The organism is Jonesia quinghaiensis DSM 15701, assembly GCF_000423205.1.
GTDB lineage: Bacteria > Actinomycetota > Actinomycetes > Actinomycetales > Cellulomonadaceae > Jonesia > Jonesia quinghaiensis.
In genome coordinates this window covers 1-57671 of sequence record NZ_AUHN01000009.1, presented here as the reverse complement: position 1 = coordinate 57671, position 57671 = coordinate 1, and the positions used below count along the sequence as shown (strand labels likewise).

Sequence of the window (57671 nt, the reverse complement as noted above, 5' to 3'; positions counted from 1 at the left end):
CCTTGGCCGCGCGATTCGCTGCAAAAGAAGCGATCGCTAAAGCTCTGGGTTCTCCGGGTGGGATGGCATGGCATGACGCTGTGATCCCGCGAACCCCAGGCAGCCGCCCAGTTGTGGAAACAACGGGAACGGTTGCGGCTGTCGCAGCCGAACAAGGGGTCCGAGTGTTCCACGTGTCGCTGTCACATGACGGGCCAATAGCAACCGCCATGGTGGTTGCCGAAGCGTAAAACTGGATACAACATAGTGCCGTGCAGATGAATGCGGCGTCGTAACACTGTGGGCGGTACCCGTGGCAATAACGGGTACCGCCCACAGGCGTATGTTGGGGATGGCGGTGCGATTACTTCAAGTGCGGCACAACCTGTGTTTCAAACATCTCAAGACCGCTGGTGTCATATGCTGCCTCAGCAAAATACGTGATCGCATACGTCATACCGCGCTGTTGCATATCCTGTAGGCGCTCAACAATGAGTTCAGGTGTGCCCACAAGTGGTCCGCGCGCCAATGCATCGGCCTGGTCATCAGCAGCCTTCTGGGAAACAGTGGTCGCCAGGTGTGCCCGGTACCAGTCCAGACGATCCTGAACTTCTTTGGCTGTTTCTCCGATGACAACGTTGTAGTTGGCGCTACGCGTTATTGATCCAAAGTCGCGGCCAACCTGCTTGCAGTGCTCGGCGAGGATCGCACTTTTGCGGCTGAACTCTTCACCATTGCCATCAAAGTTTGTGTAGTCGGCGTACTTCGCTGCGATTTTCAGTGTTTTCTTTTCTCCGCCACCAGCAATCCACAACGGGATTTTCCCTGTCGGCAGGGGATAGTTCAATGCGCCATCAACCTGGTAGTGCTTGCCAGTGAAGGTTGCAGTGCCAGTGCTGAACAGGTCTCGCATGATCTGCACACCCTCGTCGAGAGCCGCTAACCGCTCGCCCGCCCCGGGGAACCCATACCCGTAGGCGCGCCATTCGTGCTCGTACCACCCCGCACCAATTCCCATCTGTACTCGACCGCCAGAAATGATGTCCGTGGTGGTGGCAACTTTGGCGAGGTGCGCGGGGTTGCGGTAAGCCATGCAGGTACACATTTGCCCAAGAGCCACACGGTCAGTCACAGCCGCAAAACCGCTCATCAACGACCACGCTTCGTGGGTTGCCTCATGGACCGGCTCAGGAACCGTATGCATGTGGTCGTACACCCAAATCGACGAAAAAGCACTGCCACGATCGGCTCGTTGAGCGAGTTCTTTCATCAGCGGCCAGTGTTTGGCGGTGGGAATGCCGGTGAGGTCTTGTCGCCACCCTTGGGGAATAAACAATCCGAAGTCCATCTCACCAGCCTAGCGCTGGTGTCTCGCGCGGTCGCACGGTACCGGTGGGACAGGCACAATGGGGACATGAGAGAAGCGTTCACAGCAGACCAGGTGCGTGCCGCAGAACGTCCTCTTCTTGAGGCAGGTGTTCCCCTCATGGGCCACGCGGCATTCGCGATCGCAACGCGAGTGACGCAGCAGGTGCGGTTACAGCGAGGCATGCTCGCTGGGGCGCGCATCGTGGTGCTTGTGGGACCAGGGAACAATGGCGGGGATGCACTTTTCGCTGCCGCCCACCTAGCAAAAACCCCACTCGAGGTCACCGCCGTTCTCCTATCTCCCCAGGTGCACACTGCCGGGTTAGCTGCCTTACGCAGGTCACCAGCACGCGTGGTGCCGTGGGACCAAGACGTAACACGTGAGGCCACAGCAGCCTGGCACCACCGGATTACCCGCACAATCTCCCAGGCTGATGCTGTTGTTGATGGCGTGTTGGGCATTGGGTCCAGTGGGGCAGTGCGTGGCCCGGCCCGCCACATTTTTGCTGAGTTAAACCACAGGGTTGCCAACTCTGCGCCCCGCCCACAGTTCATTGCCGTTGATGTTCCCTCCGGTGTGAACGCCTCAACTGGAGAAGTTCTCGAACCAGACCATACGTTCCCCGCAGACCTCACCCTGACGTGTGGTGTTGCTAAAACAGGGCTTCTTGTTGCACCAGGTGCGTTGTTCGCTGGAGACGTTGATGTCATTGACCTAGGGCTAACCACCAGCGACAGCGACGTGCAATGCGTGGAGTTGCGAGATTTCCGGCACGGTGATTTCCACCAATTTGTTGGCCTGCCAGCTGCTCAGAGCCATAAGTACACCCGCGGTGTGGTGAGCATCGATGCCGGATCCCCCCAATACCCCGGTGCGGGTGTCTTAGCGTCTCGCGCTGCCGCAGCCTGCGGAATCGGCATGGTGCGTTACGTGGGAGACAGTGCGGTGGGTTCTTTAGTTCATCAGGCGTTGCCTGAGGCAGTAACTGACGGTGGGCGGGTTCAAGCTCGCCTGATCGGCTCTGGGCAAACTCCACAGGACGATGTGCGTGAGGCGGTGCTCCGAGCGGTAGCGGACCGTGAGGTCCCTGTGGTGCTTGATGCAGGCGCGCTCGCGGTGCTTGACGCCCACATGGGGGTCAGTGATCACGTGGTTCTTACCCCTCATGCTGGTGAGTTAGCTGACTTGTTGACTGCGTGGGGTGAGCCGACCCAGCGGGTTGATGTTGAGGACCGCCCTTTGGCTTATGCGCGCCGTGCCCAAGCGTTGACGGGGGCAGTTGTCGTGTTGAAGGGGCCCACCCCGGTTATTGCAGGCCCGCAGCACACATTTGTGCAACCACGGATGGGCGGTGTGGTGTCGCGGTTGGCAACTGCTGGTTCTGGTGATGTGTTGGCAGGCGTGGTGACGGCGATGCTTGCTCGCGCTGAATCTGAACGCGACGTGGGGGTGTCAGTGTCGGTGACGCAAGCCGCTGCTGTTGCGGTGTTTTTACACCAGTGTGCGGCACTCACTGGTGGTGGGCGAGCGTTGATAGCTAGCGATCTCGTTGATGCGATCCCGCACGCTATGGCGGTGCTTTGCGCACCACCTTCCCCGTTGTGACCCTCAAACCTTGTGAGACCCCATGGACCACAGTGCACCTCACCACACCGTCTCTCCACGCGTGTTGGCGGTATCGGAACCGGAACTCATTGATGCCTTGAGCCAGGTGGCCGGTGACCTGCTTGCAGTGCGTATGCGGCAGGGGCATCACCGGGTGATGATCGGTGTCTGTGGAGCGCCGGGGGCGGGTAAATCGACTGTCGCTGCGGCTCTTGCCCAGTCCCTGTCCCAGCAGGGCCATAGTGCTGTGGTGTTCCCGATGGATGGGTTTCATCTTGCGCAATCCCAGTTGGCGGCCTTAGGTCTCACGTCAGTGAAGGGGGCGCCTGCGACGTTTGATGCTCATGGGTTTGTGGCGTTACTTCGCCGGGTTCATGGCGCAACGCATCCCGTTTATGCTCCGGTGTTCCACCGGGATCTTGAGGAGTCATTCGCGGCTGATTTGTGCATACCTCCCACAACACAGGTCGTTATTGTGGAGGGCAATTATCTCCTTCTTGACGAAGAGCCATGGGCACATGTTCGAGATATTCTCGATGCAACCTGGGCGCTCTGTCTGCCGCAAGAAGTACGCCAAGAACGGCTCATCGCCCGCCATACCGCTTACGGTAAAGAACCTGTGGCGGCCAGAGCGTGGGCACTGGGATCGGACGAGGTCAACGCAGAACTCATCAATCAGTCGGTTCGCCGGGCTGATCTTCTTGTGGAGGTCGCTCCTCCAGATCACTACTAGGTTCTGCCCAGACTCTGCACACTGCTGGCACGAACCAAGTGTAAGAATGGGGGAGTGAGCCAGCCCAGCCAGTTTCCCGCCCTGTACCCTGCCCGCGCCATTATTGACTTACCAGCAATTTCGCACAACGTCGCGTCGATGACCAGTAGGGTTCGGTCCCATCACCCTCAGGCTCAGGTGATGGCTGTGGTCAAAGCAAACGCCTATGGTCACGGGCTAGTTCCCAGCGCACGGGCAGCCTTGCAGGGCGGCGCCACCTGGTTGGGGGTGGCCCAAGCATCTGAAGCGTTAGCGTTACGTTCTGCAGGGGTTCCGGGGCGTATTCTCACCTGGTTGTATGCTCCAGGTGTTCCCTTTGCGGAACTTCTCGCTGCGGACATCGATGTGTCTGTCGCTGCACCGTGGGCGGCGCACCAGGTGATTGCAGCAGCACGTGACACGGGTGTGCAAGCGCGGGTGCACGTCAAGGTTGATACCGGACTTGGCCGCAATGGGGCGACCCTTGACCATGTGGGTGAGATCCTGGATCCGCTTCTTGATGCCCAACGGGCCGGGCTCGTGAGCATCACCGGGGTGTGGTCCCATTTTGCTTTTGCAGATGAACCTGACCACCCCACCGTTGTGGCGCAAGCCCATGTGTTTGATCAGGCCATCGCCCTGTTTGAGCGTGAAGGCGCCCACCTTGAGGTGCGGCACCTCGCCAACTCCGCTGCGACACTGACAAACCCTGCAGCCACCTATGATCTCGTGCGGCCAGGACTCGCGGTGTATGGTCTGTCCCCAGTTCCTCACCTAGGGGGCCCACAGGACTTTGATCTGCGACCCGCAATGACGTTGGAAGCTGACGTCGCCACCGTGAAGGACCTCCCAGCAGGGCACGGCGTCTCCTACGCTCATCACTACCTCACCCAGCGTGACACCCGCCTAGCTGTTCTGCCCGTGGGGTACGCTGATGGCATCCCACGGCACGCATCGGGCGCGCACAATGAACCAGGGGGCCCAATTGCTCTCGGCGGTAAACGCCTTGCCATTGCTGGGCGGGTCTGTATGGACCAAGTTGTTGTGGACATTGGTGACTTACCTGTTGTTGAAGGTGACCGTGCTGTTCTCTTTGGCGACCCCAGTGCAGGGGTGCCAGGGGCGCAGGACTGGGCAGATGCTGCCGGAACAATCTCATACGAGATCACCACCCGCCTCGCTGACCGAGTCCCAAGGATCTACCTCACCTAGTGCCACCCCGTTTATCCTGCGGTGTCCCGCCGCCCCCACCGGGTGCCCGAGTAGCGCTCTGGTGCCGCTGGTTCGTCGCCGGTGGGCGGCGGGTGGATAATAGGTGTCGTGACCTCACAGCAGACTTTCACATGCGCCCTGCCTGACCCTCAGGCCACGCAGCAGTTCGGTGAAGCACTCGCCACGCATCTGCGTGCCGGCGACCTCATCGTATTGACTGGTGACCTCGGAGCTGGAAAAACCACCATGACCAAAGGCATAGGTCGTGGATTGGGTGTGCGTGGCTCGGTTGCCTCACCGACCTTCATCATTGCGCGCGAACATCCACCGTTGGGGGACGGGCCAGGGCTCGTCCACGTTGACGCTTACCGGTTGGGGTCGCTAGAAGAGGTGGACGCTCTTGATTTGGACACCTCACTTGACGAATGCGTGACCGTGGTGGAGTGGGGTTCAGGGCTCGTTGATGGGCTAGCCACTGATCGTCTTGACATTGTTCTAACCCGCCCCCATGGCGGTATTGACGCCAACACAACTGACCTTGACGGTGCCGAAGGCGGCGAACGCGCAATCACGCTTACCGCGCACGGAGACCGGTGGGCAGGTATTGACCTTGGGTCGTTGACTCCATCGCACCGTGAGACAAAGGAGAACTAGCCGACATGGCCATCCTCAGTGTTGATACCTCAGCTGCGGTCAGTGTGTCCGTCCTGACTGATTCAGGTGTGGAGCTTAGCTCTGCTCACGTCCCTCAAGAACGCCGCCACGCTGAGGAACTGACTCCTCTTATTGTGAGGACTCTTGACCGTGCACGGTGCCTTCCCAGTGACATTACTACCGTCGTTGCGGGTCGTGGACCAGCCCCTTTCACGGGTTTGCGGGTGGGTTTGGTGACTGCGCAGGCGTTCGCTTTTGGTGTAGGAGCGACAACGGTTGGAGTGTGTTCCCTCGATGCGATAGCTGCTCAGGCCGCCTATGAGCGTGGGTATAAGCCAGGCACGCGCGTTATGGTGCTGTCCGATGCTCGCCGCAAAGAGGTGTACTACGGCCACTACCAGGTTGGGGAAACTACGCCTGAAGCCCCAGGGGGGTTGCCGCACCTTGTGACACTTGATGGCCCCGGTGTGATGCGACCTCAAGACCTTGCACAAAGTGGTCTGCTTGAACAGTGCGTCATCATTGGCCGCGGAGCGGACCTGTACCGTGACGACATGCCCGCCGACGCCATCGATAGCGAAGCCCCGAGTGTCCCTTCCACGACCGTGCTCGCCCAGTTGGCGTGTGCTGCTTTGGCGCGAGGAGAAGACCTCCCCGCAACCCCGCTATACCTGCGCCGCCCAGATGCGCAAGTACCTGCCGCCCGTAAGCGAGCAACAGCATGAGCCTGACAGTAGATCCCATCATCACGCCACGCGGACCGGTCCGGTTGCGCCCCATGACGAGCCGAGACCTTGACCGCATTGTTGAGTTAGAGGGGCAACTCTTTGGGTCATCTGCGTGGTCGTACGGCATGCTCGCCGACGAGCTTGGTGCCCTAGGTAGGTGGTACATCGTTGCTGACCTCGACGTGAAAGATGAGGCAGGCGGTGACACCGTCATTGGGTACGCCGGTTCATGGTTCGACGGTGACGTTTCCCAAATAATGACCATCGGGGTGTCTCCTCAATACCAGCGCCTATCGCTGGGAACCATGCTCCTCGACGCACTCATTAACCGTGCGCGCCAAGTACATGCTGGCGCAATCTTGTTGGAAGTTGCGGTAAACAACGCCGCAGCCATCTCCCTGTACGAACGCCACGGTTTCGAACGCATCTCCACACGCCGCCGCTACTACCAACCAGGTGACATTGACGCCTATGTCATGCGAAAAATCTTGACCACCCCCACCCCATCGCCTGGGCCCATTGGGCACGAGGCACTTCCGCAGGAGGACCACGAGTGAGTCACGCCCAAGCACCGCAAGACAGCCAACGCAGCCACGTCTTCATCACCGCCGATGACCTACGTACCGCCGTGGAAACTCAACCCACAACACTTCGCATCCTTGATGTCCGCTGGCAACTGGGCAACACCAGTGGCCGCAACGACTACGAAGAGCAACACATTCCGGGTGCGCTCTTCGCGGACCTCGACACCCAACTCGCAGCCCCAGCAAGCCCAGAAGCCGGGCGGCACCCCCTCCCATCCCTCCACGCACTCACCGACTCTGTGCGCTGCTGGGGGATCACCCACGATCACACCGTTGTCGTGTATGACGCAGTAGGTGGGCTCAGTGCAGCACGGGCCTGGTGGCTACTGCGCTGGGCAGGGATCACAGATGTGCGCATCCTCGACGGTGGGCTCCCCGCCTGGGTGAGTGCGGGAGGGCCCGTAGCATCAGGAAACGAAACCACCACCCCAACTGACATTGACCTCACCGCAGGTCACTTGCCCACCATCACCATGGACGAAGCGGAAGGGTTCCCCGAACACGGCATCCTCCTTGACGCACGGGCACCAGAACGCTACGCAGGAACCCACGAACCTATTGACCCACGCCCAGGCCACATCCCTGGGGCGCTCAACACCCCAACCGCTCACTTCCTGAACTCCGACGGGCAAATCCTGCCATCGGTTGAACTCATCGACATTCTTGCTGACACCGGTGTCTTAGACCCTGACCAAGCGGAAGATGACTCCGAAGGCCTCGTAGCAACATCTGACCAACCCGTTGCCGTGTACTGCGGCTCAGGGGTCACCGCATCACACGCCATTGCGGTACTGGCATCCTTGGGGATCGAAGCAGCCCTATACCCCGGCTCCTGGTCACAGTGGTCACAAGACCACACCCGACCCGCAGAAACCGGCGAGCACGCCGAACCGTAACATCCCCAACGCCGCGACGCGTTGACACTCCCACAACTCACCAGCGAGGTACCCCGAGCATGTCACAGCCCCTGATCCTTGGCATCGAGACGTCCTGCGACGAAACTGGCGTCGCCCTTGTCCGAGGCCACGACCTGCTGTTTGACGCAGTCGCAAGTTCCATGGACGAACACGCACGGTTTGGCGGCATCATCCCAGAAGTCGCCTCCCGAGCCCACCTCGAAGCGATGATCCCCACCATCCGCCGGGCACTGACTGAAGCCAACGTGGACCTCACCGACGTCGACGCGGTGGCAGTAACGGCCGGACCAGGGCTCGTTGGGCCGCTCACCATCGGCGCATCGGCTGCGAAAGCGCTCGCAGTGGCAATCAACAAGCCGCTGTATGGGGTGAACCACGTTGTGGGGCACGCAGCGGTTGACCAGCTAGTACATGGGGCTTTCCCTGAGAGGTTTATGGCCCTGGTGGTGTCTGGGGGGCACTCCTCCCTGCTGATGGTGGAGGATATTGCCACCTCAGTTCGCGAGTTGGGGTCCACTCTCGATGACGCGGCAGGAGAAGCCTTTGACAAGGTGGGCCGATTGCTGGATTTGCCTTACCCAGGTGGGCCACACATCGACCGGCTTGCGCGTGAGGGAAACCCCCATGCGATCCGCTTCCCGCGTGCTTTAACGGGGGGCCGGGACAAAGAGAAGCATCTCTATGACTTCTCATTTTCGGGGTTGAAAACATCGGTGGCACGCTGGGTTGAAGCTCGCCATGACGCAGGTGAGGACATTCCGTTGAACGATGTTGCAGCCTCATTCGCAGATGCCGTGGCTGATGTGCTGACAGCAAAAACCATTGCCGCTTGCCAGCGTCATGACATTGACACGCTGGTCATTGGTGGTGGATTCTCCGCGAACTCCCAATTGCGTGACATGGCTGCTCAGCGCTGCGCTCAAGCGGGCATTACGCTGCGGATTCCGCCAATTCGTTACTGCACCGACAATGGCGCAATGATTGCCTCGTTGGGGGCGTCACTTGTTGCGGCGAACGTTGCACCATCAACCCTTGATTTTCCAGTGGATTCTTCGATGCCGCTGATGATTACCCACGTGTAATCACGTGTGGTGAGTGGGCCGCTGGTTGGCGGTTCCCCCTAGCGGTCCACTCATCACAGCGTGGGACGTTACAGTGGTTTTCCTGCGCGCATCTCTCGGACAAGGTGGTCGACGACAGCCCCGAGGTCCCCGCCATGACGGCGCGCTACAGCGCGTTGACGCTGGTAGGAGGCGCCTTTGCGCATGATGGTGTCGATGTGTCGGAGTTCTTCTAGGCACCCTAGACGCTCCGCGGTGGGTTCTAGCATGGTGAGGAGTCGGGGCAGGTCATCGGTGATAAGTGCTTCATCGCCCGCGTTGTTCAGGATGAGGATCGCGTCCATCCCGTACCGTGCTGATCGCCACTTGTTCTCTTGAATGAACCACGATTGCATGGTGGGGAGCTCTTTACCCTCATCAAGCATGGTGGAGAAATACTCCACCAAACACTGTGTGAGTGCTGCTAGTGCGAGAACTTCGGTGATGTTTGAGGAGCCATCGGCTATCCGCGTTTCGATGGTTCCATACCGCAGCGACGGGCGCAGATCCCATCGCACTTCATCAAACTGGTCAATCACTCCAACTTTGAGCATGTCATCGACGTATGCTTCCAGTTGAGACCATTCGTCAAACTGAAAAGGTAACCCGGCTGTTGGTAGTTGTTGAAACATCAGCGCCCGGTTGGAGGCGTATGACGTGTCTTTGCCGCCCCAGAACGGTGAGCTAGCGGACAACGACTGAAAGTGCCCAAAGTAGGTCATCATGGCGCGCATAATCGGCAGCACTTTGCGGCGCTCCTCGATCCCCACATGGACGTGGATGCCGTAGATCAGCATTTGGCGTCCCCACCACTGAGTGCGATCGATGAGTGTGGCGTAGCGCTGTTTGTCGGTGACTTTTTGGTTTGTCCACCGGGCAAAGGGGTGTGTCCCGGCACACATGAATTCCACGCGCAGTGGGTCTGTGAGTTCACGCAACTGTTCAATGGAGAGTGTGAGGTCTTTGCCTGCCTCTGCAATGGTATTGCACACACCGGTGACAATTTCCACGGTGTTGAGCAATAACTCCTGACGAATGTGGGGGTGCTGCCCCCCGCCCTCTGGTGTCACTGCGTCAAGAATGGTCTGGGCCACTTGTCGAAGGTCGCCAGAGTCCTTATCCACCAGGGCTAGTTCCCATTCGATACCTACTGTGGAACGCGCCGAACGCCCAAACTCAAGTGCTGCTGCCATGGTGACTCCCTAGATGGGCTGCGCGATGATTGCCACGCGGGCAGACCCCACCCTTGTGAGAATAACTGTGCAACTGTGGGGGCCGCGCAAGCCCAATTGAGGTCGCAGTTTTTCGGGGGTGATGTCTATGCCGCGTTTCTTGATCTCTACTGAGCCAACTTTACGTTCCTTGAGGTAGGAGCGCAGGTTTTTCACGTTGTAAGGAAGAACATCTTCCACCCGGTATGCCCTGGCGAGGCGAACCCCATCTGCGCTGGGTGCCACGGCTGAATCACCAGTGAGGTAGGCGATAGAGGGATCGAGGAGGCTGGCATCAAGGCGGGCAGCAAGGTCTCGAACTAAACCAGCGCGAATAATGGCGCCATCTGGCTCATACACCACACTACCTATGTCACTCGGCGTAGCGATCACCGGAACATCGGGCCCAGAGGCAGTACCCCTGTCTGCGCCTTCCCGTTCATCATCAAGACGCCGGAATGTGTGTGCAGCCTGGCCGGCATGGTCCATGAGTAGCGCAGTGCGTCCCTGGGTATGGGAGAGAGGACCAAACCACACACTCGCTTCAACGACATCACCACCTACGGAGACCCACTGTGCTTCAGTGCCAGCAGGGATGTGCTCATGCCCGATGCCTGGCCCCACTTTGACCCCCAGTGCCGGGACCCGTTGCGCGAGATCCCACACCGTAGGCAACGGGGGAAGGTGGGCTGCCGGGTCGAAAACCCGGCGCCCAGCTGTGCGCCGGGCAGGGTCAGCGTAGATGGCATCAATTCCATGTGTCTCAAAATCAAGGGTGAGGGAGTCAGCGTTGATGACCTGAACCTCAGGGAATGGCCGAACATTGTGGGCTGCGATGGTTGCTGTCTCAGCGTCAATGTCGCAAGCAGTGACCCGCAACCCCAGCGCCCCAAAAGCCATGGCATCTGCGCCAATGCCTGCCGTGAGGTCAACAATATGGGTGATGCCTGCGTTGAGGTAGCGCCGAGCGTGGTGTACGGCTACGGGCAGTCGGGTCGCTTGTTCAAGCCCGTCTCTGGTGAACAACATGCGTGCGGCAAAGGGGCCAAATTTTTCCCCGGCCTTCCACCGAAACTGCGCTTGGGTGAGTGCGGCCGCGATCAGCTCAGGTTCCCACCCTTGCGCACGCAGTGTCGCGGTAAGAGTTAAAACCGTGGACGAGTCGTACGGCTCCACGAGGGCAAGGAGTTCTTCTCCGCGGGGCGTCATGAGGTGTTCGATCAGCGACATTGTTCCATCCTCACATGGAAGTGCAGGGCAGTGGGGCACAGGGAAGGGAGTGTTCATCGCAGAGCGAACCGCCCTCACATTGGCACTCACCTTGACCGAGTGCTAATCGCGCCCTACATTAGACAGTGGAGCAATCACCTACGGTATTGACCCCCGCGACGGCAATGGCGTGGGAGATTGTATTTGGTAAACCATCACTCAACTCAACGCGAAAGGGTGGTCCGCGTGTCGGTCTCCATCAAGCCGCTCGAGGATCGGATCGTCGTTAAGGCTCTTGAAGCCGAAACCACACTTCCATCCGGTCTCGTCATCCCAGACACCGCTACCGAGAAGCCTCAAGAAGGTGAGGTGCTCGCTGTCGGTCCAGGACGTATTGACGACAAGGGTAACCGTATCCCTGTTGACGTGACCGTCGGCGACAAGGTTATTTACTCCAAGTACGGCGGAACTGAAATCAAGTACGCCGGTGAGGAGTACCTCATCCTCTCAGCTCGTGACGTGCTCGCCGTTGTCGGCTAACACTCATCTGTAACGTCTGGCTGCATCATGTGATGCAGCCAGACGAAGAAAAACTCGGTGGTACACGCCCTGGACTGCGTATACCACCGAGTTTTTTGTTGTTGCGGCGAGGAATCTGCCGGTGCGGCGAACCTCAGCCTGCGATACGTGCGATCTCTGCCTGACGATCGCGCTCGGCCACAATGGCGTGGCGCTCGTCCTCAGATAGGCCGCCCCAGACTCCGTAAGGCTCGCGAACCTTGAGTGACTGTTCGCGGCATTGCATCATCACAGGGCAGGCGCCGCAGATTGCTTTGGCCTTTTCTGCACGGCGGCGGCGGGAGGACCCGCGCTCGCCTTCAGGGTGGAAGAACAGGGTGTCTTCAACATCCCGGCACGCTCCTTGGTACTGCCATTCCCATAGTTCCATTACTGGACCGGGCAGACGCGAAACATCCGTCATGATTAACTCCCTTCAGTGCGCTGCCCTTGTGTGGCAAGGATCACGCGGCGGTTCGTTCTTGTTGTCACCAACGTATATCGTTTCGAAGGTTATTCAAAAGCCGTTCGGCGGGTTAAAAGTTGTTCGCTTCACGAATCTAGGTACTTTCCCCGTGAAGAACCGCGTAAATCCGCGCTTCTCGCAAAAGTAAGGGGAGAGGTGCCCATGTGAGGGGGTTGTCAACGTCACGCCTGCATGACCTAAGGCCCTTGATTGAGTGGGAGGAATCTTCCACGAGAAGTTCTGCTGAAAACGCGAAGAATTGTTCAGGATTGAGCGAATACTTCCCGCTATTTCGCCAGTAAAACCCCTGTATGCGCTGCACATCGGCAAGTTTTCACGCGCTGCCGAGGGGCGGTGTCGAGAAAGCCACGTGCAGGTGTTTTCCGCGTAAACGGCCCTCCATGTTGAATGAACAAGGTGTGAACTGCTTGGGATGAACGTTCGTGGCCCCTCAAGCAAGACGAAGCGCTCTTGACGCGGTTTCCAACGTGCGAAAAGCGTTTCACTTCGGCATGATGGAGTTCCAGCACAGCCGCACGGTATTGACGAGACGACGAGCACAACGTCCGCTGGGGGCGCACAGCGCTGCAGGACACGCAGCCACGGTGCCAAAACAGCCCACAACGGCTGACCGACGAGGCAGACGCAACAGGGCCAAGGGGACATCATGGGAGCGAGGAACCGACTGGTGACGCGACAGCAATATCCAGCACTGAGCGTAGCGGCAGTAGCCCAACGACTCGGAGTTGCACCGTCGACATTACGAACCTGGGACCGCCGATACGGATTAGGTCCCTCGGCACACGCACTCGGATCACACCGCCGCTACACCGCACAAGACGTTGCCAGACTCATGGTGATGCGCACCTGGGTGCTACGGGGCGCATCGGGCAGTGAAGCGGCACAAGCAGCCCAAGACATGGCAGCCGGCGACCTTGACTACGCTGCTGTAGAACATGAGCTCGACGAAGCCCTCAATGCAGCCGGACACCGACCCACCCGCCTTGTCGAAACCGTTGCGTCGTCTGCGAGCGATGCAAGTAGCGCGGTATCTTCACAATCACCGCCGCCAGCGCCTCGCCCGTCGTCCCCTGGTAGCCCCAATGAGCCAGCGAAAGTTTCGCGTTTGCGGGTTGCGCCCGTTGAACCCGACCCCACCTCATCAATGAGCTACCCCGAGCGGTGCACCGAACTTGTTAAAGAGGCACTGCAAGACAACGACGTGCAATGCACAAAACTGCTGCAACTCAACCCCGGTGACGATGTCATCGGATGGTGGAAACAACTTGTGCGACCAGCGTTAGACCGCCTCGACAGTCACACGGTGTTGGCCCGGCCCGGGCAAAGCCCGTATCTCTTGGTGGGAACTCTGGCTCTCGCGCAGATGCGGCGATTTACGCGGTCCTTGGAAGCTCGAAACCCACGCACTGCGCGGCCGCACCCATCGCGCCTGCGAAACATTGTGCTTGTTTTTGCGCCCCCCAACGACACACTGGCACTGCCTGCGCACGTCCTTACTGCAGCTTTGCTCGGTGAAGACCACAATGCGCACATCATTATTGGCCCGGAAAACGGACACCGTGTGACAGAACTCGTCACGATGGTGCGCCCAGCAGCCGTTGTGTTTGTCTCTACCCACAAAGCGCCCGACCTCACCGTGCTGCGCACCCTTGTTGACGCGCACCCGGACCTCCCAACCTTCATGGGCTTGGGGCCAGACATCGACCTTGGTGAACTGATCTCACGGCCGCACGTCAGCCGTATTCGCAGTTTCACTGCACTGTTCCACGAGGTCGCGGCAGCAGCAGGAAACCGAACATCCGCCCCTGACTATTGGAATAGTTCCGGGGCATCCACCGTGCAATAAGCGCGACGCCTTTTGTCTCGTTTCGTCCACAGGCCATCTGACTCCACACAGTCAGGTGGCCTGTGTCTCATTGCTAGGCGAAGGGGGTCACGGGCACAGCGATGGCACGTAGTATTCTGATATGACTGAGTCGCACGCATCGCATGATCCCTTCGGCTTCCTCGGCCTTACCTACGACGACGTTCTGCTTTTGCCGAACGAGACCGATGTCATTCCCAGCGAAGTGGATACTTCCACTCGCCTGACCAAAGACATTCGCATTTCCATACCGCTGATCTCAGCAGCGATGGACACCGTCACAGAATCCCGGATGGCGATTGCTATGGCACGCCAAGGCGGGATTGGCATCATTCACCGCAACCTGTCGATTGACGAACAAGCACGCAACGTTGACGTCGTAAAGCGTTCCGAATCCGGAATGATCACCGACCCAGTCACCGTTGGGCCAGACGCAACCATTGAAGAACTCGACCACCTATGTGGCCGATACCGAGTATCTGGCCTACCTGTCGTCGACAGCGGAAACACCCTCGTGGGTATTATCACCAACCGCGACCTACGGTTTGTTAAACCCGAAGCATTCGCCACAACCCGGGTGCGCGACATTATGACGCCGATGCCACTCATCACCGGTGATGTTGGAATCTCACGAGACGACGCTGCTGACCTCCTTGCCCGTCACCGCATCGAAAAGCTCCCGCTGGTGGATGACCAAGGGCGCCTGCGCGGGCTGATCACAGTCAAAGACTTTGTTAAAACCCAGCAATACCCCCACGCCACCAAAGACGACGAAGGGCGCCTGCGAGTAGGCGCCGCTATTGGTTTCTACGGGGACGCGTGGGAACGGGCCACAGCACTTGCTGAAGCTGGGGTTGATGTTCTGGTCGCAGACACCGCAAACGGCCATGCCCGGTTGCTGCTGGAAATGGTGCAACGCATCAAGTCAGACCCATTCTTTAAGAATGTTCAGGTCATCGGTGGAAACGTTGCAACCTACGATGGTGCCCGAGCACTCGCCCAAGCCGGTGTGGACGCCGTCAAAGTGGGTGTGGGGCCAGGATCAATCTGTACCACACGCGTGGTTGCCGGAGTGGGCGTCCCGCAGGTCACCGCTGTGTACGAGGCCGCTCGGGCATGCCACGAGTTCGGTGTCCCCGTGATCGCTGACGGTGGTTTGCAGTACTCCGGTGACATCGCTAAAGCTATGGTGGCAGGCGCGGAGTCAGTGATGCTGGGATCCCTGCTTGCTGGGTGCGATGAGTCCCCAGGCGAATTGGTGTTTGTGAACGGTAAGCAGTACAAGCACTACCGCGGCATGGGGTCGCTGGGGGCAATGGCCTCGCGCGGAAAAACCTCATATTCCAAAGACCGCTACTTCCAGGCGGATGTTTCCTCTGATGACAAAATCGTCCCCGAGGGCATTGAAGGGCAAGTTCCTTACCGCGGCCCACTAGGTGCAGTGGCCTACCAACTCACCGGAGGCCTGCACCAGTCGATGTTCTATGTCGGGGCACGCACCATTGGTGAACTGCGTGAGCGCGGGAAGTTCGTGCGCATCACCGCTGCTGGTTTGAAAGAGTCCCACCCTCACGACATTCAAATGACTGTGGAAGCTCCCAACTACACCGGTTACTAAAAACTACCGAGTCATGTGCGCATGTGGGGTGTTTCGAGGAATCGGACACCCCACATGCATGTTCGTGTTGCCAATAAAGGAGACCCGTGGTCCGGCGCAGACGCTCTGCCCCTTTGCCTATTCGTGATGGCATTAACCCTGTCCGCCTCCAAATGCCGCACCCAGGGCAGTTGATTCCCCGTGCGAAACGCCCGCACACCAGTGCTCCCCGTGACGCCATGGGGTTATCGCGCGATGCGCTAGGGCGAACAGAAGGTGTCCAGGCGACGAGTGAGGTCCCCGATCAGGCGCCGGTGTACGCACCTGATGACCTAGCCACCGTGGCAGAATTTTTGGCGTGGCGGTTCCCGCATGATGCCGACACATTGTTGCGCAAACTTGGCGCGGGGGAAGTTGTTGATGAAGTTGGCCGGCCACTACATCTGACGTCGCCATACTGTGCAGGTGGGCTCATTTACCTGTACCGCGACCCAGATCCGGAACCGGAGGTTCCGTTTGCCATCGAAGTTGTGCATGAAGACGATGACCTTTTGGTCATTGATAAACCGCATTTTCTCGCCACGACACCCAAGGGTCGCTATGTCACTGAAACGGCTTTAGTACGGCTTCGCAAAGAGACAAGTAATCCTCACCTGAGCCCTGCGCACCGGCTAGACCGCCTCACGGCAGGTGTGCTGGTGTTCACCAAACGACCTGAGCTTCGTTCGGTGTACCAGGACATGTTTTCTCGCAGAGAAGTGACCAAGGTTTATCAAGCTGTTGCCCCAGTTCGCAATGACCTTGACCTCCCAACAACGATCCGTAGTCGACTCCTCAAAGAACATGGGGTCATGCGTGCTCACACTGTCCCTGGGGAACCCAATACCGAAACGCTGGTTACCCTCAGCGCCACCCGTCAACTCCCCACCGGGCACGATGCTGGGGTCAGCGAAGTGGGGTTGTACACGTTGTACCCGCACACCGGTAAAACGCATCAGTTGCGCATTCATATGGCGGCTTTGGGGGTGGGGATTGTGTATGACAATTACTACCCAGATTTTTACGATGTTGAGCGTGACGACTACCGGCACCCACTTCAGTTATTGTCGTGGCGCCTTGGGTTCACCGACCCAGTGACTGGGGTGGACCGTGAGTTTGTTTCTCAGCGCACCCTTGAGGTGTGGGAACAAGCCTTAGACTCCTGAAGGGGCTGCTGACGACAACCACGTGGTGCCAACATCTGCTGGGCGTCCCTGCCGGGCAAGCCACTGGTTAAAGTTTGTTGCCCATTCTTGGTGGGCGGTGTGTTGAAAGGCGTGAAGGTCCTCTAGGGACATTGCTAGCAACCGAGGGTGGTGCTGCACCATACGTTCCAAGATGTCTAACGTCGCCACAACATCGGCATCTGCGGTGTGAAGCGTTCCAGTGTCCACCACCCCATAAAACTCGCACAGGTTCACGAGGCGGCGTTTTCCCCGCCGGTACCGGTCTACGGCGCGGTCTAACACCAGTGGGTCAATAACTGGCGCCACAGGGCGCCCCAGTCGTTGCTCAAGCGTTGCCACACCGTGGCGACGTAGTTCAGCGTCCAAGATGCACACATCGAATGTGGCGTTATATGCCACCAGCGGTGCCCCGGAACTCATGTGGCTGGTGATCGCTTGGGCAATCTCTTCTAAAGCTGCAGGCGGTGCCTGGCCAAACTCCTGAGCATGTTCCGTGGTGATGCCATGAATATTTGATGCTTCTACCGGGATAGGCACACCAGGGTCAATGAGCCACGTACGCAGCGACGTCACATCACCCTCACGTACAACGAGTGCAGCCGTCACAATGCGGTCTTCATCGGTATCCACACCTGTGGTCTCCGTATCGAAGCCCAGCAGCGGCCCCCTGCTCCAGTCCATGCCATTCCTTTCGAAGTTTCTCGCTGACTCAAGCATGACAGGTGGGTCTGACACAACTTGTCGTCCCACGCCTGACGTGCGCAAAACACGATACGCTGAGAAGCGTGACTAATGAGATTGAGATCGGCCGCGGCAAGCGGGGACGGCGCGCCTACACCTTCGATGACATCGCAGTGGTGCCTTCCCGCAGGACCCGCGACCCCCAAGACGTTTCCACGGGTTGGCAAATTGACGCCTACCACTTCGACATCCCCGTGATGGCTGCGCCCATGGACTCGGTTATGAGCCCTGAGACGGCTATTGCCCTCGGGCGTCTTGGCGGTTTAGGTGTGCTGGACCTCGAAGGGCTGTGGACCCGGTACGAAGACCCTCGTCCACTGCTTGCTGAGATCGCACGCCTCCCAGCTGACCAGTCCACTGCGCGAATGCAGCAGATCTACGCAGAACCCATCAAAGCAGAACTCATTACCCAGCGGCTTCGGCAGATCCGCGAAGCAGGGGTAACCGTTGCTGGTTCACTGTCACCAGCACGCACCCAGCAATTCTCCCAGCAGGTTGTTGACGCCGGGGTGGATCTTTTCGTCATCCGCGGCACAACCGTGTCTGCTGAGCACGTCTCCTCACAAGCTGAACCACTGAACCTGAAGCGATTCATCTACGAACTAGACGTTCCAGTGATCGTTGGAGGTGCGGCGTCATACACCGCATCGCTCCACCTGATGCGCACCGGTGCAGCTGGAGTCCTCGTCGGTTTTGGTGGTGGAGCAGCGCAAACAACCCGCACCTCACTGGGCATTCACGTGCCAATGGCCACGGCCTTGGCAGACGTTGCTGCAGCCCGCCGCGACTACCTCGACGAATCGGGTGGGCGCTACGTTCACGTCATCGCAGATGGTGGCGTTGGTCGCTCAGGGGACCTCGTCAAAGCGATTGCGTGTGGCGCAGATGCTGTGATGATTGGCGCTGGTTTGGCTCGAGCCACCGAGGCACCTGGTCAAGGATGGCACTGGGGACCAGAAGCCCATCACCCACAACTGCCTCGCGGCGAACGCGTTGAGGTCGGCACCGCAGGGCCGTTGGAAGAAATTCTCCACGGTCCAGGTACCCGAGCTGATGGCACCCTCAACATGATTGGCGCCCTCAAACGCGCCATGGCTACCACGGGCTACTCTGACCTGAAAGAGTTCCAACGCATCGAGGTTGTTGTTTCTCCGTATAGCGGCTCCCCTCGAGGCTAGTTATCAGCACAACTGTCTGGTTGAGTAGTTCAGCCACTCAGTAACTCAGCCACATATGACGATGCCCGCCCACCATATGGTGGGCGGGCATCGTCATATGCTGTTATTCGCCAAGGACGCCGTGAGACGCAGCGGCGCCCACCGCGCTATTGACCGATGAGGTCCATGGTTTGGCGTGCGATCGCTAGTTCCTCATTGGTGGGGATGACCGCGATGGTGACTGTGGAGTCAGGCGCGGAGACGACACGAGCTTCCTTACTGCGAACATTGTTGACCTCAGGGTCGATGCGCACCCCGAAACCAGCCAGAGCTTGCGCAACGCGTTCACGGATCAGAGCGTTGTTTTCTCCTACACCTGCGGTGAAGGTGATGACGTCTGGTAGTCCGCCAAGAACTGCCATGTAGGAACCGACGTATTTCACGAGTCGGTGAACGTACACATCGAACGCAACGGTTGCTTCGTGGTTGCCCTCATCAATCATGCGCAGCAGCTCACGGAAGTCGTTTTCTCCGCAGAGCCCTTTGAGGCCGGACTGTTTATTGAGCACGGTGTTTACTTCATCTGCTGACATCCCTGCTTCGCGTTGCAGGTGCAACACGATGGCGGGGTCCATGTCACCGGTGCGGGTACCCATGACCAAACCTTCCAAGGGGGTCAGCCCCATGGAAGTTTCGACTGCTTCACCGTTCTTTACCGCCGAGATCGATGCGCCAGAGCCAAGGTGGGCAACAATCTGTTTGATGTCCTTGTAGTCTCGGCCAAGCAGCATAGCGGCTTGTTCGGAGACGTACTGGTGGCTTGTGCCATGGAATCCGTAGCGACGGATGGAGTGTTGTGCTGCGAGTTCGCGAGGCAGCGCGTAGGTGTAGGCAGCCTCAGGCAGGGTTTGGAAGAAGGATGTATCAAAGATTGCGACGTGAGGTACGTCAGCGAACAGTTCGCGTGCCACCTCGATGCCTTTGACGTGTCCTGGGTTGTGCAGTGGTGCCAGGGGGATCAGGTCACGGATCTGCTCAAGGACGTGGTCATCAATAAGAGTTGGGTGTGGGAACACTGAGCCACCCTGTACGACCCGGTGGCCAACGGCAACAATGTTGGCGTCTGCCAGGTGAGGTCCGTGTGCTTCGAAGAGACGCAGGACTTCTCGTAGGCCATCTCCGTGGTCACCAATGTGGATGTTCTCGCTGTGTTCCACGCCGTTGTAGCGGTGTTCGACAAGTCCCATGTCTTCGCCGATACGCTCGACGATTCCACCGGCAATTGCCTCGGCAGTTGCTGGGTCTAGGAGCTGGTACTTGATGGTGGAAGATCCTGCGTTGATGACGAGGACGGTTGCGCTGCTCATACCGTGGTGTGTCTCCAAGTTCGTAATGTTCGGGTGCGGGCTGGTCATTCGGTGGGCTGGCCTTGGGCCTGGATCGCGGTGATCGCAACAGTGTTGACGATGTCTTGGACGAGTGCGCCACGGGACAGGTCGTTCACTGGTTTACGCAAGCCTTGGAGTACTGGGCCCACTGCAACTGCACCAGCTGAACGTTGTACTGCCTTGTAGGTGTTGTTCCCGGTGTTGAGGTCCGGGAAGATGAAGACCGTTGCGCGTCCGGCCACTGCGGAGTCGGGCAATTTTGATGCAGCAACTGATGCGTCCACAGCGGCGTCGTATTGAATGGGACCTTCAACTTCTAGGTCTGGGCGCCGTGAGCGGACGATTTCCGTTGCGGCCCGTACTTTGTCAACGTCTGCGCCGGTACCGGAGTCACCGGTGGAGTACGACAGCATCGCGATGCGTGGGGTGACCCCGAACTGCGCTGCTGTTTGTGCTGAGGAGATCGCAATGTCGGCGAGCTGCTCGGCGGTGGGGTCGGGGTTCACTGCGCAGTCTCCGTAGACCAAGACGCGGTCTTCGAGGCACATGAAGAACACTGAGGACACCACGGAAACGTCTGGGACAGTTTTGATGACTTCAAAGGCTGGGCGGATGGTGTGGGCGGTGGTGTGTACTGCACCAGAAACCATGCCGTCTGCGTAGCCGAGTTGCACCATCATGGTGCCGAAGTACGACACAGAAGAAACGATTTCGCGGGCACGCTCAACAGTGACGCCCTTGTGTGCCCGAAGTTGGGCGTACTCTTGGGCGAACCGTTCGTGCATTTCCCCGGATTTTGGGTTGAGAATTTGGGCATCTGAGATGTCCAAACCAAGCTCTGTTGCTCGGGCGCGAATGGTTGTTTCATCACCCAAAATTGTCAGCTCAGCGACTTGACGTTGGAGCAGGGTGGATGCAGCACGCAAGATACGGTCATCGCTGCCTTCAGGGAGCACGATGTGCTTTTTGTCTTCGCGAGCGCGAGACAGCAGGTCGTATTCGAACATTAGTGGCGTGACAGCCTCAGGGCGTTTCACTTCGAGGGCAGCCAGAATGGTTTCCGCATCGATGTTTTGCTCAAAGAGCGCCATGGCAGTGTCAACTTTGCGTTGCGCTTCTTTGGAGAGGCGCCCGCGCACTGATGCGGCTGCTGATGCGGTGCGGAATGTTCCAAGTTCGGTGTGGATGATAGGCACCGATGGTTTGATGTCGTCGAGGAGGCGTGAAACGTTTTCCGGTGGGAAAAATCCGCCATTGAGGATGATGCCAGCAAGTGATGGGAATGATGTTGCGGTTTGAGCAACGAGCAAACCCAGCAAGACGTCAACGCGGTCACCGGGGGTGATGACAACGGCGCCGTCAACGAGTTTTTCCAACAGGTGGTCAAAGGTCATTGCTCCGACGAGCACGTCAAGAACTTCACGTCCGAGGAGTTCTTCGTCGCCGTTGACTAATTCTCCGCCAACGGCCCGCATGAGTTGGCGCACGGTGGGGGCAGTGAGGAATGGTTCTTCGGGGACGGTCCAGGTAGGAGTGTCGATGCCTGCAAACATTTCTTGTACTGCAGGAATGCTGCCTGGCAGGCAGCGGTTGACGATAGTGCCAATGACGGACGCATGGTTGGCGTTGAGTTCGGACACGGAGACGTCAAAGAGTTGACGGATGCCTTCTGGTGATCGGTCTGTTCCCGACAGGACGATCAGTACGGGGGCACCAAGGTTCGCTGCGATGCGTGCGTTGAATGCCAGTTCGGTGGGGCCCGCGACGTCTGTGTAGTCTGAGCCAACAATCACAACAGCGTCGCAGTTGCGTTCCATTTCCCGGTAGCGGGCAATGATGTTTGCCAGGGCAGCATCGGGGTCTTGGTGAACTTCTGCATAGGTGACACCTGTGCATTGTTCGTAGGGCAGGTCTACACCGTCGTGGGCGAGGAGGAGTTCGAGGACGTAGTCGCGTTCTCCAACTTCATCAGAGTGGTTGTTTGCGCCGTTGCGGGTGATGGGGCGGAACACGCCTACCCGTTGCACCTGGCGACTGAGGAGATCAACGACCCCCAGCGCAATTGTGGACTTGCCTGTCTCTCCCTCAGGTGAGGAGATGTAGACGCTGCGGGCTTTGCTGCTCACTGATCCGCCTCCGTGGCTTGGGCACGATACCGGTTGTCGTGCCGCTGTGTAGTGTTGACGTGGTTCTGTGACGGCATGGGTCGTGCCGTCACAACGCACGACATGACAACTCTTTCCATCATGTCATGTCGCCAGGGACATCAACAGCGCACGGCGAGGCGTAGCGACGCCGCCGGCGCTGATGGACTCCGGCGTCGCTTTCATCTTTTCGTACACTACGCCGTAAAAGCCTAGGTCTTAAGGACTATTGACATCCTAAAATACTCAATCTCACACAAAAGGCTCGGTGATATCTGTCACGCGTCGTCACTGAAGGTATTCCTCAGGTAAAAGATTCAGGTCTCCATCAGGTGAAGGGGATAGGCTAAACGGCGTGTCTGCTCAATCGTCGCGCCCAGGCGCTGCACTACTCCGTGAAGCGGTAAGACCGCGCAGCATCGTCCTGCTTGTCGTTTTCCTAGCCATAGCGGCCGTCTGCGCACGGCTCGGCGTATGGCAACTCGACAGAGCCTACGAACGCGCCCGACTTTCAGCAGAACACGAAGCTGCAGAACAAGCAGATGCCACCCCCCGGCCACTTGGCGAAGTCCTTCAACCCCAACAAACCTTTGGGGGAGACAACGTGGGGCGCCGAGTCACTGTCACCGGAAGCTACGAGGCGCCCTTCCAAGTATTTGTGCCAGGGCGTAGCGCAGGCGAGGAACAGGGCTACCTCGTTGTTGATGGCCTGCGTGTCACTGACGACGGCAGCAATGGCCAAAACTGGGCTGACCTATCAGCGCCACCAGTACTCGCCGTCGTTCGCGGATGGGTCCCTTACTCTGCGTTAGATGACAACGGCGCCGTTGTTGAACAGTGGCGTGACACTCTCGCACCACCAGACGCGCCCGTTGAACTCATCGGGTGGCTCCAAGCATCTGAAGCAATGCTCAGCGTTGACCTTCCTGCCGGGCAGGTCTCCTCCATCTCCACAGGTGCGCTCGCAAACACCTGGCAGGCTCCCAGTTATGGAGGCTACTTGGTGGTGTCCCAGAGCAATCCGACCCAACCGCAGGACATCACCCTTCTGCCGCGCCCCACCATTGAGGGCGGCGACGGGGTGAATATGAAAAACTTCTTCTACGCTTTGCAGTGGTGGGTTTTTGGTCTGTTTGCTGTCGCGTTGTGGCTACGGTTGGTGCGTGACAGCGCCCGTGACGTGCTGGTTGGTGAGGCTCCGGACCAGCCTGCGAACCCATTTGATCTCGTTGATCACGGCAGATCCGAACGCAGTTAACTTTGCTGCCAGGAATGCCAAAGTTTGGCGTAAGCCCCTTCGCGGGCTACCAGTTCATCGTGTGTTCCAATCTCAGTGATCATGCCGCCATCAACCACTGCAACACGGTCTGCATCGTGTGCAGTGTGTAAGCGGTGGGCAATAGCAATAACTGTGCGCCCCTCCAAGACTGCACCCAGTGAATGTTCAAGGGTGCGCGCTGCCCGAGGGTCCAACAAACTGGTCGCTTCATCCAATATCAAGGTGTGCGGGTCAAGAATAACTAGCCGAGCCAGAGCAACTTGCTGTGCCCCAGCAGGGGTGAGGGCGTGACCACCCGAGCCCACCTCAGTGTCGAGGCCCTCAGGCAGTTTCTCAACCCATTCCCACGCCCCCACAGCGCGCAATGCCCGAACAACATCGTCATCACTGGCTTCTGGGTTCGCGAGGCGCACATTGTGTGCCAGCGTCCCCACGAACACATGGTGCTCTTGGGTTACTAGCGCCACGTGCCCGCGAAGGTCCTCGACTGGCAAATTGACCAGTGACACGTCTCCCACTGTGGCCCGACCGCTGGTGGGTGGGTGGATGCCCGCGAGCATCCGCCCAAGGGTTGATTTTCCTGCCCCAGACGGCCCCACAACTGCGAGTCGTTCGCCAGGGACAAGGTCGAGAGTGATGCCATGCAACACGTTGTGGCCAGCGCGGTAGGCGTAGTGGATGTCTGTGGCGCTTACCCGTTCGTGTGCTGGTTCTTCTCCGGTGGCTTCGCGGTCGTTCTCCACATGGCTGACACCAATGATGCGGGCCATAGAGGTCGCAGCAACTTGGGTTTCATCGAGCCAGAACACGAGGTCCCAGATGGGGCCGATGATCTGGAATGAATACAGCAAGACAGTGGTGACAGTGCCGACAGTGGCGTGTCCTTGGGAGGCAAGGAACGCGCCCCAGATGAGGACAGCCACGGGCCCAATACCAAAGGCGAAATCCATTCCGGGAATCAAAACAGTACGCAAGTTGACTGTTTTACGCTCTGCTGCCAGTGCACCTGCGATGTCGGATTCGATGAGGTGCTGGCGTTGCTTTTCCAAACCCAGCGTCTCTACGGTGTGCGCACCATCAACCGTTTCGGTGATGTCGGCGTACATTGTGGCGTAAGCCTTAGACTCGGCTAGATACCCGGCTGTTGCCCGTTTGAGGTACCAGCGTGCAACTGCGATCAGGAGCGGCAGCCCAATAAAGATCCCTAAGGCCACCAGGGGGGAAACAATAAGGGCGGCAACCAAGGTGATCACAACTGTTGCCACAGACACCAGAATTTGTGGCACACCAAATCGGACAGTGTGTTGGACGCGGTTGATGTCGTGGGTGGTTCGCGAAACGAGGTCTCCAGTTCCGGAGCGTTCCACAATGGACAGGGGTAGAGCAGTGACTGTGTCCAGGAAGTCTTCGCGTAGATCAGCGAACACTTTCTCACCAAGGATCATGGCTCGTCCCCGCGCCATGCGCACAAAAACAGCCTGCACTATGACCGCGCACAACAAAACAATGACAGCGGTATTAACGAACGTTGTTGTGGTTCCGGATGAGACTCCGTCAACGAGGCGTCCCACAATGAATGGTCCGACAAGCCCGGCGATAACGCCGCACGCTTGCAGCACCACCACACCGATCAAGGGCTTTTTGTTGTTGCGTACCAACGTTGCCGAGTATTGACGAACTTGTGGGCCGGTCGCGACGGGCAGTAGCGGGGAGGTTTCTGTGTGTGTCATACCTGGTCCGTAACGGGGGAGTCGAGCTCACGGTGAACTGTGCGTTGGTAGGAACGGGCGCCGTCATCAGTGGCTGTCATGAGGTCATGGTGAGAACCGCTGCGAATGACCTGACCCTGTTGATCCACCACATGGATGATGTCCATGAAGTCCAGCAACAACGGGCTGGCTGTTGTCAGGAGGGTAGCTCGCCCACCGCGAGCATCTGCTAGGCGCGCAGCGATCCGTGCTTCAGTGTGCGCATCGACTGCTGAGGTTGGTTCGATGAGCAATAAACGCGGTGCACGGGTCAGAAGCGCCCGAGCGAGGGCTACACGTTGGCGTTGGCCCCCAGACAATGACCGCCCCTTTTCTGGCAGGGGTGATTCTAAGCCGTCGGGAACAGATTCAAGCACGTCTTCACAGGCTGCGGAGACAATCGCGGCGTGGATGTCAGCATCGTTACGCTCGTGCTTTCCTCGCAGAGTTTCCCTCAAGGTTCCTGCGAAAATGTGTGCGTGCGGGTCACCTAATACAACTGCGTCACGCAACGTTGCCTTGGTGAATTCTTGTACGGGGGTATCGGCGAGAGTCACCAGATGGTTGGCATCGGTGTCATCGTTGAGACGTGCCATACGAGTCAAGATCTGTGCGCTGACGTCGGGGTCTTCACACACAACCGCGGTCAATTTTCCAGGATGCAAAGATACCCTGGAGGTGTGGTCGAGGAACACGGCGTTGTCGTCGATGTGGGTGCGCGTCCCGGTGTCTCGAACATTGTGTGTCACCCGCAGGACCTTGAGAACTTTACTTGCCCCAACTTGCGACCGAGTTGCGACTTGTACGGCCATGATGAGGTGATGCATGGGGCGTGTCAGGAACGTGGCATAGCCGTAGAACGTGACGAGTTGACCAGCAGTAATGTTGCCTTTTACGGCCTCAGTTGCCCCTACCCACAACACGATGGCGACAAAGATTCCAGGAAGGAGTACTTGGAGCCCATCCATTGTGGACTGCAGTGAGGCAACTCGGTTTCCTGCCTGACGAACAGTTTGTGACTGCTTTCGGTACTGCCCCGTGAAAACTGACTCACCGCCGATTCCTCGCAAGATCCGCAACCCGGAGACGGTATCTGACCCCAAGGAGGTCAGTCGTCCCGTTACTTCACGCTGTTGTTCCTGTCGTTTTTGTAAGGGCTTAACGAGGAACGCTAAAACGAGAGCGACGGCAGGTAGACCTAGGGCGATGATGAGTCCCAGTCGGGGGGACGTGCTGAGCATGACGGCTCCTACCACCACATAGGCGGCCATGGACCCGACGAACTGGGCTGCTTGGAAGTAGAGATCACCGATGCGGTGAGCATCTGTCGCTACAGATGCAACTACTTCACCGGTTGGTAGTTCTTCGCGGATTGCGTCACCACTGTGGGAAACTTTCTTCCCCAACAACTGGGAGGTTGTCAGAGCTGCGCGGATCCACGAGTATGTGTCATATCGGTGGCCTATTGCCCCGAAGACTACTTGGATCAGGGTGGCTGCGAACATTGCCCCTGCCCATAGCAGGATGTCTGAGGTGACCCCTAGGTTTAAGCCGGAGTCAATGGCGCGGCCGCCGGCGTAGGGGGTGACTGCTTGCGCCACAAAAGTGATAATGCCGCACAGCAGTGCGATGGTCAGTACCCCTGGTTGGCGCTTGGCTAGCCAGATGAGGTATCGCCACGGCGTAGAGAGATGCTGGGGTTGAGGATGTGCCTCAGGTAATGTCCACACAGTTCAGTACATTAGAGTGTGGGGGTGACACGGGGCGAGGTATTTTCCCCCTGACGCAGGGCCCCTTGTGACCTTACTTTTCCTGATCACGCGCGGAAGGCAGCATGACGCAGTCAACAACCGGCGATCCACGCCAAGAAAAAATCATCCTTGCTGCGTCGGCGGCTCTGAAGCGGTACCAAGTGATGGCGTACATCACTGGGGTGATGCTTTTGCTTCTCTGCGTCGAGATGGTCATTATTTACCTCTTGCAAGCCCATCACCTCAAGCCTTACATCGCGTGGATTCCGTTCGCTCACGGATGGATTTATGTGGTCTATCTCATCACGGTGATGGACACGTGGATCAAAATGCGCTGGGACGTCGGGCGCCTCGTCGTCATGGTGCTTGGCGGGGTTGTACCCGTGATGTCGTTTGTTGTTGAAAAACGGGTCACCCGGGACGCGCACGCGCGCATTGCAGCAGCACGAGAACTACTCCACACCCCACCAGCTGGCTAAATGAGATCCACTGCGCGCGATCTCCCACGCAGAGCAAAACACAGCGCCATGTCTGCCCTGCTGCTGTGCCTCATGCCGGGCGCTAGCGCAGTGAGTTCCCCAACACCCCACGTGCAGCTGGAACTTCCCCCAGTGCCCTGTCAGAGCGCACCTGCTGGGCAAAACGGCACCGGCATCTTCGCGTCTCTGCACGACATTGGCTCCTCATCGAGTCAGCTACGCTGCCGTGCCGGACACCTGACGTTCGCATTAAGAACAGGCAACGATGCGCGTGCCAGCGCCCAAGCTCAAGGTGCCCGTTGCGAACAGGTCCCGGTAACCGATGACACCCTTGTGATGTCGCAACTGTGGGTATGTTCACCCTATGACGGGTTGTTGAGTGCTCGTGGCGGGACGACGTATGGGTTGACGTTTCTTACACCAACCCCATTAGATGATGTGCGCTCTAACCGTAACTTGATCAACCACGAGGCCCGTCATGCTGTGCAATGGTTGCGCTATGGGGCCACGATGCCACTTGCTTACGCAAGGGGCGGCAGTGACCCGTGTGCCAATCCTTTTGAGATTGATGCGGGGCTCTTAGATGGCGGATACCAATGCTGAGTTTCTGGCATCCCCAAGTACCATAGTGGAGTGACGCAAACTCCTGGCTCGACCGATAATCCTGTCCTTGTTGTTGATTTCGGAGCCCAGTACGCCCAACTCATTGCCCGCCGGGTTCGTGAAGCGAAGGTGTACTCCGAAATCGTTCCTCACTCCATGCCTGTGGCAAAGATGATGGAAAAGCGCCCTGCTGCCATCATTTTGTCTGGTGGCCCCTCAAGTGTGTATGAGCCAGGCGCTCCTGGCATTGACCCCGCTCTTTTTGACCAGGGCGTTCCGGTGATGGGTATCTGCTACGGCTTCCAAGTGATGGCTGCTGCCCTCGGTGGCTCTGTGGCACAAACTGGTGTGCGTGAATATGGCGGTACTTCTGTTGATGTCTGCGAGGCAGGCGTCTTGCTGAAGGGGTCCGACGCTTCTCAAATCACGTGGATGTCTCACGGCGACGCAGTTCACGGTGCACCGCAGGGGTTTGAGGTTCTTGCAACGTCTCCAGGTTCGCCTGTTGCCGCGTTTGAGAATGTGCAGCGCCGGTTGTTTGGTATGCAGTGGCACCCAGAGGTTAAGCACTCACAGTTTGGTCAAGCTGCGCTTGAGAACTTTTTGTATCACGGTGCTGGTTTGGAACCGACGTGGACAGCAGACAACGTTGTGTCTTCCCAAATTGATCTGATTCGTGATCAGGTCGGCACCGACCAGGTGATTTGTGGTTTGTCGGGTGGTGTTGATTCTTCAGTAGCTGCTGCACTGGTGCATCGCGCGATTGGTAACCAACTGACCTGTGTGTTTGTTGATCATGGGTTGTTGCGTGAGGGCGAGGCTGAACAGGTCGAGGTTGATTTTGTCGCGTCGACTGGTGTGCAGTTGAAGGTTGTTGATGCTCGTGAGCAGTTCCTCACTGCGTTGGCTGGGGTGACTGACCCAGAAACAAAACGAAAAATCATTGGCCGCGAGTTTATCCGGGCCTTTGAGGGCGCTGCCCGCGAGATCGTTGCAGAGGCTGGGGACAGCGATGGTGATGTGAAGTGGCTTGTTCAGGGCACTTTGTACCCCGATGTTGTGGAGTCTGGTGGCGGTGAGGGTGCGGCGAACATTAAATCGCACCACAACGTTGGTGGGCTTCCGGATGACCTGCAGTTCAAGCTGATTGAACCGTTGCGTACGCTCTTTAAGGATGAAGTTCGTGCGGTGGGCTTGGAGTTGGATGTTCCTGAGCAGATCGTGTGGCGTCAACCTTTCCCAGGGCCAGGTTTGGGTATCCGCATCATTGGTGAGGTTACGGCTGACCGGTTGGAGATTTTGCGCGCCGCTGATGCTATTGCCCGTGCTGAGTTGACCCGCGCCGGGCTCGACCGTGACATTTGGCAATGCCCTGTTGTGTTGCTTGCTGATGTTCGATCAGTGGGCGTTCAGGGTGATGGGCGTACATATGGACACCCCATCGTGTTGCGTCCTGTGTCGTCGGAAGATGCGATGACAGCTGATTGGTCGCGTGTTCCGTACGAGGTGTTGTCGGTTATTTCCACGCGTATCACCAACGAGGTTCGTGATGTTAACCGGGTTGTTTTGGATGTGACATCTAAGCCGCCAGGCACCATTGAGTGGGAATAAAACGAGACAAATACGGGGCTGCGCATTGGTGACACCAGATGCGCAGCCCCGTTTTGTGTGTTGCGATGGGGATGTTTGGAGAAAAAGAGTCAGCAAACTAGGTACAAGTGCCCACGTTATCCACGGGGTTGGCCGATATAAATGAACTGTTGGTTCTTAGACACCGCACTCCCACTCACAGAAGAGAGAACACACCATGTCCACCACAGTTACGGTCAACCAGTTCAAGTCAGTCCGGATTCTCGGCATCATCACACTTGTCCTCGGGCTCGTCATGCTCGTAGCAGGTGGCGTCGTGTACGGGGTTGTAGCCTCATCACTCAAGAGCGAGAACATCACAGTGGCAGGCGACGCGGATATGTTCGCTAACAAGCCAGTTGCTGGCCCCTTCACCGCTTACGCGCAGGCTGACATCATCGACAAGCACGCTTTGGCAGGCACCGAAGGTCGCACCTACGCTGAACTAGGTGGCCTGCAACGCGAAGCTCAGGCAAAGGTTGAAGAGCTCGCTGCACAGAACATGACTGAAGGAAACCCAGAGTACGATGCAGCTGCAGCTGAACTTGAGGAACTGACCAAGCAGCGCACCAGCGTCATGAACGCATCCTTCCTGCGTGCGTCACTGTTCACCTCAGTCGTTGCTTTCGGTGTGTCAGTTCTGGTTATGGGCACCGGAGTACTCTTCTCCGTCGTTGGGTTCTCCCTCGTGAAGCTTTCCGGTGGGCCCAGCGTTGTGACCGCTGGTAACACAACTGGTTCCGCGACTGTCTAGCACGGCAGGGAACCTCGTGGAGTAATCATCTCCCAGAGACGCAAACACAATAATGGCTGGGCCACCACCAATGAGGTGGTGGCCCAGCCATTATTGTGTGCTGGTACGCCGTCACTACGGTGTGACCTCATCGTCTCTTGCCCCATACAGTGCGCGTACTGTGGCGGGCGATAACAGCGAGGGGTAGATTCGGCGAAGACCTAGTCGGCATTTTGGTGGAGGAATCATGAGTTCACGGATCACGGTTCGACCAACAACCTCAGTGGGGATCATCGGTGTTGTCGCGGTGATCAGCGGCCTCATCATGATTATTGTGGGGGCTGTCACGTGGGCTGTTGTTTCTCAACAGTTATCTCAAGAACGCATTACCGTGTCGCAAGATGCTCCCTTTTTGACTAACCAGCAAGTGACTGGTCCACTCACTGCCTATGCGCAGGCGCAGGCAATCAATGATCACGCCTTGGACAGCGCCAATGGGCAAACCTACGCTGAACTGGCGCAAGATGACCCTGAGCGTGCCATGGTCATGAACGCATCATTTTTACGGGCGTCGTTGTTTACCTCAGTTGTCGCGTTCGGCCTCGCTGCCTTTGTGATGGGCGCAGGCTTGCTCTTTGTCTTGGTGGGCTGGGCGCTGCACCGCAGCGCTGGCGGCCCTCCTATCGTGATCGACACTGGCGTGGACGGCCCCATTGAGGTGCTGGACCAGCGTGGTAGACAAGCGCGGGGCATCCCGAATGAGCCAACTGCTACGGCAGAATCCTCATCGAACGCCGAGGAAATTCATGATGATCAACACCAGCCCGAAACTGACATGGCACCAACGCCGCTGCCAGAGCACACGCGGGTTGAGAATCACGCCTCCGACGAACACCCCGCACCCCCGGCACCAGCTCCGTTGCCACCTCACACGTCGGCCCCCGACTATGGGACAAACACCGAAGAGACAAGTGCTCCTCTAAGGATGAGTCGCTCTGCCCGTGCCTTGTCAGATCAACGGGTGCGCCCAGATTCTGCCCGCCCATCATTAACCGGGGCAATACCGATCGTTGGTGGCCCAGATCCTGTTCCACAGCCCGGCTTACAGTCAGACGACTCGCCGTCATCTGTTGACGAGGTTCCCTCCCCGGAAGGCATGCCGCCAGAACCTGTTAACGACAGCGACCCAGGTGAACTCAGCGAACCACACACTGAATCACAGGACACCCCAGAACCACGTCCGATCACGGGGGCAGTCCAGTGGACATCTCCCCGTGATCGTCTCCCTGGCAATGACCAGTGAGCAGACGTGGTGAACCTCGCGGCCTCTATGGGTGAATAGATGACGTGTCAGTGGAGGTGTCCTTGCGGCGAAGAGTCCGGAACAAGGACACCCCCACGAGCAACACCCCAGTCACACCCAGCAAAGCGATGAGGCCAAGTTGTGTGTCGATTGTCGCTCCAAGAGCCAACGCGATGGTGGCGCCACCTAAGGCAATCAAGATAACTCCCCACACAATCGTGGTGAGGCGTGACGGTAGTTTTTTGCTGCTGGTTGCAGGCTTTCCGGTGTAGCTCATGAGGTTTCCTCCGTGATGGTCACTGCGCCAATACCAATGGAAATGTCGAGTTCAAATACTGCCGGTGTGCCTTCTTCGGCGAGTGTGTTGTTGTACTCCGCGTTACCGACGCCAATACCACTGGTCGTTGAGGCAGTTCCGTCGTCGCGGCGTTGGGTCGTTTCCCCAACCCCTACGGAGTTGTTCCCCGTCACAGCAACATCATTGGGAACGATGATTTCTACCTCTCCAATTCCACCAGAGATTGGAATGCGCAGCGGCTGATCGTCAGCGTCAGGGGTGGGAAGTTCAGTGAGATCCAGAACAAAATCCCCAATACCAAAGGCGTATCCGTCCGCGGCATCGTTCAACGACGTAGGGACAACGGTGGAATCACCCACCACACGGGTGTTCGCACTGTTAAACGTCACGCCAGACATCAGAAATCCAGTCGAAATCAGAGCTGCAATGAGAGCGACGACGGAGAAAAACCCTGAACTCCCCGAGGCATAACCGCGGATACCGTTGGTCACAACCGCAATCCCACCCAAGACCAAACCGATACCGCTGAGTAGAGCAATGACATCAACATAAGACGCCAGGGTCCCAGAGGACTCAGCCCACAGCGTTCCCGCAACAATCAGCAGCATCACACCAATGAGGAGAGCGAATTGCGGCCCCCCATACGGGTTTGACGTGTCCTCGTTCGGTTCAGGTGCTTGCCAAGCAGAAGGCGCTGGGGAAGTTGTCGGCCCATTCCATTGCGTCTGCCCAGTTGGCAGAGGCGCCGTAGGAGGTACCTCGTTGGTGCCCGGTGCTGCCCCAGCGTCACCCTCCACCGGGGCACTAGCTGAGTTGCTGCTCTCGGAATTCGATGTAAGTGGCATGGTAGGTGCGCCTCGATTTTCTGGTCCGTAGGTCGGTGCACTGGGTCCAGGACCAAACCCAGAGGAGGTTTGCCCATACCCATATGACGGGCCAGCTCCGGACGGTGGTGTAGGGGGCTTATTTTGTTGCGAGTACTGGTACACCCCCCAGATCACAAGCCCAATAATGATGAGCCAGAACACCGCGGCAAAGGGACCAGAGGACTGCCCAAAGAGGAAGAAACTGTCAGCGCTACCCAACCCAAAGATCGTCAACAGACCAATACCCACCAAGGCGCCGTTAAAGTCACCTCGGAATGCTTGCTCAAGGTGGATGCGCCCATCGCGTTCCTCAGGCAGCAAGAGCCAGGCCGCCGCATAGAGCACAAATGAAATCCCCGTCAGCACAATCAGGGCAATGATAAAAGCCGCCCGGATGACCAGCGGGTCAACTCGCAAACGAGCGGCGACCCCTCCAGCAACACCACCGACCCAACGGGACTCAGTGCGGTAAAAGCCAGATGCGCGAATCGAGTTAAAAAACTGTTGTCCGCCCACCGGCGGTGAAGGGTTGTTGGTATCCATACCCCTATATTCCCCTCCCACCAGCCCCAGCACATCAGGACTTCCCCTGATTCGAACCCCGAAACATCACTCAGGTCATAGCACTGCGGGTGGACCATGTGTGACGATCAAGGTGTGCACACCTCACCACCCCCCGCCCCTGAGCGCCTTCCGCTCCGTCGCCCACCCAGTGGGCAACGCATCGCCGGTGTCTGTTTAGGGCTCGCAGCTCACCTCGACATCGACGTTCGCCATGTGCGCTTAGGGATGATCGTTGCAGCGCTCGCAGGCGGGTTAGGCTTTGTGCTGTATGCCTTTCTGTGGATTACTGTTCCTCGCGGTGACCCCTGGTATGAAGGCGCATACCACGCAGGTTCAGCCCGCGCAGCACCGCCCCTAGCAGCGCCGCATACACCGTCTGGGCCAAACATGGCAGCACACCCGGTTTTTGCTACCCCTTGGTGGAGCCGAATCCCACTACGTGACCTGGCCGTCGGCGCAATGCTCGTCACCACCGCAGTGCTTCTGGTCGCTGACCGGCTTGGGGCGCAACTGCAATGGACGCTCGTACTCTCAGTGATCGTTGTTGTTATTGGGTTGGTTCTTGCCTGGGGGCAACTCAATGAAAGCCAACGAGGTACTTTCGCAGCAACAGTTGGGGGCCGTAGTCCCAGTTCCCTGATGCGAGTCACAGGTGGAATCGCACTTGTTGTCCTGGGTGTGATTCTGATCTTGAGCCAGGAACAAGGCCCGCAGATGCTCGTCCCCGCACTCGTCTCAGCAGTGGCAGTGCTCGTCGGCGCGGGGCTCGTCCTAGCGCCGTGGTGGTTACGGCTGGCACGGCAACTCACCGAAGAACGCGCCTCAAACGCACGCGCTAAAGAACGGGCTGACATTGCAGCGCACCTGCACGATTCAGTCCTGCAAACGCTCGCACTGATCCAACGAAGCGCTGACCAACCCGGTGAAATTACTCGCCTCGCCCGCAACCAAGAACGTGAACTGCGCCAATGGCTGTACCAAGAAACCCCGAAAGAGGGAACCTCCACCCAAGAAGCCGCCCGGGACATCATTGCCACGGTCGAAAACGACATGACAGCAGCACTTGGCGGACAACACCCTGTCACCATAGACCTTGTGGTGGTGGGGGACACCCCACCAGACCCCACCACACATGCGGTTCTGCAGGCACTCGCCGAAGCGTCCAAAAATGCTGTCCGGCATGGGAAACCACCCGTCAGCGTGTACCTTGAGATCACCGACACCGCCATTGATGCGTCCGTCACTGATCGTGGCCCAGGGTTCCGCCTTGACGACGTACCCAATGACCGGTTCGGAGTGCGGGAATCAATCATCGGCCGTATAGAACGTCGCGGCGGAATAGCACGGTATCGGTCTCTCGCCGCAGGCGGCACCGAACTACGCCTCACTGTCCCCCGCACCCTCGGTGCCACCCATTCACCTGCGTCAGCCCAATCGGAGAAATCGTGACAACACCCATCCGCATTGCCATCATCGACGACCACGCAATGTTTCGGGCAGGAGTACGCGCCTCACTACCCGATACGTTGCACGTCATCGGTGAGGCCGGCGACGTTGACACTGCAGTACAAATACTCCACGACACCCCACCCGATGTTGTTCTGCTCGATGTGCACATGCCTGGAGGTGGCGGGGGAGGAGGAGCGGAGGTCCTCACCCGCTGCGCGGACCTGCACAACCGTGTCAAATTTCTTGCTCTCTCCGTCTCAGATGCCGCCGAAGACGTTGTGGCCGTTATCAGAGCAGGCGCGCGCGGGTACGTGACAAAAAACATCAACCCCACCGAACTCAGTGACGCAGTGGCCCGGGTGCACGACGGTGACGCCGTTTTCTCCCCACGTCTCGCAGGATTTGTTCTCGACGCTTTTGGTACGGCCACCACTGATCTCGCCACCGCAGATGATGAACTAGACCGCCTCAGTGCTCGAGAACAAGAGGTGATGCGCCTCATCGCTCGCGGCTACGCCTACAAAGAGGTTGCCAGCGAACTCTTCATATCTGTGAAGACAGTGGAATCACACGTCTCAGCTGTTCTGCGCAAACTTCAACTGTCCTCCCGCCACGAACTCACCCGCTGGGCTGCAGCACGCAGACTTCTGTGACAGACGGGTTAACTTTCACCCGCATTGTGAGTGGAAGGCACAACACCACACACCAGCACGGCAGGATGGACCTATGAGCACTCGCCCCATTCTTCTTGCCTGCTCCCACGGGACAGACAATCCACACGGCCAACGGATTATTGACTCACTGACCGCCCAAGCCTCCACCATGCTCGGCGACGTTGACGTCGAAGAAACCTACGTTGATGTCCAGTACCCCCAGGTCGACACAGTCATCTTGGACCTGCCGCTCGATCGCAACGTGATCGTTGTGCCGATGCTGCTATCAGCGGGTTTCCATGTCCACCAAGACATCGCTGCTGCCGTTGCGTCACGCCAACAACTCGTTGCTGAGGCAGGTGCCACAAGCTGGGTTGCGTTCACCCCGACGTTAGGCCCTCACCCGCTGCTCGCTGACCTTGTCGTAGACCGCCTAGTGCAGCGAGGAATACCGCGTGACGCACCCTTGGTGTTTGCCGCCGCCGGTTCCTCAGATGCCCGGGCAAGCGCAGATGTCGAGGCGTTGGCAGAGCTTGTCGTCCAACGCTGGTCAGGGCCACTGATGGTTGCGTACTGTTCTGCTGCTCAACCGCGAGTTAACACGGTTGTGGATAAAACAGTGGGCGCAATCGCCAATTACCTGTTAGCTCCTGGCTTCTTTGACGACCGGCTCCATGACATCGCTGACCCATTGGGTGTGCCAGTGGCTGCGCCACTCGGTGATGACCCTCGGATCGCTGAAGTTATCGTGCAAAGATATCTGGCGGCAGAGCGTGCTGCAGGCCACCAGTAAGGGCATGCACAACGTCTCCCACCACTGTCACAGCGGGGGATTGCACCCCCGCTCGGCGGGCTACCTCAGCAATAGTTGACAGTGTTGCGGTGGTGGTGCGCTGCCGTGGCCCGTACCCGTCTTCAATGACTGCGCACGGCGTGTTTGGCGAATTACCTTGGTTAATGAGCTGTTTGCTAAGCTCCGCTAAACGGGACACCCCCATGAGTAAAACGATGGTGTGGTCCACGGCCAGAGGCGCAACGGATACATCACAGTGCCCAGTCAACACGGTGAAACCTCGTGACACGCCGCGGTGGGTGACTGGTATACCAGCCGCAGCTGGCACAGAAACCGCAGACGTCACCCCAGGAATAACAGTGACCGGAATCCCAGCATCTGCGCATGCAAGGTACTCTTCACCGCCACGACCAAAGACATACGGGTCACCACCCTTGAGGCGCACCACGGTTTTCCCGGCTTGCGCGTGGGCCACCAAGATTTCGTTGATGTCAGCTTGAGAAACTGGGTGATTTCCCCCAGTTTTTCCCACATCAATAATGTGAGCGTGCGCAGGCGTCCATGCCACCGCATCCCGAGGTGCGAGCCGATCAATGACTAGAACGTCAGCACGCGAAATGGCTCGCTGCGCAGCAATTGTCAACAAATCAGCTGCCCCCGGCCCACCACCCACCAACACGACACGCCCCTGCGGGCCAGCGGTCACAGAGTCGAGCGGCTCATTGACAGCTTCACGGGACATCAGGAAAGCGGAGATCCGGTCACGTAAACGCAAGGTGCGCCGAGGGGAGGGCTGGTCACCTCGAGAAACCACAGCGATGACAGCATCTCCGTGTTCAGCTAAGGCGGGCGCCCAAGCGCTCGCCCCAGCGGGGTCGCCACCTTTGAGGCAGAACAAGCGGTGTGTTTCGGCTTCTTGTGCGACCGCATCGTCGATGTCGCTGCGGGCTGTGGCTGTTGCCACAAGCCACGCCTCAGCTAGGTCACCAACACGGTATTCACGCTGTTCAACGATGATCGCTGGTGTGGGTTTCGCGTCTGGCATCTTGTATTGGGATGTGGCGACCAGCTCTTTCATGTCCTCACACAGTGCCGGGCTAATCACCGTGACGTGTGCACCCGCGCGGTGGAGCATACGGGCGCGCCGTGCAGAAACGGGCCCGCCGCCCACAACAACAACGGGTTTCCCAGCGAGCTTGAGCCCAAGTGGCAGAATGTGAGACATCATTTTTCTTCCTGCTAGATGCTGAACTGTGCAGGTCGGGATGCTGGATCTATTTTTGCTTCCAGTGCGTCCCCAACCATTCCTGCCGCTAGCGTGTATCCGCTGGCTGGGTCAATGACTAAGAATGATCCGAGGTGCCGTGAGTCGAGGTAGTCTTCTGCAGCCAGGGGGCTGGCTACTCGGATAGTGACGTGACCAATGTCGTTGAGTTCGAGGGACTGAGCGGGTTCGTGGGTTGCGGTATCGAGATTCAACCGTGAGTTCACGTCTTGGACGATGCCTTGCACAACGCGGGTGGTGTGTTTCACCAAGACCCGTGTTCCTGGTAGGAGTGTGCGTTCCGCGAGCCACGCAAGGGTCCCTGAGATCACCTGGGTGACAGTGGGGGCATCCGCACGCGACGTGAGGAGGTCACCGCGGGTGATGTCGATGTCATCGGTGAGGCGAACGGTCACTGATTGTGGTGCGAACGCTTCGTCGAGTGGGCCATCGAAAGTGTCGATGCCCGCAATGGTGGTGGTGCGCCCAGAGGGCAGCACTGTCACGGGGTCGCCGACGCGCAGCACCCCTTGGGCGACTTGGCCTGCGTAACCTCGGTAGTCACGGAACTGTGGTGCAGCTGCCCCTTGAGGGCGAATAACGGTTTGTACGGGGAACCGGAACGACCCGCTGGCCGGTTCGATGTCTCCAGGGATCTCTTCGAGGAGCTCGAGGAGGGAAGGCCCCCCATACCAGGGTGTGGCAGATGAGCGGTCCACAATGTTGTCGCCTACCAGTGCGGATACCGGCAGCGTCGAGATGCCTTCAACACCTAGTTCAGCGGCGACTTGCCGGATTTCTTGGTCGAGTTCGTTGTAGCGCTGTTCGGAGTAGTCAACAAGGTCGATTTTGTTCACGGCCACGATGACATGGGGTACGCGCAGGAGTGAGGCAACGGCGAGGTGGCGGCGTGTTTGCTCAAGGAGGCCTTTGCGGGCATCGAGGAGCAGCACAACAACGTGGGCGGTTGATGCGCCGGTGACGGTGTTTCGGGTGTACTGCACGTGGCCGGGGCAGTCTGCGAGGATGAAACTGCGTCGTGCCGTGGCGAAGTAGCGGTACGCCACGTCGATGGTGATGCCTTGTTCGCGTTCGGCGCGCAGCCCATCGGTCAGTAGTGCCAGGTCGGCGTGTTCTAGGCCGCGGTCACGTGACACGCGTTCTACTGATTCCAGCTGGTCTGCTAGTACGGATTTGGAGTCGTAGAGCAGGCGACCAACGAGCGTTGATTTTCCGTCATCTACGGAGCCTGCTGTTGCGAGGCGCAGGAGTGTGCTCATTAGAAGTAGCCTTCTTTCTTGCGGTCTTCCATGGCGGCTTCGGAGAGCCGGTCATCGGCTCGGGTTGCGCCACGTTCTGTGATGCGGGTGAGGGCGACTTCTTCAATGACTGCAGATGCGTCGGTTGCGTCTGATTCCACTGCTCCGGTGCATGACATGTCTCCGACGGTTCGGTAGCGCACCAGGCGAGTGGTGACTTCTTCACCGTCGCGTGGTTGGCTCCACGGCCCAACGGCGAGGACCATTCCGTCTCGGTCGAAGACTTCGCGGTGGTGGGCGTAGTACAGCCCTGGTAGTTCAATGTTTTCTGCGGCGATGTATCGCCATATGTCGAGTTCAGTCCAGTTGGATAACGGGAATGCTCGAACGTGTTCGCCTACTGCGTGCCTCCCGTTGTAGAGGCGCCATAATTCGGGGCGTTGGTTTCGTGGGTCCCATTGCCCAAAGGCATCGCGCAAGGACAGCACGCGTTCTTTTGCGCGCGCTTTTTCTTCGTCGCGGCGTCCTCCACCGAACACGACGTCGAATCGGTTGTTAGCGATGACGTCGAGCAGGGGTTGGGTTTGCAGCGGGTTGCGGGTGCCGTCCGCGCGTTCTGTGAGGCGACCATCATCGAGGTAGTCCTGCACACGTTGGACGATGAGGCGCGCGCCGAGCTTGTCCACGGTGGCGTCGCGGTATTCCAGTACTTCAGGGAAGTTATGTCCGGTGTCTACGTGTACCAGAGGGAAGGGAATGGGGGCGGGCCAGAAGGCTTTTCGGGCCAGGTGCACCATGACGACGGAGTCTTTGCCCCCGGAGAACAGCAAGCCGGGTCGTTCGAACTCTGCAACGACTTCTCGGATGATGTGGATGGCTTCTGATTCCAACGCCTGGAGTTGCGTGAGTTGGCGGGTATCGGTCAGGTGGGTGGTCATACGTGCAGCCCGCATTCCGTTTTGGCGAGTCCGGCCCACCGGCCGGCTCGCGGATCTTCACCTGGCGCGACACGTCGGGTGCACGGGGCGCACCCGATGGATGGGTATCCGTCGGCCAAGAGGGGATTGGTGATGATGTTGTTTTCTTGTGCGTAGTTGATGAGGTCATCGAAACTCCACGCAGCCAGTGGGTTAATTTTGACGAGGCCGTTGTTGTCGTCGTAGGTGACGAGGGGGGTCGCGGCGCGGGTGGGGGCTTCGTCGCGGCGCACACCGGTGACCCACAGTTCGTATCCTTGTAGCGCTTGGTGAATGGGCTGCACTTTCCGCATGGCGCAGCATGCGGCTGGGTCGCGGCTCCAGAGGTCTTTTCCATAGTGGGCGTCTTGTTCGGCGACGCTTAATGGGGTTGCGATGTCTCGGACTGTGACTTCCATGGTTTGGGCCACTGCGTCGCGGGTGCCGATTGTTTCGGGGAAGTGGTATCCCGTTTCGAGGAAGAGCACGTCAACGAAGGGCAGAGCATCGGCAACGAGTGCAGGGAGGACCGCATCGGCCATCGAGCATGCCACTGCTGTGCGGTACCCGAAGGTTGTTGCAGCCCACTCGATGACTTCGCGGTAGGTCGCTTCATCGGGTGTGCCGATTCCTGATCCTGCGAGGAGTTCCTCACCTTCTTGAGCGAGTTGGCGTAACTCTTCGGTGCTGCGCCGGGGTTGGCTTGTGTCAGATGCGCGGGCAGCATCGGCGTGTTCTTTGCGGAGGGTGCGTTCTTGTGCTGCTGCTTGCGCTCGCGCTCGGGCTTCTTCTAAGGGGTTCACCGTAGTTCGTCCTCCTGTGCCCGGTGGGTCCATTCGCCGAAGGTTTCGCCGTCAGTACGGGCATCTTCGAAGCGGTGGACGAGGCGTTCGACGTAACCGGTCAGTTCATCAGCGGTGACTTTGAGACCGCGGACGGTGCGACCGGTTCCGGCTTCTGCACGTGTGTCACTTGCCAATCCGCCACCGAGGTGGACCTGGAATCCAGGGACTTGGTTGCCGTCGTCGTCCATCACGAGTTGGCCTTTGAGACCAATGTCAGCGGTTTGGATTCGGGCGCACGAGTTGGGGCATCCGTTGACGTGGAGGCGGATGGGACCGAGGTGTTCGACGTCGCCAAGGCGTTCTTCGAGTTCTTGAATGGTGCGGGTTGCAGTGGCCTTCGTTTCAACGATGGCCAATTTGCAGTATTCGATGCCGGTGCAAGCCATGGTGTTTCGGCGAAACGGGGAGGGGCGAGCGCTCAAACCAAGATCCCGTAAACCGTCAGTAAGGGTGGTGATGTGTTCTTCAGGGACGTCAAGGATCAGGAGTTTTTGGTGTGGTGTGAGGCGCACCCGGTGGGAACCGACTGATTCAGCGAGGTCAGCGACAGCAACGAGTGTTGAGCCAGAGACACGTCCCACGTAGGGGGCAGCCCCGACGTAGTAGAGCCCGTCTTTTTGGCGGTGGACACCGACGTGGTCACCTGGTCGCGTGGGGGATTGCGGTGCAGGGCCGTCTGGGAGTGCGTAGCCAAGATATTCGGTTTCGAGGATTTCTCGGAACTTTTCTGGTCCCCAATCTGCCATCAGGAACTTCAGGCGTGCCCGGTTGCGGAGCCGGCGGTACCCGTAGTCGCGGAAGATTTGTACCACGCCATGCCACACATCAGCGACTTGATCAGGGGCGACAAAAGCGCCAAGACGTTTTGCCATGTGCGCCACTGTGGACAGGCCACCGCCCACCCACACGTCGAAGCCGATGCCTAACTCTGGGTGGTTGACTGCCACGAAAGATACGTCGTTGATTTCGTGGACGACATCTTGACTGGGGTGCCCGGTCATGGCTGTTTTGAATTTGCGAGGCAAGTTAGCTAGTTCAGGGTCACCAATAAATCGCTGGGTGATGGTATCAATGAACGGCGTGACGTCAATGAGTTCGTCGTCGGCGATTCCTGCCACGGGTGAACCGAGAACTACGCGGGGCACATCTCCACACGCTTCAGTGGTGTGTAGGCCGTTTGCTTCGAGTTCTTCCCAGATCGCAGGAACATCCTCGACCTGGATCCAGTGGTATTGCACGTTTTGTCGGTCGGAAATGTCTGCGCTATCGCGGGCGTAGCGCACGGAGATGTCACCGATGACACGTAGTTGGGTGGTTGTCAGTGATCCGCCGTCGATCCGGACTCGCATCATGAAGTACTTGTCTTCAAGTTCGTGCGGTTCAAGGGTGGCGGTACGACCACCGTCGATGCCGGGCTTGCGCTGGGTGTAGAGCCCCCACCAGCGGAATCGCCCGTGGAGGTCTTCTGTGGGAATGGAATCGAACCCTTGGCGGGCGTAGGTCTCAATGATGCGGTCGCGCACGTTGAGGCCGTTGTCTTGTTGCTTGAACTCTTCGTTGGCGTTGAGGGGGGTGGTTCCGTCAACTTTCCATTGGCCTTGAGGTTTCGCTGCCCGTGCGGGGCGTTGTGGGCGAGCTGGGGTGTGTGACGCAGTCATCTGGGGATCCCTGGGGTTAAAGCTGAAGGTGATGATGCGCGACGCCACGAGGGGAGTGCCTCGTGTGGAGATCTGAGTGCGGTCGCGCGGCAGTGGCTGGGAATTGCGCGATCAACAACAGCAGCATGTGCGTTGAATGGCCGGGCGTGTGGCAGCGCACATGACGGCACAGGCGGTGCCTGATGCCGTGTGTGGGGTGCTCTGAACGATGGCCATGGACATGACCGTACGCCAGGAAACATGGGGTGTCTAGATGGTCCGAATCATGGAATTAACGCTGGTAAAGCAGTGTTTCCCAGTGTTAACTGGCTTGCTGATGTTCCGGCTGTGAGGTGAGTCAAAGAAAATGACAAAGTGTCGTAACGCTCTTGGCTGAACCGCGGAATTCCGCCTAGGATGGCAAGCATGGACGTCGTGTATCAAGCTCTTTTGTTCCTGCACCTACTCTCATGGGCCATCATCCTTGGCGGATGGATCGCAACGATGCGTAAACCCGGTCTGTATCGAGGGGTTCCTCATGCCGCGTTAACCGCACTCGTTACCGGGCTCCTCATGGTTGGAGTTGCCGAGATGGGATCGGACGCTGAACTCAACCACATGAAGATTGGCATCAAAACTCTCATCACAGTGGTCATTGTTGTTCTCGCGTTCCGCGCGAAGAAACAAGGTGACAATGCCCCCCGTGCACTCATCACATCGATCGGTGTGCTGACAGTGGTCAACGTTGCACTGGCTATTTTCTTCGCGGGGCGTCACACTCTGGGATAATCACAGAGTGGAACTTCCCCAGGATCTCTTTATCGCCCTCGCGTTGCTTATCGGTGTCATCGGATCGATCATTCAGATCTATCCAGGAGCGCTGATCATCGCGGGGGCGATTGGCGTGTGGGCGGCACTCGAAGGGGGGAGCGCTTGGGCGGTTTTTGCGATCGCCGTTCTAGCATTGGTGCTGGCAGGTATAGTGAAATACCTGTGGGCAGGTAAATACCTGAAGCGCGATGGGGTGCCCAACATGACTATTGTTCTGGCCCTCATCGTTGGCTTTATCGGGTTTTTTATCCTCCCGGTTATTGGGTTGCCGATCGGTTTTATTCTTACCGTCTACGTTGTTGAGTTGATGCGAGGCAACAAGCACGAGCAAGCGTGGGCCATGACAATAACAGCCCTCAAAGCCACCGGTATAACCATCATCGTCGAACTGGCGGGTTCGCTTCTGGCGTGTGGGATCTGGGTTATTGGGCTGATCATCACGTAGTTCTCTTGGTGAAGCCCTGCCGACATGATGGTTCATACTGTCTCACTGCAAGTAACTGGGTGTTTTTCCGGAAGCGGTGCCTGTTATTCAAGCACCTCAATGGGCCCAAGTGTTGGTTGGTCTGCTTGAAGTGATGGTTCAACAGTGTCCACGTGAGTGGCGCGGCCGGTAAGGCGGTCAACAGCGTCGTTGAACTGGTCTTCAAGGGCTTTCAGGGCGCCTTGTGTGTTTCCAGAGTCCAGGTGTTCAAGCAGCGCGGCATAGGTCGGGGACACCGAACGACGCACCGCGTATCCCTGCGGCATGGAGTAGCTGGCAATTCGGGTCTCGATGATAAGTGTTTCCATTGCGCGGCTGAGGCGAGGGCTGTGCGCGAGCGCGACGAGAGTTCGGTGAAAATCTAGGTCGGCATCCCCGATTTTCCTGGCATCTTCGCCCTGTGACACTGACTGTAAGTGATCTAGCGCCTCGTGTAGTTCGCTGTGTTTTTGTGTGTCACCATCACGGTGGATGATCCGAATAGCTTGCCCTTCGACCGCGAGTCGAGCGGTGTAAAGGTCGGGAACTAGCTCGGGGGGAATGGAGCTCACTCGCAGCCCTCGTCCGGGTGTAGCGGTGAGTAGTCCCTCTTGGACGAGTCGCTGGGCGGCCTCGCGCAAGGGACTACGGCTTACCCCCAATTGACCTGAGATCTCGACCTCGCCGAGGGGAGAGCCGACCGGTAGTGCGCCGGAAAAAATCGCTTGCCGTAGTTCGATAGCGATTAAATCAACTGTTGACGCGCGAGGGACGCGAAAGACAGAAACTCCTGGGCGAGGCGAGCTATGTGGCATGTCGTTCCCTTCGGTGTGGCTCGTGGTGCGTCACTGCACAAATGTTCTGACGTAAGCATATGTGTGCATCAAGGGTCTCCTGTTACTGATGCATCGAAGCGTCGACCTTACCAACGCTCGTGGATTGTATACAACAGGACAGTAGGAAGATCAGACTGTGCAAATGTCTTCGCTCTGTGTAGGGTAGTACGCGGCCATCACCCATTTCGGGTCGGGTTGCCGGCTCCTCATAGCCCGTGGTTCGCCCCGCACAACCGAAAGAGGATGAGATGACACACTCCCGCCACTTAGGGCTACGTACCGCAGCAGCCAGCGCAGCACTCATGATTGGTCTTGGCGCATGCAGTTCCACCAGCGATGAGTCCGCTGGGCAGAGCACACTTGAGCGCCTCAAAGATGAAGGAACCATCACTGTCGCTATCGCAGATGAGCGCCCCTACTCGTGGGTCGAAGGCTCCGAAGCGCGCGGAGCTACCATCGCTATGCATGAGGAAATCTTTGCTGGCATGGGAATTGACAACGTTGAAGTTGTTGAAGTCGACTGGAACTCGCTCATTCCAGGGTTGAATGCCGGACGATTCGACGCCATCAGCGCAGGCATGTCCATCCTTCCCGACCGCTGTAAGCAAGCAGCGTTCTCGGATCCCGAAATTATGTACACCACCGGGCTCATGGTTCCCCAAGGAAACCCCCAAGGGCTAAGTGACCTAGATTCAGTTGCGGCCGCAGGTGACGTTCGTTTGGCCGTGCTCAACGGTGGTATCGAAGCTGGCTACGCGGATGCCTTGGGGCTTGAGGACGTCACATACGTGGACAACGCCCAAGACGGCATGGATGTAGTAGCCAACGGGCGTGCAGACGCATTTGCTATGACCGCTATTTCCCTGAACTGGATGGTGCAAAACAACCCAGACGCAGGAGTGGAGACAACAGAAGCGTTTGTTCAAGTTATCGATGACGTCGCGCAAGTCGGTGCCGGATCAACCGTTTTCCGTCAAGAAGACACCGCACTACTAGAGGAGTACAACGCTGAGTTGGCTCAGGTAACCGGTGACTCACAGGCATACCTTGATCTTGTCGGTGAGTACGGCTTCACTGAAGAAAACTTGCCACCAGCTGATCTCACCACAGAACAACTGTGTGCCGGAGAGTTGGGCTGACCTCCTTGAGTGAGCATCTGATCAAGCTTCGTGATGCGTGGCCACAGATACTTGACGGCATAGGCATCACCCTTGTGCTAACTGTTGGCGGTGCAGCGCTCGCCCTTGTGGTGGCAATTGCACTCGGGCTGCTGGCCCGTTTCGACAACATCCTTCTGCGAGGTACTGCCCGGGTATTTATTGAATTCTTCCGTGGCACATCATTGGTTGTGCAGTTGTTCTGGCTGTACTTTGTGCTTCCCAGATTCGGTGTAGAACTATCGGCAATTGCCGTCGGCATCTTTGCCTTGGGCCTCAACTATGGTGCATACGGGGCTGAGGTAGTGCGCGGTTCACTCAACTCGGTACCGGCAGGCCAATGGGAAGCGACAACTGCACTGAGTCTTTCGCGCACACAACGAATGTGGCGGGTCATCTTCCCGCAAGCATGGGCGTTGATGATCCCTTCTCTGACGAACCTCCTCATCCAGTTATTGAAGGGAACGGCTATCGTCAGCATCATCGCCATGGCTGACCTGACGTTCATGATCGACAAACTTCGTCAAGACACCGACACGTTCTTCGCGTATACCGTCGGGCTTCTCCTGTACTTCGCACTGGCATCGCTACTCACGCTCGGAATGAATGCTCTGGAGATTCGCGCAAAACACAAGCTAGGCCGGGGCGACTCATTGCGTAGCGCCTTAAGTTTCTCCTCATCAGCATCACGAGCTGGGAAAGGAGTGGCCTGATGAATAGTCGACCATTGTGGGACTGGGATGCCGCCTGGGAGGTGCTGCCGCTCCTCCTTGAAGCGTTTATCACTGTCACCTTGTACGTGACTGTGGTGTCATCTTTCATCGCAGCAGTGCTGGGGCTTGTTCTAGCAATTGCCCGGCGATCAAGCCCTCGCCCAATCAGCGCGCTCATCGGGCTAGTGTCCAACGTGATCCGGATGACACCGATCGTGGTGCAACTTCTCTTTGCCTACTACATTTTTCTCGATGCAGAGCCTCTGCTCATCGGGGTCATCATTTTCGGTATCCACTATGCGACCTATATGTCTGAGGTGTACCGGGCCGGAATCGACGCGGTCCCCGCTGGACAATGGGAAGCAGCAACTGCGCTGTCGATGTCGCGGCGTCGCACATGGGGGGCAGTCATTGTGCCTCAAGCGTTACGCGCTACGGTGCCAGCGCTGGGAAACTATGTGATTTCCATGTTCAAGGACACCCCATTTCTCATCGCCATTACGGTGACCGAGGTGGTGCGCGCAGCACAAACCTATGGTGGAAACCACTTCACATACATTGAAGCGATCACACTCACTGGATTGATTTTCCTCTTGTCGAGTTACCCCACTTCGCTGCTCATCGGACGTTTGGAGAAGCGCCTTGCCTACACCAACTGACAGCACCTCCACGGTGGTGCGTGACACATCACAAGAAGAGCCAGCTATTCGGTTTCAAGACGTCAACAAAAGTTTTGGCGACCACGTGGTCCTTGACCAGTTGAATTTCACGGTAAACAAGGGCGACCGTGTGACGCTGATTGGACCATCGGGATCAGGTAAAACAACGATCCTGCGACTGGTCATGACGCTGGAAGAACTCACTGGTGGGTACATTTTCATTGATGGTCAACCACTAACCCATGACCTCCGTGATGGCCGCCGTGTAGAACTCAAGGAAAAACACCGTAACGAGGTCCGCAAACGCATCGGAATGGTGTTCCAACAGTTCAATCTCTTCCCCAACATGACGGTGATAGAAAACATCATCGAAGCTCCAGTGCATGTTTTGAAAGTCCCGAAGAGCCAGGCAATCACCCGGGCCCGAGAACTTCTTGACAAGGTGGGGTTGGCTGATAAAGAACATGCTCACCCACTGGAACTGTCCGGTGGGCAGCAACAGCGAGTAGCGATTGCGCGCGCGCTGGCAATGGACCCAGAGATCCTTCTCCTGGACGAAGTTACCTCAGCCCTAGACCCAGAAATCGTGGGGGAGGTACTTGAAGTCCTGCGCGAAGTTGCGCGCACAACAGACATCACCATGCTCATCGTCACGCACGAGATGCAATTCGCGCGTGACGTGTCCAACCGAGTACTGATGTTTGACTCCGGCAGTATTGTCGAAGAAGCCTCACCAGAGGTGATGTTCACACAACCAACAGAACAACGCACCCGCGATTTCCTTGCGGCTGTTCTCGGGGACTAGGCAGAACAACTCAAGGGCGTGACAGCGACTATCGCTGTCACGCCCTTGAGCCATGTGCCCAAAACCATGACCCAGGGCACTGCCTCGCGTCAGTGGCTGACGCTAGGCTAGGAGGGTTATGGATTCTCTGTTCGGCAACTTGCCCACTGCTCCCGCTGATAGTTCGGCCCTCCCACGCTTTGCCCCGCCTCGAGATACGTGGGACGCTCAGCCACACACTGAGGTTGAGCTGGACGATTCGTTCACTGCACATCGTCTTCTTGACGCACTCAACCCGCCTCAACGTCAAGCGGTGGAACACGCTGGCACTCCACTGCTCATTGTTGCGGGTGCGGGGTCAGGGAAAACCCGAGTTTTGACCCACCGTATTGCTTGGTTGCTGGCTTCGGGGCGAGCATGGCCGAGCCAAATTCTTGCTATCACCTTCACCAATAAAGCTGCTGCGGAAATGCGCGAACGAGTCTCTCACCTGGTAGGTCCAGAGGGTGCCAGAATGTGGGTATCAACGTTCCACTCCACGTGCGTGCGCATACTGCGCAAAGACGCCGCAGCGTTGGGCATGAAGACATCTTTTTCGATTTATGATTCAGCAGACTCTCAACGACTACTGTCACTTGTCATCAAGGAGCTTGAGCTTGATCCCAAACGGTTCACGCCCAAAGGGGTTGCACACCGAATCTCAGGCCTGAAAGACGAACTAATCAGCCCCGCCGAACAAGAGGTTCGCGCCGGGGCCACCGAACATGAACAGATCATCGCCCGGATTTACGCGCGCTATCAGCAGCGGCTGACAACGGCGAATGCCATGGATTTCGATGACATCATTGTGCGAACTGTGGAGCTATTGCAGCAGCACCCAGGCATTGCGGAGCACTATCGCCGCCGGTTCCGCCATGTTCTCGTTGACGAGTACCAAGACACCAACCACGCTCAGTACACCTTGATTCGTGAACTGATCGGCCAGGACACCCCGACACTTTCAGCCGGTGAACTTACCGTTGTGGGTGACTCGGATCAGTCCATTTATGCATTCCGCGGGGCGTCGATCCGCAATATTCTCGAATTCGAGAATGACTACCCCAACGCCACAACAATATTGCTCGAGCAGAACTACCGTTCCACCCAAAACATCTTGTCAGCGGCCAACGCCGTCATCTCGTGCAACAACGATCGACGTCCCAAGAACCTGTGGACGGCATCGGGTGATGGCCCAAAAATTGTGGGCTATGTTGCTGATACAGAACACGACGAAGCCCGGTTCATCGCCCGAGAAATAGACTCCCTATCCGACAACCATGGTGTGCGCCCAGGAGACATTGCGATCTTCTATCGCACAAACAACCAGTCGCGAGCACTTGAGGAAGTTCTGATCCGGGTGGGGCTGCCGTACAAGGTTGTCGGTGGAACACGGTTCTATGAGCGCCGAGAAATCAAAGATGCTGTCGCTTATCTCCATGCCATCAATAACCCTGATGACGACATTAACTTGCGTCGTGTATTTAATGTACCGAAGCGAGGGTTAGGTGAGCGTACCGAGTCGATGATTGCAGTGTTTGCTCAACAACAGGCAACTTCTTTCAACGCCGCGCTGGCAAAAATTGACGACATTCCAGGTCTCACTGCTCGTAGCGTGCGCCCTGCACGGGATTTTTTTGCCATGGTGGAAAAATTTCGAGCGGCAGCGCTTGCTGGTGTTGGTCCGGCGAAACTGTTAGCAGACGTTCTCGATGCCACGGGTTACTTAGAAGGTCTACGTCGAAGCGAAGACCCTCAAGATCAGTCTCGGGTAGATAACCTCGCGGAACTCCATGCTGTTGCCCACGAGTTTGAACGCGATGAACCTGAAGGAACTCTCGGCGATTTTCTTGAGCGTGTGTCACTTGTGGCGGATGCAGATTCTGTTCCCAGTAGTGACGACGCCGGGCATGAAGGGCAACCGGTTGTTGATCCTGGCGTGATCACGTTGATGACCCTACACACGGCAAAAGGCTTGGAGTTCCCAGTTGCCTTCCTCACAGGGATGGAGGACGGCACTTTCCCTCACATGCGTTCGCTACAAGATCAGTCCGAACTCGCAGAGGAACGGCGTCTCGCATATGTAGGTATCACGCGAGCCCGCGAACGGCTGTACATCACACGGGCGACTACTCGGGCTGCATGGGGAACGCCAAACGATTTCCCTCCCAGTCGTTTTTTGGATGAAATCCCTGACTCCCTGATCGATTGGAAGCGAAAGTTCTCTGCCACGGAACTGATGCGCCAGCGATCACATGCTGCTGCACAAGCATCTTCCTATGGTTCGCCACAGTCTTTCTCAGGTGGTGATGATGCAGATTTTGGTGCACCGATTGGTTCGGGTCGCTCAGGTTCCCTACCGGCGTGGAAGAAATCCTCGGCAGCTCCGCCATCGCCACCAGTGGCGAAACGTGGCGCTCCTCAGCCAAAAGATGACGCTGATATTCCGTCGTTGTCGGTTGGTGTTTCAGTGCAACATGCTGAGTTCGGTGTGGGCAGGGTTGTGCATGTGGAAGGGCAGGGGCGTAATGCGGTAGCGAAGGTGGACTTCGGGGAGGCTGGGGCTAAGCGACTTTTGTTGCGCTACGCTCCGCTCACGGTCGTCACCTCTTAAGCAGATGTGTGGCTTAGGCCACAGAGGTTAACGTGACGAAAGCCCTATCCCACCGCTAGGCTTATGGAAGATATCTCGATGTCGAGATATGTGTTCCCGTCGATGGAAGGACGCGCAGGGTGGACCTGTTCGAATACCAAGCACGCGACATTTTCGAGAAACACGGCGTGCCAGTTCTGGGCGGCGTCGTTGCGACAACTCCAGAAGAGGCGCGCAGCGGAGCGGAAAAGCTAGGCGGCGGAACAGTCGTCGTAAAGGCTCAAGTCAAAACTGGTGGCCGTGGCAAAGCTGGCGGCGTCAAGCTTGCCCACTCGCCACAAGAAGCCGAATCGGTTGCCCGTGACATTCTCGGAATGGACATTAAAGGACACACTGTCCACCGTGTCATGATCGCTCAAGGTGCAAGCATCGCTGAAGAGTTCTACTTCTCCATCTTGCTTGACCGTGCACACCGCTCATATCTCGCCATGGCAAGTGTTGAGGGTGGCGTAGACATTGAGCAGCTGGCCGTTGAGCGTCCTGACGCTCTCGCTAAAGTTGAGGTACTTCCCACTGAAGGTATCAACGAGGCAAAAGCGCGAGAAATCGCTGCGGCTGCTGGCTTTCCCGAGGAACTCACTGAACGAGTTGTTGACGTTTTTCAACGCCTATGGACCGTTTACCGTGAAGAAGATGCCACCTTGGTTGAAGTGAACCCTTTGGTTCTCACCTCAGATGGTGCAGTTGTAGCTCTTGACGGCAAAGTAACACTTGATGAGAACGCAAGTTTCCGTCACCCAGATCACGAAGCTCTTGCTGACAGCGAAGCAACTGATCCACTGGAAGCAAAAGCCCAAGAGAACAACCTCAACTACGTGAAACTTGACGGTCAAGTCGGTGTGATCGGCAATGGTGCAGGTCTCGTGATGTCAACCCTCGATGTCGTCGCCTACGCAGGTGAACGGCATGGCGGTGTGAAGCCCGCAAACTTCCTAGACATTGGCGGTGGCGCTTCTGCTGCAGTCATGGCAGCGGGTCTGGACGTCATTTTGGGTGACCCTCAAGTCAAGAGCGTTTTTGTGAACGTCTTCGGTGGGATTACCGCCTGCGATGAAGTAGCAAATGGCATCGTTAAGGCACTCGAAATGCTCGGGGACACCGCAACAAAGCCACTCGTTGTGCGTCTTGATGGCAATAATGTCGAGCAAGGCCGATTGATTCTCAACCAGGCCAACCACCCACTTGTCACTCTTGCCGAGACCATGGACGGCGGCGCTGATCGTGCCGCTGAACTGGCGAACGTCTGAGCCTGAAGGAGACGAACACAATTATGGCTATCTTCATTAACGAGGAATCGCGCGTCATCGTTCAGGGAATGACCGGCGCTGAGGGGCAAAAACACACAACCCGAATGCTCGCATCGGGAACCAACATTGTTGGCGGAGTCAACCCGCGTAAGGCTGGAACCTCAGTTTCTTTCCCTCAGGGTGACGCAACTGTTGAGATTCCTGTTTTTGGCACTGTCGCCGAAGCCATGGCCGCCACGAGTGCAGATGTTTCTGTGATTTTTGTGCCGCCAGCTTTCACGAAAGCCGCTGTTTTTGAGGCGATCGATGCGGGTATGCCACTGACTGTCATCATCACAGAAGGCGTTCCAGTCGCTGATACAGCCGAGTTTTACACCCACGCTGCTCAGCAGGGCGTCCGACTCATCGGTCCGAACTGCCCTGGCATCATCAGCCCAGGTAAGTCCAACGTGGGCATCATTCCAGCAGACATTACAACACAAGGGAAAATTGGGTTGGTGTCAAAGTCTGGCACGTTGACGTACCAGATGATGTACGAGCTTCGTGACTTCGGTTTCTCCACAGCCATTGGCATCGGTGGTGACCCGATCATTGGAACAACACACATTGATGCCCTTGCGGCTTTCGAAGCTGACCCACACACTGAAGCGATTGTCATGATTGGTGAAATCGGCGGTGACGCTGAAGAGCGCGCCGCTGCGTTCATCCAAGAGAACGTCACTAAGCCCGTGGTTGGCTATGTCGCTGGTTTTACCGCCCCAGAGGGTAAAACCATGGGCCATGCTGGAGCTATCGTGTCGGGTTCTTCAGGTACTGCGGCAGCGAAACAGGAAGCCCTTGAGGCAGCTGGTGTTCGTGTGGGGAAAACCCCGTCAGAGACCGCTGCACTCATGCGCGAGATCCTCTCAGCTTCTTCATGATCAGAGAAGTTTAGTTTCCAACGATGCCCGCCAGCACTCAAGTGCTGGTGGGCATCGCTATTCGGGGAGTGGAGGCGCGCCGAGGCGCGCAATAAACACGAACTTCTTGTGTATAGGACTTATGCCCTGGGGATTGACGGCCGATGAGTAGGTAACCCGGGAACCCGGGGAGGGGGCTTACACCACACGGAGCATTTATGTCTCGCCTACGTTCGATGTCGATCACGGCTAAACTCATTGTCCTGTTACTGTTGACCGCATTTTCGATGGCCGCCTTGGCCCTCGTTTCAGTATTGGTCACGCGGGATCGCATCTTTTCCGAGCGTGAAAACGCAACTCGCGCAGTGGTGGAAACAGCCTGGGGCATCGTGAATTCTTACGGTGAACAGGCTGCCGCTGGGACACTGGACGAACAGACCGCCAAAGACGGCGCGTTGGCTGCGTTGGAGGGGTTGCGGTACGCCCAGACTGAGTACTTTTGGGTGAACGACATGTCACCCGCGATGGTGATGCACCCCATCAAACCAGAAATGAATGGCGACGACCTCTCCCAGAATGCTGACCCTGATGGAAAGCTCCTTTTCATGGAGATGGTTGAGGTTGTCCAAGTTGACGGTGAGGGGTTTGTTAGCTACCAGTGGCCTAAGCCGGGGGTCGATGCCCCTCAACCCAAAATTTCCTATGTCAAAGGTTATGAACCGTGGGGGTGGGTCATCGGTTCTGGGGTTTACGTTGATGATGTCAATGCTGTAGCGATGCGTGACGCTGGCCTTCTTGCTGGTGCGGCTGCGGTCCTCCTCCTCGGGGTTGGGGTTGTGACTACCGTGGTGAAGCGTTCTATTGTGTCGCCGATCCGCCAAGTTACTACTGTGCTCACTGATTCGGACATCTCGACCCGGTTGGATACTGGAGCTGGGCGCACAGAATTGGAACAACTTGCTATTGCTTTGAACACGATGCTTGACCGAACGGCAGCCGTCACGTCTGGGGTCGCATCGGCAGCGCAGGGGTTGGATGAAGCAGCAGAACAGTTGGCTTCCTCCAGTGTTCATATCGCGGAATCTGCTGCGGACTCTGCCCAGCGCACGACCCAAGTCGCCGCCATGTCCAGTGATGTGTCTGATGGGATCAGCACGGTGGCTGCGGGAGCCCAACAAATGGGCGCGTCAATTGCTGAGATTTCCCGTGGAGCCAATGAGGTGTCTTCGATGGCGTCAGCTGCAGTGGCTTCGTCTCAGGCTGTGACAACTGCCGTCCAAGAACTGGGTGAGACGTCTTCGGCGATTACTGACGTTGTCCGCACCATTACCTCCATTGCTGAGCAAACAAACCTGTTGGCGCTTAATGCCACGATTGAAGCTGCGCGCGCTGGGGAAGCTGGGAAGGGGTTTGCCGTTGTGGCCTCTGAGGTTAAGGATCTAGCTCAAGAGACTGCGCGGGCAACCGGAGATATTACGACTCGCGTTGATGGTATTCAGGCTGCGGTGCAGCGTGCGGAACGCGACATCTCAGAAATAACTGCTCTTGTTGCGGCTATCAATGATCACCAGACAACTATTGCTGGGGCAGTTGAAGAACAAACTGCCACGACACAGGAGATTGTGAGTTCTGTGACGCGAGTGTCGGAAGCCAGTCATGAGATGACTGTTGCATTGACTGCAGTAGGTGAAGCAACGGCTTTGACAACGGGTGAGGCTGAGCTGGTTCGTTCCGCTGCAACCCAATTGCTCCACACGTCCCAAGAGCTCCAGAATCATTTACAGGTGCTGGGAACTCGTTAGGCCTAAAACCGTGGAGCTATAGATCGTCATGGGCGGGGAGTGAGGTTTCCTCCCCGCCCATGACACTGTCGGCCACTATGCGAGTGGAGTTTGCCAGATTCGCTCTTGGTAATCCTGGATGGAGCGGTCTGATGAGAAGAAGCCGCTGCGTGCCACGTTAAGGATTGCCGATGTTGTCCACTGGTCCCGTTGCTGATAGCGGCGGGTGACTTCTTCTTGAGTGCGCACGTAGTCGTCGAAGTCGGCTAATGCCATAAACCGATCGTTCCACAGCCAGTCAGAAACCAGCGATTCGTAACGGCCTGTGTCTCCGTTGGCGAACTCACCGGAGGCGATCAAGTCGATGGCTCGCTTGAGGTCGGGGTGTGATTCGTAGTGTGTGTAGGGTTTGTACCCGTCGCGTAGCCGTTGTTCGACCTCTGGTTCGGTCATGCCAAAGAGGAAGAAGTTCTCCTCCCCGACGAGGTCACGGATCTCGACGTTTGCCCCATCAAGTGTGCCGATGGTGAGGGCGCCGTTTAGCGCGAACTTCATGTTTCCTGTGCCTGATGCTTCCTTACCAGCAAGGGAGATTTGTTCTGAGAGATCAGCAGCTGGAATGAGTGTTTGCGCAAGCGTGACGTTGTAGTTCGCGGGGAAGGCAATACTGAGGCGCCCTTGAAGTTCTGGTGCGTTGTTAATGGTGCGAGCCACAGCATTGATAAGCGAGATGGTCTCTTTGGCTAGACGATAACCAGGTGCAGCCTTTGCCCCAAAGACGACAACTCGAGGTTCGATGCTCTCTGCTGTGATGATTCCGGCCTTCACCTGGGCGTAGAGCGAGACAACGTGCAGAATTTTCAGTGATTGACGCTTGTATTCGTGTAGCCGTTTCACCATGACGTCGTAGATGGCATCCGCGGGTAATTCGATGTTGTCACGCTGTTCGAGGTGCTGAGCTAACCGTTTTTTGTTGTCCGCTTTGATGTCCTGAAATGCGGTGATGAAACCAGGATTGTGTGCGTGATCTTCGAGTTCACGCAACGCCGGGAGGTTGGTTATCCAGTCGTCACCAATGGTGTCGTTGATGAGTTCGGTGAGTCGTGGGTTTGCCAGGGCGATAAACCGGCGGGGAGTGACGCCATTGGTGACATTTGTGAACTTCTCGGGCCACCAATCGCTGAAGTCTTTGAGGACTGACGTTCGTAGTAGTTCTGAGTGGAGCGCGGCTACTCCGTTGACCATGCGTGATCCGACGGTGGCGAGGTGTGCCATGCGTACTGCGCGGAATGGGTGTTCTTGAATGAGGGACATGGAACGAACAAGGAGTTCGTTTGATGTCTCTTTCCTGACCTCGTCGAGGAAGGTTTGGTTGATGGCGTAGATCAGCTCGAGGTGTCGGGGCAGGAGGCGTCCGATTACGTCGATCGGCCAAATTTCTAGGGCTTCAGGCAGCAGCGTGTGGCAGGTGTAGTTGAACGTGTTGCGTGTGATGTCCCAGGCGTCATCCCAGGTCATGGAGTACTCATCGAGGAGTAGTCTCAGCAGTTCGGGGATGGCGATGACGGGGTGGGTGTCGTTGAGTTGGATAGTCACATGGTGGGGGAGCTCACTTAGTGTGCGACCAGCTGCCATGTGATTGTCAATGATGTCGTGTAACGACGCGGCGCAGAAGAAGTATTGCTGGGTCAGGCGTAGTTCTTTGCCCTGGGGGGTTGAGTCTTCGGGGTACAGCACGTGGGAGATGCTTTCGGCGGCGGTGCGTTCGGCTACTGCAGCTTCGAAATCTCCTGAGTTAAAGATGGTGAGGTTGAAGGCATCTGTTGCGCGGGCGCTCCATAGGCGCAGCGTATTTACTGTGTCGGTGCGGTACCCAGGGACTAAGTAGTCGCAGGGGACGGCGAGCACATGTCGGGCGGGGTTCCACGTGCGTGCTGGTGTTCCGTTGTCTGTTGTGGCTTCGGTGACTGTGCCACCTAGTCCAATGTGGATGGCGCGTTCAGGGTGACTGATTTCCCAGGGGCTTCCTAGGGTGAGCCAGGTGTCTGGTTGTTCAACTTGTTCGCCGCCCACAAAGGTTTGCCGGAATATTCCATAGTCGTAGCGGATTCCGTATCCCGTGGCGGGTATGTCAAGCGTTGCGAGGGAGTCCATGAAGCATGCTGCGAGGCGCCCTAGTCCTCCGTTCCCTAAGCCGGGTTCTGTTTCAGCTGCCAGTATGGCGTCGAAGTCCAGGTTGAGTTCCGCCAGTGCTTGACGAGCAGTGTCGGTTAGGCCAGTGGCGAGTAGCGCGTTGCTTGTTTGTGGTCCGAGCAGGTATTCCGCAGAAAAATACGCTAGATGACGATGTCCGTCGTCAGCTGGTTTGGTGGCCGCGTGGCGTTGGGTGATGAGTTGGCCACGGATTGTTCTGGCTAGTGCGGTGTAGAGGTCGTGCGTGCTGGCGTCGTCGAGTGTGACACCGCAGGTTGTCTGCAGGTGGGTGAGGTAGTGGTGTGTGAACTGGTGCGCGTCCATCGTTGTCCGTTCCTTGAGGTGGGCTGGTGTCTTACGCGCCGGTGAGTAGCGGTGTGAGGATGCGCGTGCAGCGAGCCCTGCTGGTGAACTGTGGCCTGCCGTGGTGTGGCAAGGTTCGATCGTTGTGTGATCTGGTTCTCAACCTGTCTCTGTGATGCTACCGCCATCTGCTTGCCTCTTCAGGGAGAATAGCGGTGTGCTCAGCCTCTTTGTTGGGACAGTGCCCGTGTGCGATGTCCTCGATGTGTCTAGCGGGTAGACGTTTGATGAATAGTGAAAACGTTGGGACTTGGCGGATCTGAAGGGTATTACGGAGGGGCGCTGTGGATCGTTTAGTCAGTGAAGCAAATGTATGTGTGCGGGGTCACCTGTTTGTGGTTTGATTTCGGTGGTGGGGGTGGGTAATGTTTTCTTTTGTCAGCGCGACGGGGTCGCCGCCGGGGTTTGTTTCTGGTGGTGGTTCTGGTAGGGTTGAGAAGTTGCCTTAGCGGCGGGATTGGCCGGG

52 protein-coding genes (1 of these 52 running past the window's edge) are annotated in these 57671 nt (G+C 57.6%); 33 read left to right on the top strand and 19 right to left on the bottom strand.

Annotated elements, in window-relative coordinates:
• Nucleotides 1–230, top strand: the 3' portion of a protein-coding gene (locus G538_RS0108020; RefSeq protein ID WP_029068916.1) for a holo-ACP synthase. Its footprint begins 121 nt before the window's first position; only the last 230 of its 351 coding nucleotides appear in the window; its start codon lies beyond the left edge, outside the window; the stop codon is at nt 228–230.
• Between the two features lie 113 nt (nt 231–343).
• On the opposite strand, the gene G538_RS0108015 is transcribed toward G538_RS0108020, so the two are convergent.
• A complete protein-coding gene (locus G538_RS0108015; protein ID WP_029068915.1) occupies nt 344–1327 on the bottom strand; it encodes a TIGR03560 family F420-dependent LLM class oxidoreductase in 984 nt (327 codons plus the stop codon).
• A 66-nt stretch (nt 1328–1393) separates the two neighbouring features.
• Between G538_RS0108015 and G538_RS15785 the strand changes: the two genes are divergently transcribed.
• From G538_RS15785 to tsaD, 8 genes are all read left to right on the top strand, one after another.
• Nucleotides 1394–2953 carry a bifunctional ADP-dependent NAD(P)H-hydrate dehydratase/NAD(P)H-hydrate epimerase gene (locus tag G538_RS15785; protein WP_035833859.1) on the top strand — a complete coding sequence of 520 codons (1560 nt, stop codon included), beginning with the start codon at nt 1394–1396 and terminating at the stop codon, nt 2951–2953.
• Nucleotides 2954–2975: 22 nt separating this feature from the next.
• Entirely contained in the window at nt 2976–3686 is a 711-nt protein-coding gene (locus tag G538_RS0108005) for a nucleoside/nucleotide kinase family protein (protein ID WP_084618233.1), read from the top strand.
• Nucleotides 3687–3740: 54 nt separating this feature from the next.
• Nucleotides 3741–4916 (top strand): alanine racemase, encoded by a 1176-nt coding sequence (gene alr / locus G538_RS0108000; protein WP_029068913.1) that lies wholly within the window; start codon nt 3741–3743, stop codon nt 4914–4916.
• Between the two features lie 108 nt (nt 4917–5024).
• Nucleotides 5025–5570 carry a tRNA (adenosine(37)-N6)-threonylcarbamoyltransferase complex ATPase subunit type 1 TsaE gene (gene tsaE / locus G538_RS0107995; protein ID WP_029068912.1) on the top strand — a complete coding sequence of 182 codons (546 nt, stop codon included), beginning with the start codon at nt 5025–5027 and terminating at the stop codon, nt 5568–5570.
• Nucleotides 5571–5575: 5 nt separating this feature from the next.
• Entirely contained in the window at nt 5576–6295 is a 720-nt protein-coding gene (tsaB, locus tag G538_RS0107990) for a tRNA (adenosine(37)-N6)-threonylcarbamoyltransferase complex dimerization subunit type 1 TsaB (protein WP_029068911.1), read from the top strand.
• Nucleotides 6292–6855, top strand: a complete 564-nt coding sequence (gene rimI / locus G538_RS15780; RefSeq protein ID WP_029068910.1) for a ribosomal protein S18-alanine N-acetyltransferase — start codon at nt 6292–6294, stop codon at nt 6853–6855. Before tsaB ends, rimI begins: the two co-directional genes overlap by 4 nt.
• Nucleotides 6852–7778, top strand: coding sequence for a sulfurtransferase (locus tag G538_RS0107980; protein WP_211218597.1), 927 nt, complete (start codon nt 6852–6854; stop codon nt 7776–7778). The genes rimI and G538_RS0107980 overlap by 4 nt, the downstream gene beginning before the upstream one ends.
• 59 nt (nt 7779–7837) lie before the next feature.
• Nucleotides 7838–8881 (top strand): tRNA (adenosine(37)-N6)-threonylcarbamoyltransferase complex transferase subunit TsaD, encoded by a 1044-nt coding sequence (gene tsaD / locus G538_RS0107975; protein ID WP_029068908.1) that lies wholly within the window; start codon nt 7838–7840, stop codon nt 8879–8881.
• A gap of 68 nt (nt 8882–8949) precedes the next feature.
• Here tsaD and G538_RS0107970 read toward each other — a convergent pair whose 3' ends face one another.
• Both G538_RS0107970 and G538_RS0107965 read right to left on the bottom strand, forming a co-directional pair.
• Entirely contained in the window at nt 8950–10092 is a 1143-nt protein-coding gene (locus G538_RS0107970; RefSeq protein ID WP_029068907.1) for a glutamate--cysteine ligase, read from the bottom strand.
• A gap of 9 nt (nt 10093–10101) precedes the next feature.
• A complete protein-coding gene (locus G538_RS0107965) occupies nt 10102–11340 on the bottom strand; it encodes a class I SAM-dependent methyltransferase (protein ID WP_029068906.1) in 1239 nt (412 codons plus the stop codon).
• A 225-nt stretch (nt 11341–11565) separates the two neighbouring features.
• Between G538_RS0107965 and groES the strand changes: the two genes are divergently transcribed.
• A complete protein-coding gene (groES, locus tag G538_RS0107960) occupies nt 11566–11859 on the top strand; it encodes a co-chaperone GroES (RefSeq protein ID WP_029068905.1) in 294 nt (97 codons plus the stop codon).
• A gap of 133 nt (nt 11860–11992) precedes the next feature.
• Here groES and G538_RS0107955 read toward each other — a convergent pair whose 3' ends face one another.
• Nucleotides 11993–12301 (bottom strand): WhiB family transcriptional regulator, encoded by a 309-nt coding sequence (locus G538_RS0107955; protein ID WP_029068904.1) that lies wholly within the window; start codon nt 12299–12301, stop codon nt 11993–11995.
• 730 nt (nt 12302–13031) lie between these two features.
• Between G538_RS0107955 and G538_RS18320 the strand changes: the two genes are divergently transcribed.
• The 3 genes from G538_RS18320 to G538_RS15770 all read left to right on the top strand — a co-directional run bounded on the left by G538_RS18320 (nt 13032) and on the right by G538_RS15770 (nt 17030).
• Nucleotides 13032–14210 (top strand): MerR family transcriptional regulator, encoded by a 1179-nt coding sequence (locus G538_RS18320; protein ID WP_051196762.1) that lies wholly within the window; start codon nt 13032–13034, stop codon nt 14208–14210.
• Nucleotides 14211–14331: 121 nt separating this feature from the next.
• A complete protein-coding gene (guaB, locus tag G538_RS0107945; RefSeq protein ID WP_029068903.1) occupies nt 14332–15846 on the top strand; it encodes an IMP dehydrogenase in 1515 nt (504 codons plus the stop codon).
• 86 nt (nt 15847–15932) lie between these two features.
• Complete coding sequence (locus G538_RS15770; RefSeq protein WP_245566827.1) at nt 15933–17030, top strand: pseudouridine synthase; 1098 nt, start codon at nt 15933–15935, stop codon at nt 17028–17030.
• Here G538_RS15770 and G538_RS15765 read toward each other — a convergent pair.
• Nucleotides 17019–17732, bottom strand: coding sequence for an exonuclease domain-containing protein (locus G538_RS15765; protein ID WP_035833856.1), 714 nt, complete (start codon nt 17730–17732; stop codon nt 17019–17021). The two genes, G538_RS15770 and G538_RS15765, sit on opposite strands and share 12 nt — an antisense overlap.
• Before the next feature lie 104 nt (nt 17733–17836).
• On the opposite strand from G538_RS15765, the gene G538_RS0107930 reads away from it, so the two are divergent.
• Entirely contained in the window at nt 17837–18970 is a 1134-nt protein-coding gene (locus G538_RS0107930) for a GuaB3 family IMP dehydrogenase-related protein (RefSeq protein ID WP_029068902.1), read from the top strand.
• A gap of 146 nt (nt 18971–19116) precedes the next feature.
• On the opposite strand, the gene G538_RS0107925 is transcribed toward G538_RS0107930, so the two are convergent.
• The gene (locus tag G538_RS0107925) at nt 19117–20316 is read right to left on the bottom strand and encodes an acetate/propionate family kinase (protein ID WP_029068901.1); all 1200 of its coding nucleotides are present in this window, start codon (nt 20314–20316) and stop codon (nt 19117–19119) included.
• Between the two features lie 44 nt (nt 20317–20360).
• Entirely contained in the window at nt 20361–22463 is a 2103-nt protein-coding gene (pta, locus tag G538_RS0107920) for a phosphate acetyltransferase (RefSeq protein WP_029068900.1), read from the bottom strand.
• A gap of 373 nt (nt 22464–22836) precedes the next feature.
• Between pta and G538_RS15760 the strand changes: the two genes are divergently transcribed.
• Complete coding sequence (locus tag G538_RS15760; protein WP_051196760.1) at nt 22837–23739, top strand: SURF1 family protein; 903 nt, start codon at nt 22837–22839, stop codon at nt 23737–23739.
• On the opposite strand, the gene G538_RS0107910 is transcribed toward G538_RS15760, so the two are convergent.
• Entirely contained in the window at nt 23736–25490 is a 1755-nt protein-coding gene (locus G538_RS0107910) for an ABC transporter ATP-binding protein (RefSeq protein WP_029068899.1), read from the bottom strand. The two genes, G538_RS15760 and G538_RS0107910, sit on opposite strands and share 4 nt — an antisense overlap.
• The gene (locus G538_RS15755) at nt 25487–27238 is read right to left on the bottom strand and encodes an ABC transporter ATP-binding protein (RefSeq protein WP_051196758.1); all 1752 of its coding nucleotides are present in this window, start codon (nt 27236–27238) and stop codon (nt 25487–25489) included. The genes G538_RS0107910 and G538_RS15755 overlap by 4 nt, the downstream gene beginning before the upstream one ends.
• Nucleotides 27239–27342: 104 nt before the next feature.
• Between G538_RS15755 and G538_RS0107900 the strand changes: the two genes are divergently transcribed.
• From G538_RS0107900 to G538_RS18215, 5 genes are all read left to right on the top strand, one after another.
• Nucleotides 27343–27738 carry a DUF3817 domain-containing protein gene (locus tag G538_RS0107900; protein WP_035833854.1) on the top strand — a complete coding sequence of 132 codons (396 nt, stop codon included), beginning with the start codon at nt 27343–27345 and terminating at the stop codon, nt 27736–27738.
• 48 nt (nt 27739–27786) lie between these two features.
• Nucleotides 27787–28341 (top strand): hypothetical protein, encoded by a 555-nt coding sequence (locus tag G538_RS17335; protein WP_051196756.1) that lies wholly within the window; start codon nt 27787–27789, stop codon nt 28339–28341.
• A 30-nt stretch (nt 28342–28371) separates the two neighbouring features.
• A complete protein-coding gene (gene guaA, locus G538_RS0107890) occupies nt 28372–29952 on the top strand; it encodes a glutamine-hydrolyzing GMP synthase (RefSeq protein ID WP_029068897.1) in 1581 nt (526 codons plus the stop codon).
• A gap of 196 nt (nt 29953–30148) precedes the next feature.
• A complete protein-coding gene (locus G538_RS0107885) occupies nt 30149–30724 on the top strand; it encodes a hypothetical protein (protein ID WP_029068896.1) in 576 nt (191 codons plus the stop codon).
• Between the two features lie 226 nt (nt 30725–30950).
• Complete coding sequence (locus tag G538_RS18215) at nt 30951–32006, top strand: hypothetical protein (protein WP_211218596.1); 1056 nt, start codon at nt 30951–30953, stop codon at nt 32004–32006.
• A gap of 25 nt (nt 32007–32031) precedes the next feature.
• Here the strand turns inward: G538_RS18215 and G538_RS0107875 are convergent, their stop codons facing one another.
• Complete coding sequence (locus tag G538_RS0107875) at nt 32032–32283, bottom strand: hypothetical protein (RefSeq protein WP_029068895.1); 252 nt, start codon at nt 32281–32283, stop codon at nt 32032–32034.
• A complete protein-coding gene (locus tag G538_RS0107870; protein ID WP_029068894.1) occupies nt 32280–33713 on the bottom strand; it encodes a PspC domain-containing protein in 1434 nt (477 codons plus the stop codon). The genes G538_RS0107875 and G538_RS0107870 overlap by 4 nt, the downstream gene beginning before the upstream one ends.
• Nucleotides 33714–33827: 114 nt before the next feature.
• On the opposite strand from G538_RS0107870, the gene G538_RS0107865 reads away from it, so the two are divergent.
• The 3 genes from G538_RS0107865 (at nt 33828) to G538_RS0107855 (ending at nt 36629) form a co-directional block, all read left to right on the top strand.
• Nucleotides 33828–35183 (top strand): ATP-binding protein, encoded by a 1356-nt coding sequence (locus G538_RS0107865; protein ID WP_245566826.1) that lies wholly within the window; start codon nt 33828–33830, stop codon nt 35181–35183.
• Nucleotides 35180–35836 (top strand): response regulator, encoded by a 657-nt coding sequence (locus tag G538_RS0107860; protein WP_029068892.1) that lies wholly within the window; start codon nt 35180–35182, stop codon nt 35834–35836. The genes G538_RS0107865 and G538_RS0107860 overlap by 4 nt, the downstream gene beginning before the upstream one ends.
• Nucleotides 35837–35909: 73 nt before the next feature.
• Complete coding sequence (locus G538_RS0107855; protein WP_029068891.1) at nt 35910–36629, top strand: sirohydrochlorin chelatase; 720 nt, start codon at nt 35910–35912, stop codon at nt 36627–36629.
• On the opposite strand, the gene cobA is transcribed toward G538_RS0107855, so the two are convergent.
• The 6 genes from cobA to G538_RS18015 form a co-directional block, all read right to left on the bottom strand.
• Nucleotides 36580–37857: a uroporphyrinogen-III C-methyltransferase gene (cobA, locus tag G538_RS15740; RefSeq protein WP_211218595.1), complete on the bottom strand. Its 1278-nt coding sequence runs from the start codon at nt 37855–37857 to the stop codon at nt 36580–36582. The genes G538_RS0107855 and cobA overlap by 50 nt on opposite strands.
• An 11-nt stretch (nt 37858–37868) precedes the next feature.
• Nucleotides 37869–39173 carry a sulfate adenylyltransferase subunit 1 gene (locus G538_RS0107845; RefSeq protein ID WP_029068890.1) on the bottom strand — a complete coding sequence of 435 codons (1305 nt, stop codon included), beginning with the start codon at nt 39171–39173 and terminating at the stop codon, nt 37869–37871.
• Nucleotides 39173–40090, bottom strand: coding sequence for a sulfate adenylyltransferase subunit CysD (gene cysD / locus G538_RS0107840; protein ID WP_029068889.1), 918 nt, complete (start codon nt 40088–40090; stop codon nt 39173–39175). The genes G538_RS0107845 and cysD overlap by 1 nt, the downstream gene beginning before the upstream one ends.
• Nucleotides 40087–40911, bottom strand: a complete 825-nt coding sequence (locus G538_RS0107835; RefSeq protein ID WP_029068888.1) for a phosphoadenylyl-sulfate reductase — start codon at nt 40909–40911, stop codon at nt 40087–40089. The genes cysD and G538_RS0107835 overlap by 4 nt, the downstream gene beginning before the upstream one ends.
• On the bottom strand, nt 40908–42611 hold the full coding sequence (locus G538_RS0107830) for a nitrite/sulfite reductase (protein WP_029068887.1): 1704 nt from the start codon (nt 42609–42611) through the stop codon (nt 40908–40910). The genes G538_RS0107835 and G538_RS0107830 overlap by 4 nt, the downstream gene beginning before the upstream one ends.
• A 263-nt stretch (nt 42612–42874) precedes the next feature.
• Nucleotides 42875–43018, bottom strand: coding sequence for a hypothetical protein (locus G538_RS18015; protein WP_157544376.1), 144 nt, complete (start codon nt 43016–43018; stop codon nt 42875–42877).
• Between G538_RS18015 and G538_RS0107820 the strand changes: the two genes are divergently transcribed.
• Together G538_RS0107820 and G538_RS0107815 are read left to right on the top strand one after the other, a co-directional pair.
• Nucleotides 43017–43379, top strand: a complete 363-nt coding sequence (locus G538_RS0107820) for a hypothetical protein (RefSeq protein WP_029068886.1) — start codon at nt 43017–43019, stop codon at nt 43377–43379. The genes G538_RS18015 and G538_RS0107820 overlap by 2 nt on opposite strands.
• Nucleotides 43380–43386: 7 nt before the next feature.
• The gene (locus G538_RS0107815) at nt 43387–43866 is read left to right on the top strand and encodes a DUF456 domain-containing protein (protein ID WP_029068885.1); all 480 of its coding nucleotides are present in this window, start codon (nt 43387–43389) and stop codon (nt 43864–43866) included.
• 83 nt (nt 43867–43949) lie between these two features.
• Here G538_RS0107815 and G538_RS17330 read toward each other — a convergent pair whose 3' ends face one another.
• Nucleotides 43950–44699, bottom strand: coding sequence for a GntR family transcriptional regulator (locus G538_RS17330; RefSeq protein ID WP_084618227.1), 750 nt, complete (start codon nt 44697–44699; stop codon nt 43950–43952).
• A 269-nt stretch (nt 44700–44968) separates the two neighbouring features.
• On the opposite strand from G538_RS17330, the gene ehuB reads away from it, so the two are divergent.
• The 8 genes from ehuB (at nt 44969) to G538_RS0107770 (ending at nt 54670) form a co-directional block, all read left to right on the top strand.
• Complete coding sequence (ehuB, locus tag G538_RS0107805; protein WP_029068884.1) at nt 44969–45859, top strand: ectoine/hydroxyectoine ABC transporter substrate-binding protein EhuB; 891 nt, start codon at nt 44969–44971, stop codon at nt 45857–45859.
• Nucleotides 45860–45864: 5 nt separating this feature from the next.
• Nucleotides 45865–46590, top strand: a complete 726-nt coding sequence (gene ehuC, locus G538_RS0107800) for an ectoine/hydroxyectoine ABC transporter permease subunit EhuC (RefSeq protein WP_035833921.1) — start codon at nt 45865–45867, stop codon at nt 46588–46590.
• Nucleotides 46590–47249 carry an ectoine/hydroxyectoine ABC transporter permease subunit EhuD gene (gene ehuD, locus G538_RS0107795; RefSeq protein ID WP_029068882.1) on the top strand — a complete coding sequence of 220 codons (660 nt, stop codon included), beginning with the start codon at nt 46590–46592 and terminating at the stop codon, nt 47247–47249. Before ehuC ends, ehuD begins: the two co-directional genes overlap by 1 nt.
• Nucleotides 47233–48054: an ectoine/hydroxyectoine ABC transporter ATP-binding protein EhuA gene (ehuA, locus tag G538_RS0107790; RefSeq protein WP_084618225.1), complete on the top strand. Its 822-nt coding sequence runs from the start codon at nt 47233–47235 to the stop codon at nt 48052–48054. Before ehuD ends, ehuA begins: the two co-directional genes overlap by 17 nt.
• Nucleotides 48055–48172: 118 nt before the next feature.
• Nucleotides 48173–50683, top strand: coding sequence for a DNA helicase PcrA (gene pcrA, locus G538_RS0107785; RefSeq protein ID WP_029068880.1), 2511 nt, complete (start codon nt 48173–48175; stop codon nt 50681–50683).
• Nucleotides 50684–50802: 119 nt separating this feature from the next.
• Nucleotides 50803–51969 (top strand): ADP-forming succinate--CoA ligase subunit beta, encoded by a 1167-nt coding sequence (sucC, locus tag G538_RS0107780; protein WP_029068879.1) that lies wholly within the window; start codon nt 50803–50805, stop codon nt 51967–51969.
• Nucleotides 51970–51992: 23 nt separating this feature from the next.
• Nucleotides 51993–52889 carry a succinate--CoA ligase subunit alpha gene (gene sucD, locus G538_RS0107775; RefSeq protein ID WP_029068878.1) on the top strand — a complete coding sequence of 299 codons (897 nt, stop codon included), beginning with the start codon at nt 51993–51995 and terminating at the stop codon, nt 52887–52889.
• Between the two features lie 197 nt (nt 52890–53086).
• Nucleotides 53087–54670: a methyl-accepting chemotaxis protein gene (locus tag G538_RS0107770; RefSeq protein ID WP_029068877.1), complete on the top strand. Its 1584-nt coding sequence runs from the start codon at nt 53087–53089 to the stop codon at nt 54668–54670.
• 75 nt (nt 54671–54745) lie between these two features.
• On the opposite strand, the gene G538_RS0107765 is transcribed toward G538_RS0107770, so the two are convergent.
• Nucleotides 54746–57166 (bottom strand): glycogen/starch/alpha-glucan phosphorylase, encoded by a 2421-nt coding sequence (locus G538_RS0107765; RefSeq protein WP_029068876.1) that lies wholly within the window; start codon nt 57164–57166, stop codon nt 54746–54748.
• Nucleotides 57167–57671 lie beyond the last annotated feature (505 nt).

Coding starts and splice junctions, on each gene's coding strand:
- G538_RS0108015 (WP_029068915.1), bottom strand. CDS start 1,327: ATGGACTTCGGATTGTTTATTCCCCAAGGGTGGCGACAAGACCTCACC.
- G538_RS15785 (WP_035833859.1), top strand. CDS start 1,394: ATGAGAGAAGCGTTCACAGCAGACCAGGTGCGTGCCGCAGAACGTCCT.
- G538_RS0108005 (WP_084618233.1), top strand. CDS start 2,976: ATGGACCACAGTGCACCTCACCACACCGTCTCTCCACGCGTGTTGGCG.
- tsaB (WP_029068911.1), top strand. CDS start 5,576: ATGGCCATCCTCAGTGTTGATACCTCAGCTGCGGTCAGTGTGTCCGTC.
- rimI (WP_029068910.1), top strand. CDS start 6,292: ATGAGCCTGACAGTAGATCCCATCATCACGCCACGCGGACCGGTCCGG.
- tsaD (WP_029068908.1), top strand. CDS start 7,838: ATGTCACAGCCCCTGATCCTTGGCATCGAGACGTCCTGCGACGAAACT.
- G538_RS0107970 (WP_029068907.1), bottom strand. CDS start 10,092: ATGGCAGCAGCACTTGAGTTTGGGCGTTCGGCGCGTTCCACAGTAGGT.
- G538_RS0107965 (WP_029068906.1), bottom strand. CDS start 11,340: ATGTCGCTGATCGAACACCTCATGACGCCCCGCGGAGAAGAACTCCTT.
- G538_RS0107955 (WP_029068904.1), bottom strand. CDS start 12,301: ATGACGGATGTTTCGCGTCTGCCCGGTCCAGTAATGGAACTATGGGAA.
- guaB (WP_029068903.1), top strand. CDS start 14,332: ATGACTGAGTCGCACGCATCGCATGATCCCTTCGGCTTCCTCGGCCTT.
- G538_RS15765 (WP_035833856.1), bottom strand. CDS start 17,732: ATGGACTGGAGCAGGGGGCCGCTGCTGGGCTTCGATACGGAGACCACA.
- G538_RS0107925 (WP_029068901.1), bottom strand. CDS start 20,316: ATGAGCAGCGCAACCGTCCTCGTCATCAACGCAGGATCTTCCACCATC.
- G538_RS0107910 (WP_029068899.1), bottom strand. CDS start 25,490: ATGACACACACAGAAACCTCCCCGCTACTGCCCGTCGCGACCGGCCCA.
- G538_RS0107900 (WP_035833854.1), top strand. CDS start 27,343: ATGACGCAGTCAACAACCGGCGATCCACGCCAAGAAAAAATCATCCTT.
- G538_RS17335 (WP_051196756.1), top strand. CDS start 27,787: ATGTCTGCCCTGCTGCTGTGCCTCATGCCGGGCGCTAGCGCAGTGAGT.
- G538_RS0107885 (WP_029068896.1), top strand. CDS start 30,149: ATGTCCACCACAGTTACGGTCAACCAGTTCAAGTCAGTCCGGATTCTC.
- G538_RS18215 (WP_211218596.1), top strand. CDS start 30,951: ATGAGTTCACGGATCACGGTTCGACCAACAACCTCAGTGGGGATCATC.
- G538_RS0107875 (WP_029068895.1), bottom strand. CDS start 32,283: ATGAGCTACACCGGAAAGCCTGCAACCAGCAGCAAAAAACTACCGTCA.
- G538_RS0107870 (WP_029068894.1), bottom strand. CDS start 33,713: ATGGATACCAACAACCCTTCACCGCCGGTGGGCGGACAACAGTTTTTT.
- G538_RS0107855 (WP_029068891.1), top strand. CDS start 35,910: ATGAGCACTCGCCCCATTCTTCTTGCCTGCTCCCACGGGACAGACAAT.
- cobA (WP_211218595.1), bottom strand. CDS start 37,857: ATGATGTCTCACATTCTGCCACTTGGGCTCAAGCTCGCTGGGAAACCC.
- G538_RS0107845 (WP_029068890.1), bottom strand. CDS start 39,173: ATGAGCACACTCCTGCGCCTCGCAACAGCAGGCTCCGTAGATGACGGA.
- cysD (WP_029068889.1), bottom strand. CDS start 40,090: ATGACCACCCACCTGACCGATACCCGCCAACTCACGCAACTCCAGGCG.
- G538_RS0107830 (WP_029068887.1), bottom strand. CDS start 42,611: ATGACTGCGTCACACACCCCAGCTCGCCCACAACGCCCCGCACGGGCA.
- G538_RS0107820 (WP_029068886.1), top strand. CDS start 43,017: ATGGACGTCGTGTATCAAGCTCTTTTGTTCCTGCACCTACTCTCATGG.
- G538_RS18015 (WP_157544376.1), bottom strand. CDS start 43,018: ATGCTTGCCATCCTAGGCGGAATTCCGCGGTTCAGCCAAGAGCGTTAC.
- G538_RS17330 (WP_084618227.1), bottom strand. CDS start 44,699: ATGCCACATAGCTCGCCTCGCCCAGGAGTTTCTGTCTTTCGCGTCCCT.
- ehuB (WP_029068884.1), top strand. CDS start 44,969: ATGACACACTCCCGCCACTTAGGGCTACGTACCGCAGCAGCCAGCGCA.
- ehuD (WP_029068882.1), top strand. CDS start 46,590: ATGAATAGTCGACCATTGTGGGACTGGGATGCCGCCTGGGAGGTGCTG.
- pcrA (WP_029068880.1), top strand. CDS start 48,173: ATGGATTCTCTGTTCGGCAACTTGCCCACTGCTCCCGCTGATAGTTCG.
- sucD (WP_029068878.1), top strand. CDS start 51,993: ATGGCTATCTTCATTAACGAGGAATCGCGCGTCATCGTTCAGGGAATG.
- G538_RS0107770 (WP_029068877.1), top strand. CDS start 53,087: ATGTCTCGCCTACGTTCGATGTCGATCACGGCTAAACTCATTGTCCTG.
- G538_RS0107765 (WP_029068876.1), bottom strand. CDS start 57,166: ATGGACGCGCACCAGTTCACACACCACTACCTCACCCACCTGCAGACA.